This window comes from Actinoallomurus oryzae (genome assembly GCF_039541955.1).
Lineage (GTDB): Bacteria > Actinomycetota > Actinomycetes > Streptosporangiales > Streptosporangiaceae > Actinoallomurus > Actinoallomurus oryzae.
This window is the reverse complement of record NZ_BAABHF010000015.1, coordinates 284,855-342,525: the sequence shown is the minus strand read 5'-3', so window position 1 is coordinate 342,525 and position 57,671 is coordinate 284,855. Positions and strand designations below refer to the sequence as shown.

Annotated in this window: 44 protein-coding genes and 1 pseudogene (2 of these 45 running past the window's edge); 18 read left to right on the top strand and 27 right to left on the bottom strand. The window is 72.1% G+C overall.

What is annotated here, in order from left to right; genetic code table 11:
• The 4 genes in view from ABEA10_RS10535 to ABEA10_RS10520 are tightly spaced (at most 37 nt apart) and all read right to left on the bottom strand, a layout consistent with a single transcriptional unit that may run on beyond the window.
• Positions 1–165, bottom strand: the start of a protein-coding gene (locus ABEA10_RS10535) for a carbohydrate ABC transporter permease (RefSeq protein ID WP_345460903.1). 648 nt of this gene lie to the left of the window's left edge; the window shows 165 of its 813 coding nt (coding positions 1–165); the start codon lies at positions 163–165; the stop codon falls past the left edge of the window.
• Positions 162–1,103, bottom strand: coding sequence for a carbohydrate ABC transporter permease (locus ABEA10_RS10530; protein WP_329236432.1), 942 nt, complete (start codon positions 1,101–1,103; stop codon positions 162–164). The genes ABEA10_RS10535 and ABEA10_RS10530 overlap by 4 nt, the downstream gene beginning before the upstream one ends.
• Positions 1,104–1,140: 37 nt before the next feature.
• Positions 1,141–2,457: an ABC transporter substrate-binding protein gene (locus ABEA10_RS10525; RefSeq protein WP_345460896.1), complete on the bottom strand. Its 1,317-nt coding sequence runs from the start codon at positions 2,455–2,457 to the stop codon at positions 1,141–1,143.
• Complete coding sequence (locus ABEA10_RS10520) at positions 2,454–5,168, bottom strand: alpha-L-rhamnosidase (protein ID WP_345460893.1); 2,715 nt, start codon at positions 5,166–5,168, stop codon at positions 2,454–2,456. Before ABEA10_RS10520 ends, ABEA10_RS10525 begins: the two co-directional genes overlap by 4 nt.
• 181 nt (positions 5,169–5,349) lie before the next feature.
• Here ABEA10_RS10520 and ABEA10_RS10515 point away from each other — a divergent pair, with 181 nt between their 5' ends.
• From ABEA10_RS10515 to ABEA10_RS10485, 7 genes are all read left to right on the top strand, one after another.
• Positions 5,350–6,354, top strand: coding sequence for an aldo/keto reductase (locus tag ABEA10_RS10515; RefSeq protein WP_345460890.1), 1,005 nt, complete (start codon positions 5,350–5,352; stop codon positions 6,352–6,354).
• A gap of 231 nt (positions 6,355–6,585) precedes the next feature.
• Positions 6,586–8,388: a D-apionate lactonase family protein gene (locus ABEA10_RS10510; RefSeq protein WP_345460887.1), complete on the top strand. Its 1,803-nt coding sequence runs from the start codon at positions 6,586–6,588 to the stop codon at positions 8,386–8,388.
• On the top strand, positions 8,381–9,427 hold the full coding sequence (locus ABEA10_RS10505) for an NAD(P)-dependent oxidoreductase (protein ID WP_345460884.1): 1,047 nt from the start codon (positions 8,381–8,383) through the stop codon (positions 9,425–9,427). Before ABEA10_RS10510 ends, ABEA10_RS10505 begins: the two co-directional genes overlap by 8 nt.
• Positions 9,428–9,429: 2 nt before the next feature.
• On the top strand, positions 9,430–10,188 hold the full coding sequence (locus tag ABEA10_RS10500) for an HpcH/HpaI aldolase family protein (protein ID WP_345460881.1): 759 nt from the start codon (positions 9,430–9,432) through the stop codon (positions 10,186–10,188).
• On the top strand, positions 10,181–10,600 hold the full coding sequence (locus ABEA10_RS10495) for a VOC family protein (protein WP_345460878.1): 420 nt from the start codon (positions 10,181–10,183) through the stop codon (positions 10,598–10,600). The genes ABEA10_RS10500 and ABEA10_RS10495 overlap by 8 nt, the downstream gene beginning before the upstream one ends.
• A gap of 54 nt (positions 10,601–10,654) precedes the next feature.
• A complete protein-coding gene (locus ABEA10_RS10490; protein ID WP_345460875.1) occupies positions 10,655–11,893 on the top strand; it encodes a four-carbon acid sugar kinase family protein in 1,239 nt (412 codons plus the stop codon).
• A 13-nt stretch (positions 11,894–11,906) separates the two neighbouring features.
• Positions 11,907–12,674 (top strand): FadR/GntR family transcriptional regulator, encoded by a 768-nt coding sequence (locus ABEA10_RS10485; RefSeq protein WP_345460872.1) that lies wholly within the window; start codon positions 11,907–11,909, stop codon positions 12,672–12,674.
• A gap of 20 nt (positions 12,675–12,694) precedes the next feature.
• On the opposite strand, the gene ABEA10_RS10480 is transcribed toward ABEA10_RS10485, so the two are convergent.
• Genes ABEA10_RS10480 through ABEA10_RS10465 form a run of 4 tightly spaced genes read right to left on the bottom strand, consistent with a single transcriptional unit; the run spans position 12,695 to position 19,676 of the window.
• Positions 12,695–14,377, bottom strand: a complete 1,683-nt coding sequence (locus ABEA10_RS10480) for a glycoside hydrolase family 43 protein (protein ID WP_345460869.1) — start codon at positions 14,375–14,377, stop codon at positions 12,695–12,697.
• Between the two features lie 36 nt (positions 14,378–14,413).
• Positions 14,414–15,772: a DUF1593 domain-containing protein gene (locus ABEA10_RS10475; protein WP_345460866.1), complete on the bottom strand. Its 1,359-nt coding sequence runs from the start codon at positions 15,770–15,772 to the stop codon at positions 14,414–14,416.
• A 13-nt stretch (positions 15,773–15,785) separates the two neighbouring features.
• Entirely contained in the window at positions 15,786–17,261 is a 1,476-nt protein-coding gene (locus ABEA10_RS10470) for a glycoside hydrolase family 28 protein (RefSeq protein WP_345460863.1), read from the bottom strand.
• A 21-nt stretch (positions 17,262–17,282) separates the two neighbouring features.
• Positions 17,283–19,676 carry a hypothetical protein gene (locus ABEA10_RS10465; RefSeq protein ID WP_345460860.1) on the bottom strand — a complete coding sequence of 798 codons (2,394 nt, stop codon included), beginning with the start codon at positions 19,674–19,676 and terminating at the stop codon, positions 17,283–17,285.
• Between the two features lie 325 nt (positions 19,677–20,001).
• Between ABEA10_RS10465 and ABEA10_RS10460 the strand changes: the two genes are divergently transcribed.
• Positions 20,002–21,504, top strand: a complete 1,503-nt coding sequence (locus tag ABEA10_RS10460; protein ID WP_345460857.1) for an exo-alpha-sialidase — start codon at positions 20,002–20,004, stop codon at positions 21,502–21,504.
• 85 nt (positions 21,505–21,589) lie between these two features.
• On the opposite strand, the gene ABEA10_RS10455 is transcribed toward ABEA10_RS10460, so the two are convergent.
• Complete coding sequence (locus ABEA10_RS10455; RefSeq protein WP_345460854.1) at positions 21,590–22,882, bottom strand: M18 family aminopeptidase; 1,293 nt, start codon at positions 22,880–22,882, stop codon at positions 21,590–21,592.
• A gap of 88 nt (positions 22,883–22,970) precedes the next feature.
• Positions 22,971–23,966: an aldo/keto reductase gene (locus ABEA10_RS10450; protein WP_345460851.1), complete on the bottom strand. Its 996-nt coding sequence runs from the start codon at positions 23,964–23,966 to the stop codon at positions 22,971–22,973.
• A gap of 127 nt (positions 23,967–24,093) precedes the next feature.
• Between ABEA10_RS10450 and ABEA10_RS10445 the strand changes: the two genes are divergently transcribed.
• The 5 genes from ABEA10_RS10445 (at position 24,094) to ABEA10_RS10425 (ending at position 29,086) form a co-directional block, all read left to right on the top strand.
• The gene (locus ABEA10_RS10445) at positions 24,094–24,954 is read left to right on the top strand and encodes a helix-turn-helix transcriptional regulator (RefSeq protein ID WP_345460848.1); all 861 of its coding nucleotides are present in this window, start codon (positions 24,094–24,096) and stop codon (positions 24,952–24,954) included.
• Positions 24,955–25,001: 47 nt separating this feature from the next.
• Positions 25,002–26,081, top strand: coding sequence for a mechanosensitive ion channel family protein (locus ABEA10_RS10440; RefSeq protein ID WP_345460845.1), 1,080 nt, complete (start codon positions 25,002–25,004; stop codon positions 26,079–26,081).
• Between the two features lie 194 nt (positions 26,082–26,275).
• The gene (gene cbiM, locus ABEA10_RS10435; RefSeq protein ID WP_345460842.1) at positions 26,276–27,352 is read left to right on the top strand and encodes a cobalt transporter CbiM; all 1,077 of its coding nucleotides are present in this window, start codon (positions 26,276–26,278) and stop codon (positions 27,350–27,352) included.
• Complete coding sequence (gene cbiQ, locus ABEA10_RS10430) at positions 27,349–28,287, top strand: cobalt ECF transporter T component CbiQ (RefSeq protein WP_345460839.1); 939 nt, start codon at positions 27,349–27,351, stop codon at positions 28,285–28,287. Before cbiM ends, cbiQ begins: the two co-directional genes overlap by 4 nt.
• Positions 28,277–29,086, top strand: a complete 810-nt coding sequence (locus tag ABEA10_RS10425) for an energy-coupling factor ABC transporter ATP-binding protein (RefSeq protein ID WP_345460836.1) — start codon at positions 28,277–28,279, stop codon at positions 29,084–29,086. Before cbiQ ends, ABEA10_RS10425 begins: the two co-directional genes overlap by 11 nt.
• A 78-nt stretch (positions 29,087–29,164) precedes the next feature.
• Here ABEA10_RS10425 and ABEA10_RS10420 read toward each other — a convergent pair whose 3' ends face one another.
• The 3 genes from ABEA10_RS10420 to ABEA10_RS10410 all read right to left on the bottom strand — a co-directional run bounded on the left by ABEA10_RS10420 (position 29,165) and on the right by ABEA10_RS10410 (position 34,336).
• The gene (locus ABEA10_RS10420) at positions 29,165–31,639 is read right to left on the bottom strand and encodes a glycoside hydrolase family 65 protein (RefSeq protein ID WP_345460833.1); all 2,475 of its coding nucleotides are present in this window, start codon (positions 31,637–31,639) and stop codon (positions 29,165–29,167) included.
• A gap of 6 nt (positions 31,640–31,645) precedes the next feature.
• Entirely contained in the window at positions 31,646–33,031 is a 1,386-nt protein-coding gene (locus ABEA10_RS10415; RefSeq protein WP_345460830.1) for a WS/DGAT/MGAT family O-acyltransferase, read from the bottom strand.
• 381 nt (positions 33,032–33,412) lie between these two features.
• Positions 33,413–34,336, bottom strand: a complete 924-nt coding sequence (locus tag ABEA10_RS10410; RefSeq protein ID WP_345460827.1) for an RNA polymerase sigma-70 factor — start codon at positions 34,334–34,336, stop codon at positions 33,413–33,415.
• A 122-nt stretch (positions 34,337–34,458) separates the two neighbouring features.
• On the opposite strand from ABEA10_RS10410, the pseudogene ABEA10_RS10405 reads away from it, so the two are divergent.
• From ABEA10_RS10405 to ABEA10_RS10395, 3 genes and pseudogenes are all read left to right on the top strand, one after another.
• A pseudogene (locus tag ABEA10_RS10405) lies at positions 34,459–34,653 on the top strand (SDR family NAD(P)-dependent oxidoreductase); the annotation flags it as partial.
• 545 nt (positions 34,654–35,198) lie between these two features.
• Complete coding sequence (locus ABEA10_RS10400; RefSeq protein WP_345460824.1) at positions 35,199–39,350, top strand: beta-galactosidase; 4,152 nt, start codon at positions 35,199–35,201, stop codon at positions 39,348–39,350.
• 106 nt (positions 39,351–39,456) lie between these two features.
• Positions 39,457–40,614, top strand: a complete 1,158-nt coding sequence (locus ABEA10_RS10395) for an alpha-hydroxy-acid oxidizing protein (protein WP_345460821.1) — start codon at positions 39,457–39,459, stop codon at positions 40,612–40,614.
• 27 nt (positions 40,615–40,641) lie between these two features.
• Here the strand turns inward: ABEA10_RS10395 and ABEA10_RS10390 are convergent, their stop codons facing one another.
• On the bottom strand, positions 40,642–41,646 hold the full coding sequence (locus ABEA10_RS10390; protein ID WP_345460818.1) for a pentapeptide repeat-containing protein: 1,005 nt from the start codon (positions 41,644–41,646) through the stop codon (positions 40,642–40,644).
• A gap of 248 nt (positions 41,647–41,894) precedes the next feature.
• On the opposite strand from ABEA10_RS10390, the gene ABEA10_RS10385 reads away from it, so the two are divergent.
• On the top strand, positions 41,895–43,970 hold the full coding sequence (locus ABEA10_RS10385; RefSeq protein WP_345460815.1) for a discoidin domain-containing protein: 2,076 nt from the start codon (positions 41,895–41,897) through the stop codon (positions 43,968–43,970).
• An 82-nt stretch (positions 43,971–44,052) separates the two neighbouring features.
• On the opposite strand, the gene ABEA10_RS10380 is transcribed toward ABEA10_RS10385, so the two are convergent.
• Entirely contained in the window at positions 44,053–44,886 is an 834-nt protein-coding gene (locus ABEA10_RS10380) for a helix-turn-helix transcriptional regulator (RefSeq protein WP_345460812.1), read from the bottom strand.
• A gap of 287 nt (positions 44,887–45,173) precedes the next feature.
• Here ABEA10_RS10380 and ABEA10_RS10375 point away from each other — a divergent pair, with 287 nt between their 5' ends.
• Positions 45,174–46,601: an aldehyde dehydrogenase family protein gene (locus tag ABEA10_RS10375; RefSeq protein ID WP_345460809.1), complete on the top strand. Its 1,428-nt coding sequence runs from the start codon at positions 45,174–45,176 to the stop codon at positions 46,599–46,601.
• A 90-nt stretch (positions 46,602–46,691) separates the two neighbouring features.
• On the opposite strand, the gene ABEA10_RS10370 is transcribed toward ABEA10_RS10375, so the two are convergent.
• The 12 genes from ABEA10_RS10370 to ABEA10_RS10315 form a co-directional block, all read right to left on the bottom strand.
• On the bottom strand, positions 46,692–47,855 hold the full coding sequence (locus tag ABEA10_RS10370; RefSeq protein ID WP_345460806.1) for an acyl-CoA dehydrogenase family protein: 1,164 nt from the start codon (positions 47,853–47,855) through the stop codon (positions 46,692–46,694).
• Complete coding sequence (locus tag ABEA10_RS10365) at positions 47,848–48,075, bottom strand: hypothetical protein (protein WP_345460803.1); 228 nt, start codon at positions 48,073–48,075, stop codon at positions 47,848–47,850. The genes ABEA10_RS10370 and ABEA10_RS10365 overlap by 8 nt, the downstream gene beginning before the upstream one ends.
• Positions 48,072–48,503, bottom strand: a complete 432-nt coding sequence (locus tag ABEA10_RS10360) for a cupin domain-containing protein (RefSeq protein WP_345460800.1) — start codon at positions 48,501–48,503, stop codon at positions 48,072–48,074. The genes ABEA10_RS10365 and ABEA10_RS10360 overlap by 4 nt, the downstream gene beginning before the upstream one ends.
• An 18-nt stretch (positions 48,504–48,521) precedes the next feature.
• Positions 48,522–49,277: an SDR family oxidoreductase gene (locus tag ABEA10_RS10355; RefSeq protein WP_345460797.1), complete on the bottom strand. Its 756-nt coding sequence runs from the start codon at positions 49,275–49,277 to the stop codon at positions 48,522–48,524.
• A 146-nt stretch (positions 49,278–49,423) separates the two neighbouring features.
• Positions 49,424–50,176, bottom strand: coding sequence for an ABC transporter ATP-binding protein (locus ABEA10_RS10350; protein WP_345460794.1), 753 nt, complete (start codon positions 50,174–50,176; stop codon positions 49,424–49,426).
• Positions 50,173–51,993, bottom strand: a complete 1,821-nt coding sequence (locus tag ABEA10_RS10345) for a branched-chain amino acid ABC transporter ATP-binding protein/permease (protein WP_345460791.1) — start codon at positions 51,991–51,993, stop codon at positions 50,173–50,175. Before ABEA10_RS10345 ends, ABEA10_RS10350 begins: the two co-directional genes overlap by 4 nt.
• Complete coding sequence (locus tag ABEA10_RS10340; RefSeq protein WP_345460788.1) at positions 51,990–52,859, bottom strand: branched-chain amino acid ABC transporter permease; 870 nt, start codon at positions 52,857–52,859, stop codon at positions 51,990–51,992. Before ABEA10_RS10340 ends, ABEA10_RS10345 begins: the two co-directional genes overlap by 4 nt.
• Before the next feature lie 6 nt (positions 52,860–52,865).
• Positions 52,866–54,032 (bottom strand): ABC transporter substrate-binding protein, encoded by a 1,167-nt coding sequence (locus ABEA10_RS10335; RefSeq protein WP_345460785.1) that lies wholly within the window; start codon positions 54,030–54,032, stop codon positions 52,866–52,868.
• 267 nt (positions 54,033–54,299) lie between these two features.
• Positions 54,300–55,286, bottom strand: coding sequence for a zinc-dependent alcohol dehydrogenase (locus ABEA10_RS10330; protein WP_345460782.1), 987 nt, complete (start codon positions 55,284–55,286; stop codon positions 54,300–54,302).
• Complete coding sequence (locus ABEA10_RS10325) at positions 55,283–55,606, bottom strand: aldehyde dehydrogenase family protein (protein ID WP_345460779.1); 324 nt, start codon at positions 55,604–55,606, stop codon at positions 55,283–55,285. Before ABEA10_RS10325 ends, ABEA10_RS10330 begins: the two co-directional genes overlap by 4 nt.
• 292 nt (positions 55,607–55,898) lie before the next feature.
• Positions 55,899–56,567 (bottom strand): TetR/AcrR family transcriptional regulator, encoded by a 669-nt coding sequence (locus tag ABEA10_RS10320; protein ID WP_345460776.1) that lies wholly within the window; start codon positions 56,565–56,567, stop codon positions 55,899–55,901.
• Positions 56,568–56,655: 88 nt separating this feature from the next.
• Positions 56,656–57,671: the 3' portion of a bifunctional sugar phosphate isomerase/epimerase/4-hydroxyphenylpyruvate dioxygenase family protein gene (locus tag ABEA10_RS10315; RefSeq protein ID WP_345460773.1), read on the bottom strand. It continues 808 nt past the right edge of the window; only the last 1,016 of its 1,824 coding nucleotides appear in the window; its start codon lies off the right edge, out of view — the gene reads right to left on this strand; the stop codon is at positions 56,656–56,658.

Genomic DNA, 57,671 nt, shown 5'->3' with positions numbered 1-57,671 from the left:
GGCGTCGGCCAGGTTCCCCCACTGCGGGCTGGTGGGCAGCCCGAACGGGTCGGCGTTGATCTCGCTGTTGCTCTTCAGCGCCGACGACCAGATCCACACGAACGGCAGCAGGAAGAGCACCAGGAACATCGAGAGGATGACGTACCTGGCGGTGCGGGTGATCATCGCTCGCCCCTCTCGCGGAGGCGGACGACGGCCAGCGACACCACCAGCGACAGGACGGTGAGCACCAGCGAGATCGCCGCTCCGTAGCCGACCTCGTTCTCCATGAAGGCCTTCTGGTAGGTGTAGGTGGCGAGCAGCTGGGTGCTGTTGTCCGGACCGCCCTTGGTCATGATCCAGACGTGGTCGAACGCCTGGAACCCGTGCACCAGCAACAGCACCGTCACCAGCGTGACCGCGCTGGACAGCTGCGGCACCACCACGTGCCGGAACCTCTGCCAGGCGCCGGCGCCGTCCACCCGGGCGGCGTCCAGCAGGTCCTGGTCGACGTTGTGCAGCGCGGCCGTGAAGATCACGAAGGCCAGCCCGACCGTGGCCCAGACCGAGGCCACCAGCACCGCGTAGAGCGCGAAGTCCGGGTCGCCCAGCCAGCCGTGGCTCCACGACCCCAGCCCGACCGCGGACAGGCCGCGGTCGAGGATGCCGAAGGCGGGGCTGTAGATCCAGCTCCACACGATGCCGACGATGATGGCCGGGAGGATCTGCGGCATGAAGTAGACGGTGCGGAACAGCGTGAACCCGCGCGGCCGGCTCCACACGAGCATGGCCAGCAGCAGGCTCACCGCCATCGCCGCCGCCGTGCCGAGCACCACCCAGATCAGGTTGTGCCCCAGCGCCCGCCAGAACAGGGAGTCGTGCACGAGCCGGTCGAAGTTGCCCAGGCCGATGAACCGCTTGTGCGGCCGCGCGCCGTCCCAGTCGGTGAGGCTCAGGTAGACCGACTGGACCAGCGGATACAGGATGAACACCGCGTACACGGCGAGGGCGGGGAGCACGAACAGGTATCCGGACACGCGCCGGTCTCCGGGCCGGCGGCGGGCGGCGGGCGCCGCGGAGCGCCCGGCGAGCGGCGGCCTGGCCCGGGTCATCGTGGTCGCCATGCCGCCTCCCTCCGCGGGGCGGGGAGGATTCGCATCACTACAGTCCCTTCTCCCACGCCTTCTGCAGGTCGTCGGCCTGCCGCGCCGGAGTCTTGCGGCCCTGCACGACCGCCTGGAAGCCGCTGGTCATCGCATTGAGGAAGCCGGGCGCCGCCTTGCCGTGGTTGACGGAGTAGCCGAGGTCGCGGGTGGCGTCGCCGCCGCCGTTCTGCGCGGCGGTGAGCGCCTGCTTCTGCAGGGACGACAGCGTCCAGCCGGACGGGTCGAACGGCACGGGCGGGAAGATCTTGCCCTGCTCCACCCAGACGCGCAGCGCCTCCGGCTGGTAGAGGGAGTCCAGGAACCTCCCGGCCTCGTCGGCGTGCTTGGACCTGGCCGAGATGTAGTAGGCCGAGCCGGTGCCCGCCGGGTAGACACGGTCGCCGCCGTCGATGGAGGGCATCGGCATGATGCCGACCTCCTGGCCCTTCAGCCCCTTCTCGACCGCGCCGACGGCCCAGGTGCCGTTGATGTTCATCAGGGCCTTGCCGGCCAGGAACATCGACTGCGCGTCGGGGCCGTGCAGGGAGTTGAGGTCGTCGATGAACCCGCCCGCCTTGACCAGGTCGACGAAGAACAGCTGGATGGCCTGCCTCATCTGGGGTGTGTTCCAGCTGCCCCTGCCGTCGAAGATCAGGTCGCCCATGGCCCGGCCGCCCACGATGTTGTTGGCCATCAGGGAGAAGGCCCACCAGCACGGGTAGACGTCGGCCTGTCCGTAGGCGATCGGGACGTACTTCTTGGCCTTGGCCCTGGCGCAGAAGTCCAGCAGCTCGTCGAACGTCTTCGGGACGGTCAGCCCGGCCTTGTCGATCAGCGTCTTGTTGTAGAAGAGAACGGTGGTCTCGGTCTCGTTCGGCAGCCCGTAGAGCTTGCCGTCCAGCCGCGCCTCCCGGGCGGCGAACGGCGTGATCTTCTTCAGCCAGCCGTACTTGGCGGCCAGGTCGTCCAGCGGGCGGAGCAGTCCGGCCTCGGCCAGCACCCCGGCGTTGCCCTTGCCCACCTCGTAGTAGATGACGTCGGGGCCGGTGCCGGAGGCCAGCGCGGTCTTGCCCACGGTGGCCATCTGGTCGCCGGGCTGGGTGGTGCGGTCGATGGTGAAGCCCCCCGACCGCCGGTAGAGGTCGTAGACCTTCCTCACGGCCTCGTTCTGCGGGGACGTGGTGAACTGGTCCCAGACCTTGAGCGCGGTGCCGCCGCCGCCCGTACGGCCGAAGCCACAGGCGCTCAAACCCAGCGCCGCGCCGGCCGCGCCACTCAGCCGCAGGAAGTCGCGGCGGCTCGGACCCGGGGCGGTTCGTCTGCCGTTGTTCAAGGGATCCTCCGTGTGGTGGGGTGCCAGGCGGCCGTGAAACGGTGGCGGCCGGACGGGACGGCGCAGACCAGCTCGCCGTCGTGCCGGGCGAGGACGTCCACTCGTTCGGTGGCGGGGCCGCCGTCCACCAGCACGCTGCCGGGGTCGGTGGTCGGCACGTGGACGGTGGCGGGCTCACCCGGCGGGATCAGCACGTCGAGGGCGATGCCGTCACCGCTCAGCGACCAGGCCGACTCGATCCGCCCACGTACGGTCTCCTGGGCGGCCGAGGCCCAGGTCAGCGCGCCGCCCGGATGCGGGCGCAGGACGATGCGGCGGTAGCCGGCGGAGTCGGGGGCCTGCGCGATGCCGGCCACTCCCCCGTACAGCCAGTCGCCGACGGCGCCGAGGCTGTAGTGGTTGAAGGAGTTCATGGTGGCGGACTGGAAGCCGCCGTCCGGGGTCCAGCCGTCCCAGCGCTCCCAGACCGTGGTGGCGCCGTGCCGTACGGAGAACAGCCAGCTCGGGAACGTGTCCTGGTGGAGCAGGGCGTACGCGAGGTCGGCGCGGCCGGCGCGGGTCAGCACCGGGCACAGCAGGGGGACGCCGATGAACCCGGTGGTCAGGTGGTGGTCGTGCTTGTCCACGTCGTCCGCCAGGTGCCCGGCGGCGGCCCGTTCCAGCTCCGGCGGGAGGAGACCGAACTCCAGGGCGAGCAGGTAGCCGGTCTGGGTGTCGCCGTGGACGCGGCCGTCCGGCTCCACGAAGCGGTCGATGAAGGCCCGCCGTACGTCGGCCGCCAGGGCCTCGTGCCGCTCCGCGTCGCCGGTACGGCCGAGCACCCGTGCGGCCTTGCCCACCAGCTCGGCCGACCGGGCGAAGTAGGCGGTGGCCAGCACCTCCCGAGGTGTCTCGGCGCCGATCTGCAGCCAGTCGCCGTAGTGCCGTCCCGTACGGTGGCGCCAGACCAGGTCGGGGTTGTGCCGGCGGATGTGCTCGACCCAGAGCACCATCGCCGGGTAGGAACGCTCCAGGATCCGCTCGTCGCCGTACAGCCGGTACAGCGTCCACGGGACGATCACCCCGGCGTCGCCCCAGCCGGGCGCGCCCTCGCGCAGGATCGACACCTTCGGCGCGACGTCGCCGAACGCGCCGTCCTCGTCCTGCCCGGCCAGGACGTCCTCCATCCAGCCGGCGAAGAACGCGGAGACGTCGGCGCCGCGGGCCGCGGTGGGCAGGAAGACCTGGGCGTCGGCGAGCCAGCCGAGCCGCTCGTCGCGCTGCGGGCAGTCGGTGGGCACCGAGACGAAGTTGCCGCGCTGCCCCCAGCGGATGTTGGCGTGCAGCCGCTCCACGTCGGGGTCGCTGCAGGAGAACGCGCCCGTCCACGGGGTGTCGCTGTGCAGCACCGAGCCCACCACATCGCCCGGCCCGGGGACCCCCGGGTAGCCGGACAGCTCGACGTACCGGAAGCCGTGGCAGGTGAAGGCGGGTTCGTAGACCTCGACCGGCGCGCCCGAGCAGACGTACACGTCGCGCGCCTCCGCGCGGCGCAGGTTGTCGGTGTAGAGGCGGCCGTCGGCGTCGAGCATCTCGGCGTGGCGGAGCACGATGTGGCGGCCGGCCTCGGCGCCGCGTACGGTCAGCCGGACCCGGCCGACGATGTTCTGGCCGAGGTCGGCGATGACCGTGCCGTCGGGCCGGGCCGACACCTCGACGGCCTGCACCCGGGTCGTGACGCGCACGGGCTGGGCGCGGGCGGCCCGCAGCTTCGTGGTGTCGCGGCCGGCGACGATCGCCCGCGGCCAGCCGGCGTCGTCGAACCCCGGCCCGTCCCAGCCGTCGTTCGGTATCCGGGCGTCGTGGTACTCGCCCATCAGCAGGTCGGAGTGGCGGATCGGGCCGGGCGACTCGCTCCAGCGCTCGTCGGTGCCGAGCCACATGCGCTCCCCGTCGGGGAACTCCACGAGCAGCCGCGCGATGAACGCGGGCCGGTCTCCGTAGATCTTGCCGGCCCGGCGCGGGTCGAAGCCGACGAAGCCGCTCCACCAGCCGTCCCCGACGAGCGCCGCGAGCACGTTCGGGCCCTCGCCGAGCAGGGCCGTGACGTCGTAGGCCCGGTACTGAACGCGGTCGCGGTAGTCGCTCCAGCCGGGTTCCAGCTCCGTGTCCGAGACGGGCCGGCCGTTGACGCTCGCCCGGTAGACGCCCTGCGCGGAGGCGTACAGCCGGGCACGCGCCGGCCGCCGGGGCAGCGCGAAGGCCCGGCGCAGCCGCAGGCAGGGCGCCAGATGCCGGGTGTTGAGGGTGCGGTGGTCGTCGCGAGGCGGCTCGAACAGCGGCAGGGTGGTCTCGTCCCGGGTGATCCAGGCGGCGCGGGCCCAGCCGTCCGGGCTCATCAGCCCGGTCTCGAACCAGGACGACGCGTGCCCGTCGAGCCGGCCGTCGCGGTCCCAGACCTCGACGTCCCACCGGTAGCGGGTGCACGGCCGCAACTCCGCTCCGCGGTAGGCCACCGAGGTGGCGTCCGACAAGGTCCGGCCCGTGTCCCAGATTTCGGTCGCACCGGAGGTCGCGGCGGGTTCGGCGGTGACGCGGAGCCGGTAGGCGCTCTGCCGGTCGGCGACGCGCGAGGAGCGCAGCCGCCAGGACAGCCGGGGGGACGGCTCGTCAACGGTGGTCGGTTCGGTGAGGAATTCGCAGGCCAGGCCGTAGGGAACGAGGCTCGGCACGGATCGGCCACCTCCTTTCGGACGCACCCGGCCGTCGGTGAAGGGGCAACGACGGGTGATCCAGGTCACGTACCGGCCGTGATCGTAAGACGCGTTTTTCGGATTGGTCAACCGGTTGACCAATTTCTGAGAGCGGTTTACGGTCCGGTCGAACCCAGGCATTCAGAAGGGCGGCGGTGCGGTGGAGTACTCCCTCCTCGGTCCTTCGGGCATCCGGGTGTCGCGGATCTGCCTCGGCACGGCGACGTTCGGCGTGGCCCCTGCCGCGGCGGACGTCACCCGGCTCGTGCACGCGGCCCTGGACCGCGGGATCAACTTCGTCGACACCGCGAACTCCTACGGCCATCTCGCGCACTTCGACCGGCCCGGCGCGCCGCCGTCGGCGGCGCGCGAGCCCGCCGAGGAACTGGTCGGCCGGGCGCTGCGCGGGCGGCGTGACGAGGTGGTGCTGGCCACCAAGGCGGGCGAGCCGGTCGGGCCGGGGGCGGGCGACCGGGGGCTGTCCCGGCGGCACCTGTTCCGCCAGCTCGAGGCCAGCCTGCGCCGGCTGCGCACCGACCACGTCGACCTCTACTACGCCCACCACCCCGACCCGGACACCCCGCTGGACCAGACGCTGCAGGCGTTCGACGACATGGTGCGGCAGGGCAAGGTCCGCCACGCGGCGCTGTCGACGTATCCGGCCTGGCAGCTGACCCACGCCCTGTGGATCGGCAGCGACCTGCGGCTCGACCCGCCGGTGTGCGCCCAGGTCCGCTACAACCTCGTGGACCGCGCGGTGGAGCGGGAGGTCGTGCCCGCCACCCAGCGGTTCGGGCTGTCGCTGGTGGCCTTCAGCCCGCTGAGCGGCGGGCTGCTGGCGGGCGAGGACGCGGCCTCCCGCGAGTACGCCGGCGAGCGGCGGTGGGGCGGGACGGGCTACTCGGCCCGGCAGCGGGAGGCGGCCGGACGGCTGTCCGCGCTGGCCCGGGAGTGGGGGCGACGGCCCGAACGGCTGGCGCTGGCCTGGCTGCTGGCCCGCCCCGGCGTGGCCAGCGCGATCGTCGGCCCCGAGACCCCCGCCGAGCTGGACGCGAGCGTCGCGGCGGCCGGGCTCGCCCTCACCCCCGAGCAGGTCGCGGCGCTCGACGCGATCGGCGAGAGCGGCCGGGACCTCGTCGAACCGGTCCGCCGGTCGGCCGGATGAGCGCCCCGATCGGAAGGGCGACCGCCATGACCGAGCGAAGCGAGGGAGTCAAAAGACACGCCCCTGTGGTCACGCCCTCCGACGAAGGAGGACTCATGACCGAGCGAAGCGAGGGCATCGAAGACACGCCTCTGCGGTCACGCCCTCCGACGAAGGAGGACTCATGACCGAGCGAAGCGAGGGCATCGAAGACACGCCTCTGCGGTCACGCCCTCCGACGAAGGAGGATCGGTGACAGGAGCCGCCTCCACGGAGCCCGCTCCCCGGCCGCTCGGCCATGGGCCGCTGCGCGCCGACCTGCTCGGCGCGGCGCTGGACCACGTCCGGTTCGCCGGCACGCCGGTGCTGCGGCGGGTCTACGTCGGGGTCCGCGACCGCCGCTGGCGGACCGTACCCGCGCGGGTGCTCGGCGTCGAGGAGACCGGCGACCGCACCACCGTCGAGGTCCGGCACGACAACGGCGACGTCGGCTTCCGCTGGACCGGCACGATCACCCTCACCGATCGCGAGCTCACCTTCGCGATGGACGGGCGGGCCGAGCGCGACTTCCTGCGCTGCCGCGTCGGGCTGTGCCTGCTGCACCCGCTGCACCTGGCCGGGACGTCCGTCCGCGTCCGGGGACCCGGCGGCGAGCACACCGGCCGGTTCCCCGAACGGATCAGCCCCCACCAGCCGCTGCGCGACATCGTCGCGATGCGGTACCACGACGGCGGGCTGGAGGTCGCGATCGAGCTGGACGGCGACGTCTTCGAGACCGAGGACCAGCGCAACTGGACCGACGCCTCCTACAAGACCTACGGCACGCCCCTGGCGCTGCCCTTCCCCGTCCGATTGCGCCGTGGCGAGCGCGTCCGCCAGCGGATGCGCCTGCGCGTCACGGGCCGGCCCGGCCCCGCCCGGGCGCCCGCCCGGGGCCCGGCCGGCGTACGGCTCGGCGCGGACGGGCCGCCGCTTCCGGCGATCGGATTGCAGCACCGCGGCCCCGTCCCCGGCGAGGCGTCGCTCCGGGCCCTGGCGGAGGCCGGACCCGCCTTCGTCCACGCGGACGTCCGGCTGGATCTGGACGGCTGGCGGGAGCACGTCGCCGAGGCCGGCGAGGTCGCGCGGAGGCTTCGGATCCCCCTGCGGGTCGGAGCGGCGCGCGCGACGCCCGGGCGGATCGCCGAGCTGGCCGGAACGCCCGTGGACACGCTCCTGGTGTTCGGGCCGCGCATGACCACGACACGGGAGCTCGCCGAGGCGGCGCGGCGGGCGTTCGCGGGCACCGGCGTACGGATCGGCGGCGGCAGCCGGGCGCACTTCGCCGAGCTGAACCGGGCGGACGGGCTGCCGGTGGAGCTGCTGGACCTCCTGTGCTTCCCGATCACGGCGACCGCGCACGCCGACGACACCGCCAGCGTGCGGGAGACCCTGCTGGTCCATCCTCAGGTGGTGGCGCAGGCCCGTGAGCTGGCGCGCGGACGGCCGGTGCTGGTCGGCCCGGTGAGCCTGCGGCCGGCCTGGGACCCCTGGGCGCCGGACGCACCGCCCCCGCCGCCCGACCCCCGGCACCGCGGCCTGTTCGGCGCGGCCTGGACGGTCGGCGCACTGGCGGCGCTGGGCCTCGCGGGCGCGGCGGAGGTCTCCCTGTACGAGACGGTCGGCCCGCGCGGTGTGGTGGGGGCGCCGGTGTGGCACGTGCTCGCCGCGCTCCGGCCGTACGCGGGCGGGCGGCTCGTCCGGCTGGACCTGCCGGAGGGGCTCACCGGGCTGGCCGTCCGCAAGGACGCCCGCCACCTGATCATCGTCGCCAACCCGTCGGACGAGCCCCGGGCCCTCGACCCCGGCGGGCGCGACTGGGCACTGCTGGAGCCCGTCGCGGAGGCCGGCGGCCCCCGGCCGGGCGGCGGGGCTCCGCGGCGGGCCCGGGGCGAACGGCCGGTGCGCGACGGCCCGCTCGTCCTGCCCGGCCCGTCCGTCGCCATCAGCCCCCCGGCCGCCGCCTTCAGCGCCCCGGCCACCCGCACCTGCCAGGAGAGGACTCCGGATGCCTGAGCCGTTCCGCGTCGGCCTGACGCGCGACTTCCTGACCGACGACGGCCGCATCGGCTGGGGCGACATCGGCCTGCGCGAGTTCGACCAGGCCGACAACGTCGTCTGGGACTTCCTGCCCGCCGCCGAGGGCGGAGAGCTCACCGCCGCCGACGTCGCCGGGTACGACGCGCTCATCGTGCTGGGTCCCCGCGTGACCGAGGCCACGGTCGCGGGCGCCGACCGGCTCGCGCTGGTGGCGCGCTTCGGCGTCGGCTACGACAACGTGGACGTCCCGGCCTGCACCGAGGCGGGGGTGCTGGTGACGATCACTCCCGACGGTGTCCGCCGGCCCGTCGCGGTGTCCGCGCTGACCATGCTGCTCGCGCTGTCCCACCGGGTGCTCGTCAAGGACCGGCTGGTACGCACCGGCCGCTGGGACGACAAGCTCGACCACATGGGCGTCTCCCCGTCCGGGCGCACCCTCGGGCTGGTCGGGTGGGGCAACATCGGGTCCGAGGTGTCGCGGCTGTGCGAGCCGCTCGGCATGACGCAGCTGGCCGCCGACCCGTACGCCGATCGGCGGGCCGCCGCCGCGCGGGGCGTCGAGATCGTCGGGCTGGAGGAGCTGCTGGCCCACGCCGACTTCGTCGTCGTCACCTGCGCGCTCACCCCGCAGACGCATCACCTGCTCGACGCCGGCCGGCTCGCCCTGATGAAGCCCACCGCGTTCTTGGTCAACGTGGCGCGCGGGCCGATCGTCGAGCAGGGCGCGCTGACCCGGGCACTGGCCGAAAGGCGCATCGCGGGCGCCGCCCTCGACGTCTTCGAATCCGAACCGCCGCGCCCCGACGACCCGCTCCTGTCGCTGCCGAACGTGCTGCTCGCCCCGCACGCCATCGCGTGGACCGACGAGCTGGCTCGGGGAAACGGAGAGGGCGCCATCGCCGCGGTGCTCGACCTGGCCGCCGGCCGGGAGCCGGCGCACCCGGTGAACCCGCGGGCACTGGACCATCCCCGGCTGCGGGCACGCATCCACCACTCACGGAAGGCCGTTCGTTGACCATGACCATCAAGCAGGAACTCCGCGACGGAGACCTCGTCCTGGGCACCTTCGTCTTCGAGTTCGCCACCCTGGGCATCGGACGCCTGGCCGCCGGGGCCGGGGCGCGATTCGTCATCTACGACGCCGAGCACACCGGCTGGGGCTGGGAGAAACTCGGCGGGCTGGTCGCCACCACGCGCGGCGCCGACGCTCTCATCCGCGTGCCGCACGCCGCCCGCACCACGATCTCCCGCGCGCTGGACACCGGGGCGCGCGGCGTCATGGTGCCGATGGTCGAGTCGGCCGAGCAGGCCCGCGACATCGTGCGCTGGGCCAAGTACCCGCCGGACGGGGTACGCGGCGCCGCGTTCGGGGTCGCCCACGACGACTACTCCGCCACGGACAACGTCGCCTACATGCGGCGGGTCAACGACGAGCACCTGGTCATCACGCAGATCGAGACGGCGGCGGGCCTGGCCGCCGTAGAGGAGATCGCCGCCGTCGACGGGGTGGACGTGCTGTGGGTCGGCCACTTCGACCTGACCAACAGCATGGGCATCCCGGGGCGGTTCGACCACCCCGACTACCTGGCGGCGCTGGACCGGGTCGCGGCGGCGGCGCGAGCGGCCGGCAAGCACGCCGGGTTCATGGCCGGCGGCCCGCAGGAGGCCGAGATGCTGATCAAGCGAGGCTTCCGGATCCTGGCCTACGGCGGCGACCTGTGGATCTACCAGGCCGCGCTGCGGTCCGGGCTGAGCGAGGTCCGGGCACTTGTCTGAGCTGCCCGGCCACCCGCCGCGGGTGGACTTCGTCGACCACGTGGCGGTCGCGGTGCACGACGCGGACGCGGCGCTGCCCTACTACGTGTCCCGGCTCGGGCTGAAGGTCGTCGGCGACGAGGAGGCCGACGACCCCGGCGTCCGGCTCACCTATCTGGACGGCGGCAACGTGCTGATCCAGCTCGTCCAGCCGCTGCGGCCCGGTCCGGTCGCCGACTTCCTGCGCACCCGCGGCGAGGGACTGCACCACCTGTGCTTCAACGTCGAGCGGATCGAGCCGGTGCTGGGCGCGCTGTCCGGCGAGGAGGGCGCGAAGATCTTCGCCGGAGGCCGGGGCCGGCGGGCCTGCTTCCTGCTGCACGAGCCGAACGGGGTCCGCGTGGAGCTCACCGAGCGGGAGCCGCTCGCATGACCCGCGCCGAGCCGGAGCCGTTCGCATGACCCGCGCCGAGCCGGAGCCGTTCGCATGACCCGCCGGATGACCGTCGTGCTGGACGACGACCCGACCGGCACCCAGTCGGCCCGGGACGTTCCGGTGCTCCTGGACCCGGAGGCCGACCCGACCGCCGGCGCCGACGACGCGGTGTACGTGCTCACCAACACCCGGGCGATGGAGGAGGACGAGGCCGTGGCCCTGCTGCGGCGCCTCCGCGCCCGGATCGACGCCACCGGGGTGCGGGCGGAGTACGTGCTGCGCGGCGATTCGACGCTGCGCGGCCACGTCTTCGCCGAGTCGGACGTGTTCGCCGGCGACGTGCTGCTGTTCGTCCCGGCGTTCCCCGCGGGCGGGCGGACCACGGTCGACGGCGTGCACTACGTCAGCGTGGACGGGAGGCGGCGGGTGGCCGCCGACACCGAGTTCGCCGCCGATCCGGTCTTCGGCTACCGGGCCCGGACCCTGCCCGGCTGGGTCCGCGAGGTCGGCGGCCGTGACGCGTACCCGGTCGGCCTGGCGGCGCTGCGCGCCGGCGGGCCGGACACGGTGGCGCGGGCCCTGCGCGCGGTGCCGGCCGGCACGGTCGTCGTCCCCGACGCCGAGACCGACGACGATCTGGCCGTCATCTCCGCGGGGCTGGACCGGGCGCGAACGGCGGGCCGTACGGTGACGCTGCGGTGCGCCGCCCCGCTGGCCGCCATGCGGGCCGGACGACATACCGCCCGGTCGGTCTCGCCCCCCGTACGGTGTCGCGACGGCGGTACCCTTGTCGTCTGCGGCTCGCACACCGACGCGAGCGGCCGGCAACTCGCCGCGCTCTCCCGCGACCTGAAGACACCAGTGCACACCGTATCGACGACAGCCGCTCTCTCCGACCCGGACCGGGAGGGAGCACGCCTGGCCACGGCGCTGGGCGCGGAACTCGCCCGCGGCGGCACCGCCATCGTGGCCGGCGAGCGGACGCGGCGCGCGGAGCACGGCGCCCTCCGGCACGGGGCCCGGGTCATGCGGGCGTTGTGCGGGGCCGTCGCCCCGAACGCCGGGCGGCTGGCGGCGGTCATCGCCAAGGGCGGCATCACCTCGGCGGAGGTGGCGCGCCGCGGGCTGGGCGCACGCACGGCCCGGGTGGTGGGTCCCCTGCTGCCCGGGATCGCCGTGTGGGAGGTTCCCGCCCCGGCGGGCGCCCCCATTCCGTACGCCGTCGTGCCCGGCAACGTCGGCGGCGACCGGACGCTGGTCGACATCGCACACGTCTTCGGGCTGATCTGAGAAGGGACCTGGTGTGGCGGAACCCTCCAACGCCTCGACGAGCGAGGCACGGCCCAAGACCCCCCGGGCGGAGGCGCCGCAGATCCTGCTGTCCGCTCCGCAGCGGGAGAGCGCGGTCGTCGACATCGCGCGGCAGCTGCTGTCGCAGCTGCTGTCGGGGCAGCTCTCCCCCGGCACCCGGCTGCCCTCCGAACGCCAGCTCGCCGAGAGCCTCGACGTCGGGCGGTCCACGATCCGCGAGGCGCTCAAGGCGCTGGACGTCCTGGGCATCATCGAGGTGCGCCAGGGCGACGGCACCTACCTCAAGCAGAGCACGTCGAGCCTGCTGCCCAGCGCCATCGAGTGGGGCCTCATGCTCGGCCAGCCGCAGCTGCTCGACCTGATCGAGGCCCGGCGGCACATCGAGACGATCACCGCCGGGCTGGCCGCCGAGCGCGCCGACGACGCGGACGTCGCCGAGCTGGCCGAGCACCTGGAGGAGATGCGCGCCGCCCCGGACAGCGCCGCCTTCGTCGAGGCCGACGTCGCCTTCCACCTGACGCTCGCCAACGCGGCGGGCAACTCCGTGCTCAACGACATCCTGGGCAGCATCCGGTCGCTGCTGCGGGTGTGGATCCGCCGGGCCATCCAGGAGGTGGGCAGCGCCGACATCACGATCGCCGAGCACGCCGCCGTCCTGACCGCCGTCCGCGAACGGACGCCCGAGGCCGCGGCCGAGGCCATGCGGGCCCACATGCGGGCCGCGGGCGCCCGTCTCGAACGCTCCCTCCGAGATCGCTAGTAGGGCCTACCTCGGAAACCTCACGCCGGGCCGACGCGGAACCAGTCGACCTCGGCGGTGCCGCCCTGGTCCGGGCCGGACGGGGCGGTGCCGAACAGGCCGAGCGTGGCTCCGACCCAGGTGCTCGGAGTCGCGGTGAACGATCCTCCGACCGGTCGCAGGCCGCGCCCGTCCGGGTCGGCGGCGAACCGGCACACGCCACCCGGCCCGACCTCGACCCGGAGCCGTACCGAGGTGCGGCCCCGGGCCAGCGTGATGGGGGCGGCGGCGTCCACCTCGCTCTCGTCCTCGGCCGCGGTCCGGTGCGTGAGGACGAGCCGCGAGCCGCTGCGCCGCAGTCCGATCCACGCGTAGGCGTCCCCGAGCACCACCAGCCCGGCCCGTACGTCCTCTCGCGTCGCGCGGAGGGAGAGCGACGTGGTCACGACGAACGACTCGGCCGGGAAACGCTGACCCAGCACGTTCGGCAGCAGCCGCAGGTCCGCGGTGTCGGCACTGGGCGGGCAGACCAGGCGGAGCCGGCCGCCGCGCACCGAGCACCAGGACGGATCGGCGTTCGCCTGCCAGAACCACTGCTCGCCGAGCCGGTGGCCGGTGAACTCGTCGCCGCTCGCGGGGGCACAGATCTTCGACGGCCGGCCGACCGCCGGCTTGCGGTGGACCAGCACCGGCGTGCCACGCCCGCTGCCGTCGTCATCGCCCATCACCGGCCAGCCGTCGTCCCGCCACCGCATCGGCTGCAGGTGGACCACCCGGCCGTAGACCCCGCGGTCCTGGAAGTGCAGGAACCAGTCCTCGCCCTGTTGGGTGGTGACCCAGGCTCCCTGGTGCGGTCCGTTGATCGGGGTGTCGCCCTGGGCCAGCACGATGCGGTTCTCGTACGGGCCGAAGATGTCGCGCGACCGGAACGCCGACTGCCATCCGGGCTTCACCCCGCCCGCCGGCGCGAAGATCCAGTACCAGCCGTCGCGCTTGTACAGCTTGGGGCCCTCCAGCGTGGTGTAGCCCGGGATCTCGTCGCCGTTGACCACGACCTGGCCGTCGTCCAGCAGCTCTCGGCCGTCCGGGCTCATCCGGTGCAGCGTCAGCCGGTTGTTGATCCCCGAACGGCTCTTGGCCCAGGCGTGGATCAGGTACGCGCTGCCGTCCGAGTCCCACAGCGGGCACGGGTCGATCAGGCCCTTGCCCTCCTTCAGCGCGTACGGCGTGGTCCACGGGCCCGCCGGGTCGACGGCGGTGGTGACGAAGATGCCGTAGTCCGGATCCGGGTAGACGATCCAGAACTTCCCGGCGTGATAGCGGATCGCCGGCGCCCACACGCCGTTCCCGTGCTGCGGCACGCTGAAGTGGTCGCGGGGCTCCAGCTCGGTCAGCGCGTGCCCGATGATCGTCCAGTTCACCAGGTCCCGCGACCGCAGGATCGGCAGCCCCGGGATCCGGTTGAACGTCGAGGCGGTGAGGTAGAAGTACGGCCCCACGCGTACGGCGTCCGGGTCGGACCAGTCGGCGTTCAGCACCGGGTTCTGGTACCGGCCGTCACCGAGGTCGGCGACCCACGGCAGGTCGGGCCGCCCATGACCCGCGGGAGTGGCCGGGCTCCGTACGGTCGCGTCGGCCGTGCCGCCGAGACGGCCGAGGACCACCGAACCGGCCACCGCCCCCAGGCCGGTCTGCATGACCCGCCTGCGACTCTGCTCACCCATGCGTGTCCCTTCCTCTGGTCATCCGGGTCTGCTCCGTCATGCGCCGGATCGCCTTCCGGGCGGCCGGGCCGGTGCGGCGCAGCGGAGCATCCGGTCGGCGAAGTCGCGCAGGTAGTCCACACGCCACTGGTTCACGCTCTTGGCGCCGGGATAGATCCCCTCGGCGGCCGCGGGATCCTGGTCGTCGCACCACCAGTTCGGATGGGTGGCGGACGGCCGGTTCGCCCGCTCGATCGGCGGCGGCACGGCGGTGAACTGGCCGGACAGGCCGTCCAGCCCGGCGAAGTCGCTCTGGATCGCGTACGACCAGACCTGCGGCGTCTTGGGGGCGAAACGGAAACGCAGGACCTTGCCGTCGTTCACGGCGAGCGACGGAACCCGGCCGTCGGTCAGCATCTGCGCGGTGTTGGCGGAGGTGAAGCCGTCGGGGACCGGCAGTGCGATCTCGGCGACGCCGTAGACCTCGACCGTGTCCGCCGCGGTGGTGATGCGGTCGTAGACGGTCTTACGGCCGTCCCAGAGGCGCACGTATCGTCCGCCCCAGCTGGGCTTCGCCGGGTTCTGGGCGCCGTGCAGGAACCAGCCGACGGCCGGGGAGTCGCCCATCTTCAGCTCGCCGCCGCGCTCGCCCGCGAAGAAGTCGCCGAGCGCCCCCTCGCCGGCGACGTGTGTCGTCACGAACGCGGTGTTCCCCCACTCGCCGGTCTGGTCGCCGCCGGTGAACCAGCCGCGGTACGTCGAGTTCGACTCGATCATCCAGAGCTTCGGATGGTGGGTCTCGATGTAGTCGTAGGCCTCGACGCTCCACATCTTGTTCGGCCCGCCGATCCAGTAGACGCGGATCTTCGGCAGGATGTCGGGAGCGTCGTGCAGCGCCTGCGCGAGGTCGTCGATCCCCCCTGCCATCAGGAGGTACAGCGGGCGCGGGTCACGGCGACGAGCGCACTCGACGATCCATTTCGAGCCTTCGGTCGGGTGGTCGAACCCCGCGGGCCGCTGCCAGCCGTACCCGTCCGCGCCCTGCTTGGTGATCGCACGCAGCCGGTCGGGTTTCGGGTAGTGGGGGGAGTACGTCCGCAGGTACGGATGGTCGCGCTCGTAGACGTCGATGACGTCGAGGATCGGCTGGGCGCTGTTCGTTCCGGGCGGCGAGTGCACGAGCCCTTCGATGTCGAAGCGGTCCGCGTACACCAGGAGATGGACCAGGGACTGCCAGTCGTCCGGATCGCTGCCGCCGATGTCGGTGTTCCAGATGATGCGCGGACGCGAGTGCGGGGCCTTGCCGGCGCCGGAGGAGCCCAGGGCCGCCGCCGGCGAGTTCGCCATCGCGGCCGTGCCCAGCGCCGTTCCCGTCGCCAGCGCCGTGTAGCGCAGGAAATCTCGTCTTTCGATCATGCGGGGGCCTTCCTCACGTGCTTCCGATGACCGGCGGCGTGGTCACCGGCTCACCGGCGACGGTCACCCGGTCGAAGGTCAGGCCGTCGATGTCGGAAATGGTGCTGTCGCGCGAGACGTTCGTGAACGTGCAGTTCACGAGACGGATGTCGTGCAGCGGGTCGTCCGGGTAGCCCCGGATGAACAAGGGGGCGCGGCTCGTGTCGCACATGAGGTCGCGGATCTCGACGTTCCGTACGAGCGGCGGGTAGGAGCCGGTGTCCCCGTCGCCGTGGTACAGGTCGATCGAGATGGTCTCCTTCAGCAGCGAGCTGATGTGGATGTCGCGCAGGTAGACGTTCTCCACGAAGCCGCCGCGCACCGAGTTGGTCTTGATGTACAGCCCGAAGTACAGGTTGGGGCTGCCCATGGTGCAGCGGCGCACGAACACGTTGCGGATGCCGCCGGTCGTGTCGCTGCCGATCGCCACCGCGCCGTACCGGATCCGCATGTCGCAGTCCTCGATGAGGACGTCCTCACAGGGCACGTTGACCCGCCGCCCGTCGGCGCCGCGGCCTGCCTTGATCGCGATGGAGTCGTCGCCCGCGTCGAACACGCAACGCCGGATCACCACCCCCGAGCAGGACTCCGGGTCGCAGCCGTCGTTGTTGGGCCCCCTGCTGTCGACGTGGACGTCGCGCACGGTGACGTTCGTCGAGAGCACCGGGTGGATCTGCCACATCGGCGACCGGACGACCGTGACGCCCTCGACCAGCACGGAGCGGCAGCGGTAGAACTGCAGGAAGTTCGGCCGCAGGTAGTGCCCGGCGCCGAACACCCGCTGTTTCACCGGGACGCCCCGGTCGGCCATGTCCTGCAGCGCCGCCCAGTCGGCGCTCTCCTCGGGGTCGCCCGGCTTCCAGCCGAAGTCGCTGTTGCCCACCCACGGCCACCAGTGCTCCGTGCCGCCCTGCCCGTCGAGCGTCCCCGAGCCCGTGACCGCGATGTTCTCCTGGCCGTACGCGTAGATGAAGGGCGAGTAGTTGTAGCACTCGATGGAGGAGAAGCGGGTGTAGACGGCCGGCAGGTACGCCGCCGGGTCGGTGCTGAACAGGACCGTCGCGCCCTCGCCGACGTGCAGGTCGACGCCGCTGCGCAGGTGGATCGCGCCGGTCAGGAACGTTCCCGCCGGGACGTCGACGTGGCCGCCGCCGGCGTCATGGCAGGCGGCGATCGCCCGGCGGAACGCCTCCGTGCAGTCGGTCGTGCCGTCGCCGACCGCGCCGAAGTCGGTGAGGGCGAACCGGCGGGCGGGGAACCGGGGTGGCCGGACGCGCCGGGTGATCTCGGCGGCGCGCCGCCACCCGGTCGCCCCGCCGGATCCCGGCCGCGCGCCGGCGTCCGTCGCCGCCCGGGCCGACGCGGCGCCGGGGGCGATCCCGCCGAGCACCGCGCCGCCGGCGGTCGCCGCGGCGCCCGTGGTGAGGAAGTTACGTCGTGACCATGTCAATGTCGGCCTCCGTGAATGCGCCTACAGTGCGGGGCTGAGGTTCTCCCAGCGGACGGTCCAGGTGCCGTCGTCGGGGAACCCGGGGGCGTGCCGGTCGGGCGCACCGTCCCAGCCTGCGCACATGAACGCGATCGCGTAGAGCAGGCCGCCGTTGTCCGGGAGGTAGGGGTAGCCGTGCGTGTCGCCGTACCCCGCGTCGTCGATGTTGTTGGCGCCGCCCGGATAGAGCAGCCAGTGCAGCGCCTGCTCCGGTTCGCCGATGCGGGCGGCGGTCATCGCGATCATCGGGAAGTCCCAGCTCCACCGGTCGACCTGCCATTCGACGAAGACCTTGTGGGCGGTGCGGAGGAAGGTGTCCTTGTCGACTCCGTCGCCGGGCAGCCAGCCGTACACGACCGCCGGCCCGGGATGGTCGAAGTTGTACTTCGTCCACATGTCGGGCACGCCCTCGTAGAGGACGTACACGCCGTCCTCCACGGGCAGCTCGGCGAGGCCGTGCAGCACCTTGTCCCAGCCGGGGTCGCGCGACAGGCCGAGGCGCTCGCGCCAGGTCTGGGCGATGCGCAGGCCCATCCGCCAGTACGACAGCTCGAACGTCGGGTTCATGGCGGTCTTGGCGTCGGCGTTCTCCGACATCACCTGCAGTGGGGGGCCGAGGACGTAGCGCTTCGTGGGTTCGTCCCAGAAGGCGTACGACGCGAGGAAGTCGGCGGTGGCGAAGAGCACCTCGCGCCACTTCTCCAGCGTCTCCCGGGTGGGGTGGGCGCGGTAGTCGAGCTCGGCGAAGAACATCGGGTGCGGCTGCTGCCAGATGAGCAGCACGTTGGTCTCGCCGGGCGACTGGCGGAGGTCGGGACCGATCATCTTCGGCCACTTGGCGCCCTTGTAGCCCTGCGCCGCGGCCCGGCGCCGCGACGAGGGCAGCAGCCGCCGATAGATGCCGACGGACCGGTCGAGGAGGTCCCAGCGGTTCCACAGCGCCCAGTGCGCCGCGTGCCACCAGTACATCTCCATCTGGGCCTTGCCCCACCAGGTGCGCAGCACGAGGCCGCTCTCCTGCGTCGGGAACGACCCGGCGTCGTTCACGGCTTCGAGGTACTGCGAGAGCACGATGCGGCGTTCGAGTTCGAACCAGCGGGAGTCGGTGCTGCCGGACAGGTCGACCGCGCCGCCGGACTTCCAGTACCGCGGCCAGTGGCGGGCGCCGGCCGCGAACACCGCGTCCGGCTGCGGGACCGACCGCGCGGCGTCGGGCGAGAACAGCAGGACGAACTCGACGCGGCCGTGCTCGCCGCCGGTGAGCGTGTAGCGGTGCTTGTCCGCGAGCCGGCCGATACGCAGCTCGGCGCCGGTGGCGACGCGCTCGCGGCGCACGTCGCCGCCGAGGCGGTAGACGACCTCAAGGATGTCACCGGCGCTCGTCTCGGTGCCGACGAGATCGGCGTCGACGGTGGCGAACAGGGAATCGTCGGCGACCTTGGCGCGCAGCCGGTCGGCCACGTCCACCCAGGCGCCGCCCGCGCCGTAGCGCGCGGAGGTGATGGTGAGCGGCCCTCCGGCCGGGGCGTTCAGCTCGGCACCGGCCGACCAGCGCAACCCCGCGTGGTAGGTCATGTCGTGGAGGCCGCTGAGGGTGTGGGTGATGTCGGCCCGCCGCCCCGCGCGGCGGACCAGGCCGGTCTCGTGCGCGTCGGGGTGGTCCCAGTCGCCCACGTAGACCGCTCTCTTGTCGATCGTGTCGACGAAGGGGAAGTCCACGAAGACCGACAGCCGGCCCGCGTCGACGAGCGGCGACTCGACGGTCACCGCGACGGCGTCGACGTCGGGGTGGCAGCAGGTGCGCACCCGTACCGGTTCGCCGTCGACCTGGAAGCGGCTGTCGAGCGTGCCGGTCCACAGGTCCAGCTCCTGGTGGCAGTCGGTGAGATCCCCGATCACGGCGTCCCAGCCGTCGCGGGTGACCATCCGCAGCCCGGGGCGCGCGAGGCTGATGAGCTGCGGATACATCCGCATCCAGTCCGACAGCGCGGTCTGGGTGTCATTGGGGATCCAGTACCGTACCGGCCGGCCGTGGGTGTCCCAGACCTCGCCCTGGAAGTCCGACGGTTTCTGTCCCGGGGGCAGCGGACCGCTGTACCACGCCCAGTTCGCCAGCGTGTTGAACGGCGTGAACGTCTGCAGCCCGGTGATGTCGGCGTTGAAGGCGAACGACCCGTTGCCCACCTGGAGCGGCCACTCCTGGCTCGCCGACGTGCGCACCACGTTGTGCCGCGACACCAGGGCATGACGGTCGATGGGCGCGCCGGTGCCGCCGGACCCCCGGGGGGCGGCCTGAGCCTGGCGGGGAGGCAGCGGTGCGCCCGCGGCCACCGTCGCGCCACCCGCGGCTGACAGGAACTGTCGGCGATCGAACACGAGAGTCTCCTCAGAATCGCTGGGCTCACGTGGCTGGCAGAAATCGGAGTTGACCTGGGCAAGGTGGTGATCGGGAAGCGCGGCACGGCCCGCACGCCCTGACGGTCGGCGCGTGGGAAAAGGTTTTCCTCCGGTGCAGAGGCTCGCACTGTGGCCGACGCCGGTCAAGGTCTCGGCCGAGATCGGACATAACACCGACAACTCACCGCACAGATGTTGTCGGCGGCCACGGCGTGGGAAAAGGTTTTCCCAACCGGGCCGCACACGGACGTGACCCGTGGGCGGGCGGGTGCGCCCGCCGTCGCGTCAGCGGAAGGGAACTCGCATGAAACTGGTACGCAAGACCGCGTGGATCACGGCGGCCATCATCGCCGTGCCGCTACCGGTGCTCGCGGCGACGACCGCACCCGGCGGCGCGCCACCGCAGGTCGTGGCGGCGGTCCCGACGGCCGCCCGCCCGCTCGTCGACTGGACCGCCCCGTACCCCCAGACCGACAGCCCCACCCGCGGATACCCCGTGCTCGGCGGCCTGTCGACGACCGAGCTGTATCACGCCGCCCCCTCCACGGGGACCTACAGCCACCATCCGATGGTGACCCATCAGGGCGGCACTCTCTTCGCCTCGTGGTCCAACGGCGTGGTCAACGAGGACAACCCCGGTCAGCGGGTGCTCGGCACCGTCTCGACCGACGGCGGCGGCGGCTGGGCCGGATGGAAGGTCTACTTCCCGCCCCAGGACAAGACCCCGCCCGACGAGCCGGGCTCCGACGGCCGCGTCCCCGGCCGCGTCCTGACCGCCGACGGATACGCGACGATCGGCGCTGACGTCTACGCGGTCGCCGAGGTCTGGGACTGGGTCCAGAAGGGTGACGACCGAACGCAGAAGGGGTGGGGCCGCGTCGCGCGGCGGGTCGCGCCGGACGGCACCCTCGGGCCGATCTTCTGGCTGGAGCCGACCTCCCCCGAGCCCAAGCCCGGCTTCCCGAGCTACCCGAACGCCTCCGACCCGAGGTACGGCGCGATCGCGCGGCAGATCACCGCGTACCTCGCCGATTCGCGCAACACCCCGCCGTGGGACTACAAGAGCGGCTGGACCGAGGACTATCCCGCCGCCGACGGCCAGACCCTCGGCCACGTGACACACGCCTATGTGCAGGCCGACGGCACGTACGTACGGCTCTGGCGCGGCAACAACACCGGCAAGCTGTACGCGCAGGCGAGCCGCGACCGCGGCAGGACCTGGGACCCGGCCATCCGCACCAGCATGCCCGACGCGCGCAGCAAGTCCTTCGCCGGCCAGCTCCCGGACGGCCAGGCGTACGTCGTCGGCAACGAACAGCCCCCCACGCAGCGCGATCCGATGTCGATCTCCCTCGCGAGCGACGGCGTGCACTTCGACCGGGTGGGCGTGATCCGCTACGCCGCCCCGCCGCTCCGCTACACCGGCGGCCACAAGAACCCCGGGTTCGAGTACCCGTCCGCGATCGCGACCGACACCGACCTGTGGGTCGTCTACTCGGTCAACAAGGAGGACGTCGCCATCACCAAGGTGCCGCTGTCGTCGCTTCCCGTGACCACGGACGACCTCCCCGGCATCATCCTCGAGGGCGCGCGGAGCCGCGCGATCTCGGACGGCAGGCTCGCGGTCCAGCTGGCCGGCCAGGCCAACAAGATCATGAAGGAGGTCGGAGGCGGCGCGAGCGTCCAGGCGGTCGCGGACGAGCTCGCCGCCCTGCGCCGGCGGGTCGGCGAGCAGTCCGGCAAGGGCATCACGCCGGCGTACGCCAAGCTGCTCCAGCAGGACATCACGATCGCGAGCGGCGGCTGATCCCTCGACGGCCTCCGCGGGGCCGGGCGGCTCGGCCTCAGACCGCCCGCCCGGCCCGCCCGCACCTCGGGCCGCCCGGCCCGCCTCAGCCCTCCAGGAACGCCTTCAGCGCGTTCGCCAGCAGGAACGGGTCGTCCGCGCCGCACAGCTCCCGGGCCGAGTGCATGGACAGGATCGGCACGCCCACGTCCACCGTGGTGATGCCGTACCGGGCCGCGGTGATCGGCCCGATCGTCGTGCCGCACGGCATCGCGTTGTTGGAGACGAACTCCTGCAGCGGCACGCCCGCGCGGTCGCACGCCGCGGCGAAGAGCCCGCGCCCGACGCCGTCCGTGGCGTACCGCTGGTTGACGTTGACCTTGAGGATCGGGCCGCCGCTCGGCATCGGCCGGTGTGTCGGGTCGTGCCGCTCCGCGTAGTTCGGGTGCACGGCGTGGCCGGTGTCGGCGGACACGCAGACGCTTCCCGCGAAGGCCCGGGCCCGGTCCTCGTGCGAGCCGCCGCGCACGAAGACCGACCGCTCCAGCACTCGGCCGAGGAGCGGCCCGCCCGCACCGGTGTCGGACTCGCTGCCGTTCTCCTCGTGGTCGAAGGCGGCCAGCACCGGCACGTGGGTGAGACCGGAGGAACCGGCGACCGCGGCGAGCGCGGCGGTCGCGGCGTGCACGGACAGCTGGTCGTCCAGCCGTGCCGCGGCGAGGAACTCCCGGTCGCGTCCCAGGTACGCGGGAGGCTGGACGTCGTGGGTCATGAGGTCCCAGCCGACGACGTCGGACGCCTCGACGCCCGCCTCCTCGGCGGCGAACCGGATCAGCCCGCCCTCGTCGACCGCACCGAGGCCCCACACCGGCTGCATGTGCCGCTGCCGGTCGAGCACGAGCCCCTTGTCGCCCACGTTCCGGTCGAGGTGGATCGCGAGCTGTGGCACTCGCAGCAGCGGCCGGTCGACGGCGAGCAGGCGCGTACCGCCGTCCCGCAGCACGAGCCGGCCGGACAGGCCGAGATCGCGGTCGAGCCAGCTGTTGAGCAGCGGCCCGCCGTAGATCTCGACGGCGACCTGCCGCCAGCCGTACGCACCCGAGTCCGGCCGCGGCTTGACACGCAGGTTCGGCGAGTCGGTGTGCGCCCCGACGATCCGGAACGGTGTCTCCGGTGGCGCGCCCTCCGGGACGTACCAGGCGATGATCGCCCCGCCGCGTACGACGTAGCGTCCGCCGGGCTCACCGTCCCAGGCGTCGGTCTCCCCGAGCCGCGTGAATCCGGCCCGCTCCAGGCGTTCGGCGACGTTCGCGACCACGTGGTACGGCGACGGGCCGGCCGCGACGAAGGCCGCCAGGTCGTCGGTGTGTTCCCGGTCGAAGTGAAGCTGCGCACTCATAGGGCAAGGCTAGGGAGCCGCAGGAACTCTTCGCCCACGGCCTCCCGGTGAGACCCGGGCCGGCGCGGGTCCCACCGGGAGGCCGCGCTCAGTTCCCCACGCCGAGGCCGGACATGAACGCGGACGGGTATCGGTCGCCGCGCGCCGCGCCCGGCGGCACCGCCTTCTCGATCTCGGCGAGGTCGTCCGCCGTGAGGTTCAGCTCGATCGCGGGCAGCGCCTCGGCCAGCCGCTCGCGGGTACGAGCGCCGACCAGCGGCACGATGTCCTCGCCCTGTGCGGCCACCCAGGCGATGGCCAGCTGCGCGACGGTGCACCCCTTCGCCTCGGCGACCCGGCGCAGCGCCTCCACGAGCGCGAGGTTGTGTTCCACGTTCCCGCTCGAGAACCGCGGGCCGGCGCCACGGCCGTCGCCGGGGCCGGCGGTGTGGCCCGCGGTCCAGTGCCCGGAGATGAGGCCGCGGCCGAGGACGCCGTACGCGGTCAGGCCGATGCCGAGCTCTCGCAGCGTGGGCAGGACGTCCGCCTCCACCGCACGGGAGATCAGCGAGTACTCGATCTGCAGGTCGGAGACCGGGTGCACGGCGTGCGCCCGGCGGATCGTCGCCGCGTCGACCTCCGAGAGCCCGAGGTACCGCACGTACCCGGCATCGATCATCTCCTTGATCGCGCCCACCGTCTCCTCGATCGGCACCGCCGGGTCCAGCCGCGCAGGACGGTAGATGTCGATGTGGTCGGTGCCCAGCCGGGTCAGCGAGTACGCCAGGAAGTTCCGCACCGCCTCGGGACGGCCGTCGTGCCCGCCGAACGCGGAGCCCGGCCCCCGCAGCATGCCGAACTTCACGCTCAGCACGTAGTCGTCCCGATCGCGGCCGCGCAGCGCCTCGGCGAGGAGCAACTCGTTGTGGCCCATGGCGTAGAAGTCGGCGGTGTCGATGAGTGTGACGCCGCGCTCCAGCGCGGCGTGCACGGTGGCGATGCTCTCCCCGCGGTCGGCCGCGCCGTAGGCGCCCGACATGCCCATCGCTCCCAGGCCCAGCGCGGAGACGGCCGGTCCGGTGGGGCCCAGGTTTCGTGTCTGCATCACGTTCTCCCTCTTGTCGATGCCGCTCCCGACTCTGCGCCAGGATCGCCGCGGGCGGGAGCGGAGCGTTCATCGTGGGAGAGCCGCTCCCTGGATGGGTCGCCCGAAGCGAGGGACCATGGGGGTCATGCAACGTGACCAGCTCGCCGACTTCCTGCGCCGCCGCCGCGAGGCGATCCGCCCGGCCGAGGTGGGCCTCGCCGACGGCCCGCGCCGCCGTACGACCGGCCTGCGCCGCGAAGAGGTGGCGATGCTCGCGGGCATGTCGGTGGACTATGTCGTACGCCTGGAGCAGGGCCGCAGCAGTCAGCCCTCGACCCAGCTGCTCGGCGCGCTGGCACGGGCGTTGCGACTCTCCGACGACGAGCGCGACCACCTGTTCCACCTGGCCGGCCACCGGCCCCCGCCCGCCGACGGAGTGGCCCGCGTGGCCCGCGCCGGCCTGATCCGCATGCTGGACCTGCTCGGCGACACGCCGGCCCTGGTGTCGTCCGATCTGAGCGAGGTCCTCGCCCAGAACCGGGCGGCCGTCCTGCTGACGGGCGACCACACCGGTTTCACCGGCGACCGCCGCTATGTCGTGTACCGCTGGTTCACCGAGCCCGCCGCCCGGGCGGTCAGCCCGCCCGAGGACCGGGAGCATCACTCCCGTCAGCTCGTCGCCGACCTGCGTGCGGCCGCCGGCCGCCGGTCCGGTGACCCGACGGTCGACGGACTCGTCGACCGTTTGCAGGCCGCGAGCGCGGACTTCCGCCAGCTCTGGGCCGAGCACGAGGTGGCGGTCCGGCGCGCCGCCCGCAAGACACTGCTGCACCCGCGGGTGGGCCCCCTGCTGATGGATTGCGAGACGCTGGTCGCTCCCGACCAGCGTCAGCAGTTGCTGGTGCTCACCCCGGCGGACGCCGAGACCCGCGAGCGGCTGGAGCTGCTGCGGGTGCTCGGCATCGAGGAGTTCCCCACGGGGGCCACGGACACGCCCGCACGGTGAAGACCTCGGACCGCCGGCCGCTCCCGTTTTCTGGGATCATGAGGTAAATGATCAGTTTGACCCGATCGATGACGTGGAATGCGGCTACGGGCGGTCTGCCGGACTGGGGGCGGGTCGCCGTGGCGGCGGGGATCGCGGTGGCGGCGGTCGCCCTGGGGTTCGGGCTCCGGGCCGCGCTCGGCTGGCTGACCCGCCGCGCCGGACGCACCCGCTGGGCATGGGACGACCTGCTGTTCACCCTGATGCGCGACCTGGCGCTCGTCTCCAGCTCGGCCCTCGGCCTGTGGGTGGCGGTGCTGGTCCTGAAGCTGCGGCCGGACTCACGGAACGTCGCGGACCACCTGCTGCTGGCCGTTCTCATCGTGACCGTCTCGGTGGCGGTCGCCCGGTTCGCCGCCGGTGCCGTCTCCTCCGTCGTCCGGTCCCGGGCCGGTGTCGCGCAGTCGGCGACGATCTTCGTGAACATCGTCCGGGTGATGGTGGTGGGGATCGGCGTCCTGGTTCTCCTGCAGAGCCTGGGCGTGTCCGTGACCCCGCTGCTGACGGCGTTGGGCGTCGGCGGGCTCGCCGTGGCGCTGGCCCTCCAGGACACGCTGGCCAACCTCTTCGCCGGCGTGCACATCCTGGCCTCCCGGAAGGTGCAGCCGGGTGACTACGTACGGCTCGACAGCGGTCAGGACGGCTACATCGTCGACATCAACTGGCGGAACACCACCATCCGCCAGCTCGCCGGGAACCTCGTGATCGTGCCGAACTCCAAGTTCGCCGACGCGATCCTGACGAACTACCACCGGCCGGAGCAGGATCTGTCCGTCACGGTCCAGGCGGGTGTCGGGTACGGGAGCGACCTCGACCAGGTGGAGAAGGTCACGATCGACGTCGCCCAGGAGGTCATGGCCGAAGTGGACGGCGGCGTCGGCGACCACGAGCCGTCGGTCCGCTTCCACACGTTCGGCGAGAGCCGCATCGACTTCTCGGTGACGCTGCGGACCCGTGAGTTCACCGACCAGTACGTGATCGTGCACGAGTTCATCAAGCGGCTGCACCGGCGCTACCGGATCGAGGGCATCGAGATCCCGAACCCGAAACGCACCATCGTCATGGCCGACGGCTCCACCGGGATCTGACCGCGACCGGCGGCTTCCCGGCTTGTCCGACTCCCGTCCGCGTGAGGGCGGGAGTCGGCATCGACGGCGTCGTGTCGCAGGGCACGTGCGATCGGCGCACCCGGGTCTGGTCCCGTCGGCCACGGTGATCTACCTTATTGCCAATGGGTCGCAACTGCGATCATCGCGCGACACAACTGGCAGGGAGCAACGCCATGCACATCCCCGACGGATACCTCAGCCCCCAAACGTGTGCGGTGGGCTTCGTCGCGGCCGTCCCGGTGTGGACGATCGCGGTCCGCAGGGTGCAGCGTGTGGTGAAGAACCGGCATGTGCCCACGCTGGCGGTGCTGTCGGCGGTCAGCTTCCTGGCGATGATGTTCAACGTGCCGATCCCGGACGGCACGACCGCCCACGCGGTCGGCGCGACGATCATCGCGATACTCCTGGGGCCGTGGGCGGCGGTGCTGGCGGTCAGTGTGGCACTGGCCTTCCAGGCCCTGTTGTTCGGTGACGGCGGAGTTCTGGCGTACGGGTTCAACTGCGTGAACATGGCGATCATCGCGCCGTTCGCGGGCCTTCTCATCTACCGGCTGCTGTCCGGCGGCTCGGAGCTGACCAGCCCCCGCCGGCCGATCGCCGCGGCCATCGGCGGCTACGTCGGCATCAACCTCGCCGCACTCGCCGCGGCGATCGAGTTCGGACTCCAGCCGACGCTGTTCCACAACTCCGCCGGCGCCCCGCTGTACGCGCCGTACCACCTGTCCCAGACCATCCCCGCGATGGCGCTCGCCCACCTGACCGTCGCCGGAGCCGCCGAGGCCATCCTGACCGCCGGCGTCGTGGCGTACCTGCAACGCGCCAACATCGGCCTGCTGCGCGTCAACCACCCCAACGTCCGGGTGCCCGGCGAGGCCGCCGACCGCAGGCCGCGCCGCGTCCGCCCCATCACCGTCGCGCTCGGCGCCGTGGCGGTCATGGCGCTGCTCACCCCGCTCGGCCTCCTCGCCCCCGGCGGAGCCTTCGGCGAGGACGCGCCCGAAGACCTCGACCTGCACAAGTACCACCTGAACGCGGTGCCCAGCGGGCTGAACAAGTACAACGGGTTCTGGCACCACGCGATCTTCAACGGGTACGACTTCAGCTCCGACTCCCACCCCACCGTCGGCTACATCATCTCGGCCGTCGTCGGCATCGCGGTGATCGGCGCGGTGATCTTCCTCATCGGCGCCGCCGTCCGCCGGTTCACCGGTCGGCGCGCCTCCCGCCAAGAGCCGGCGCAGCAGTCATGACGCAGGCTGCCGAGGAGTCCCTGCGCGTCCCCGAATGGCTGCTCCAGGGCGAGCCGGCGATGTGCCCCTGCGGGTGCGTCGGCAAGCGCAAGAAGGGCGGCTACGTCGAGAAGACCCTGAACGGCGGGGCCGGGCTGCTGCGCCAGGTCATGTTCAGCGACGACGTCGCGGCCCAGGGCGGCCTGCTGCAACGGCTGGACCCGCGGGTGAAGTTCGTCTCGGTCATCGTGCTGCTGGTCGCCGCCGGGCTGGCGCGCAACATCCCGACACTGCTGGCCGTGTACGCCGTCACGCTCGGCCTCGCGGCGGCGTCCCGGCTGCCGATCGGGTTCTTCGTCAAGCGCGTGTGGCTCTTCGTGCCGATCTTCACCGGCATCGTCGTCCTGCCCGCCACCCTGTCGTTCGTCACCCACGGGCACGTCGTACTGACCCTGTGGCACTGGCACGGCCACCCCGAGGGCTTCACCAGCCAGGGCCTGACCTCGGCCGGGCTGGTCGTCAGCCGCGTCGCGGTCTCCATCTCCCTGGTGGTGCTGCTCACCCTCACCACGCCCTGGGTACGGCTGCTGGCCGCGCTGCGCGCCGTCGGCGTCCCGCGCATCTTCATCCTGATCATCGGGATGGCCTACCGGTACATCTTCCTGCTGCTGGGCGCGGTCACCGACATGTACGAGGCGCGCAAGTCCCGTACGATCGGTGCCACTCGCCACGACCGGGGCGCCCGTGCGTTCGTGGGCGCGACCGGCGGAGCGCTGTTCGGCAAGGCCCACCAGCTGTCCGAAGAGGTGCACCAGGCGATGACCGCCCGCGGCTACCGCGGCGACGCCAAGACCCTCGAACGCTTCGCCCTCACCCGCTTCGACGTCCTGGCCGCGGTGTGCTGCCTCGCACTCGCCGCGGCCATCCTGACCGGAGACCACTTCCTTGGCCACTGAAACCACCACCGGCACCGCGCCGGACCCGTCCACCGAACGCGAGGTCCAGCTCGCCTGCCACGAGGTGTCCTACTCCTACCTCGACCGGTTCCCGGCCCTGGACCGCGTCTCGCTGACCGTACGGGCCGGGGAGCGGGTCGCGCTGCTCGGCGCGAACGGCTGCGGCAAGTCCACGCTGCTCAAGCTCCTCGACGGCCTGATCTTCCCCGCCTCCGGGGAGTTCACCGCCTTCGGTCACACCGTCACCGAGGACACCCTCGAGGACGAGCAGTTCTCCCAGGCGTTCCGCTCCCGCGTCGGGTTCGTCTTCCAGAACTCCGACGCCCAGGTGTTCTCCCCCACCGTCCGCGAGGAGGTCGCCTTCGGCCCCCTCCAGCTCGGCCACACCCCCGAACAGGCCGAGACCCGGGTCACCGAGACCCTGACGATGCTGGGCATCGCCGACCTCGCCGACCGGGCGCCCTTCCAGCTGTCCGGCGGGCAGAAGAAACGCGTCGCCATCGCCGGCGTGCTGGCCACCAACCCCGAGGTGCTGCTGTTCGACGAGCCCACCGCCGCCCTCGACCCGCGCTCGCAGTACTGGCTCACCGACCTCATCGAACAGCTCGGCGCCGCCGGCAAGACCATCGTCCACGCCACGCACGACCTCGACGTGCTCCCCCGCATCGCCGACCGCTGCGTCGTCTTCTCCGAAGAACACCGCGTCATCGCCGAGGGCACCCCGGCCGAGGTCCTCGCCGACCGCGACCTCCTGCTGTCCGTCAACCTCATCCACGCCCGCTCGCCCCTGCCCGGCTGACCGGGAAGGCGTGAGCCCTGCACCGGGGACGCCGCGGTCGACCGCTGCTCGGCGAACGCGTCGAAGGACCCGGAGTGCTCATCGATCGCCGCGGCCCGCTCGTCCTCGTTCGTCCCTGCGGCCGGGTTCGAGCCGGAGCGACCGCCCCGCCGCCAGATCGGTGACGGGCCCGTCGTCCAGCGCGACCCGGATCGGCGGCCGCGTGGAGAGCGGCAGGCGGAGGCTGACGCCCGTGTCGTCGGCGAACAGGCGCAGACCCGCGTGGCCCCGGTACTCCAGCTCCATCGCCAGCCCGGGCAGACCCGGCGGCAGCGTCGGGGCGACGCGGAGGACGCCGTCGCGCGGTTCGAGGCCCGTGTAGCAGCGTTGGGCGAGGTCGAGCGTTCCCGCCATGGCGCCCAGGTGGATGCCCTCAGCGGTCGTACCGCCCTGGACGTCGTGCAGGTCGCTGTCCAGGGCCTCCAGGAAGAACCGCCAGGAGGCGAGGCGGTCGGAGCGGGCGAGCACCCAGGCGTGCACGACGGCGCTCAGCGTGGAGCCGTGCGAGGTGCGGGCGAGGTAGTACCGCACCGTCCTGGGGATCGTCTCGTGGTCGAGGCGGTAGCCGAGCCGGCCGAACAGCGCCCGCAGCTCGTCGGCGGTCAGGAGGTAGAACAGCATCAGCACGTCGGCCTGTTTGGAGACCTTGTAGCGGTTCGCGGTGTCGCCCTCGGCCTCGAGGATGCGGTCGAGACGCCGGATGTCGCCGTACCTGCGCCGGTAGCCCTCCCAGTCGAGTTCGGTCAGCCGCTCGTAGCCCTCGAACTGGCTGATGATCCCGTCCCGGTGAAACACCACTCGCAGCCGCCGGCCGACGTCCTCGAACCGGGCCAGCTCGTCGTCCGTCAGGGCCAGCCGCTCCCGGAGCCCGGCTCGCCGCACGGACGGGAGCAGGTCGAGCACGTCCAGCGCCCGCCACAGGGTCCATGCCGCCATCACATTGGTGTAGGCGTTGTTGTCCAGGCCGGGGCGGTCGGCGTCCGGGTAGGCGTCGTGGTACTCATCCGGTCCCATCACGCCGCGGATGTCGTACCGGCCGCTCGACCGGTCATAGGTCGCGACGCTCGCCCAGAACCGGGCGATCTCCAACAGCGTCTCCGCGCCCTGCTCGCAGAGGAACTCCAGGTCGCCGGACGTCTGGTGGTACTGCCAGATGTTGTAGGCGATCGCCAGGCCGACGTGCCGCTGCAGCCGCGAGTTGTCCGGCAGCCAGCGGCCGGAGCGAGGGTTGAGATGAAGGACCTGGGTCTCCTCACGCCCGTCGCTGCCGCTCTGCCAGGGATACATCGCGCCGGTGTGACCGGCCTCCCGGGCCGCGCGCCGGGCCGCGGGCAGCCGCCGCACGCGGTACCGCAGCAGGGCCCGGACCACCTCGGGAAACCGCAGGCAGAGAAACGGAAGCACGAACAGCTCGTCCCAGAAGACGTGCCCGCGGTAGGCCTCCCCGTGCAGGCCGCGAGCGGGCACGCCGGCGTCCACACCGGCCGTGTGCGGTGACACCGTCTGCAGCACGTGGAACAGGTGCAGGTTGATCGTCCGCTGCGCCGGACCGCCGCCGACGTCGAGGCGCCCACGACGCCACAGGCGCTCCCACGCCCGGCCGTGCCGGGTACGCAGCTCGGCGAAGCAGGGCGCGCGCTCCGCGGAGCGCCGGGCCGCGGCGGCGGGCGGCACCGCCGAGGAGTCGAGCGAGGTGTGCAGGCCGACGACCTTCTCGACCGTCACGGTCTCGCCCGGGCTCATCGCCACGGTCAGATGCCGCGCGATCCAGCCGGGCTCATCGCGTGTCTCGCGGCGTGTGACCTCGCGCGCGTCGACGGCGTTGCGGCACGCCAGCGCGATGCGAACCGCCGAGGTGACCGTGTCGGCGGTCAACCAGAGGAGCTCGCCGTCCGCGCCGGCCGCCTCGGTGACCAGATGCCGGTTCGCCAGCCCGCGATAGCGCGCGACGCCGCGGTTGCGCACCCGCGCGTCCAGGCCGGAACGGACCTCCAGCGATCCCGACCAGTTCTCGGCGCGGATCGTGGTCCGCAGGGCCGCGACGTGCGGGTCGTCCATCGACACGAGCCGCTGCTGGTCGACGGCGGTCACCCGCCCCGCGTCATCGCGGTAGCGCAGCCACCGGCACAGCAGCCCACGGCGCAGGTCCAGCTCCTGGCGGTAGTCCAGCAGGGGGAAACGTCCGGGCGCGAACCAGGGGCCGTCCTGCACGCGGAACGTCAGCGGCAGCCAGTTCGGGGCGTTGACCAGGTCCTCGTTGACCACCGTGCGCCCGGAGACCCGCGAGGGCAGACGGTCATAACAGCCCGCGATGTAGGTGCCGGGATAGTGCACCCTCCCGGCGCGGGCCTCGGGCGCCGCTCCCCGGGTGGCGAAGTAGCCGTTCCCCAGCGTGCACAGCGCCTCGCGCAGTCGCTCTTCGGCCGGCGCGAACTCCCCGTAGACGAGACGCCAGGCGGCTTCGGTCCCGGCACGGTCGCCCCAAGGACCCGGGTCGGCCCGGCCGGTCGGCACGAAGGGTCACACCACGCCGGCCGGCGCGGCCGCCTCGGCGAGTTCGTCGAACCCGCGGCGGATGCCGCGGCTCAGCAGCTCGATGTCGGGCATGGCGTCGAAGTCGCCGGTGATGCCGAAGAAGAGCGTGTCGAGGTAGGAGACGACCCCGGTCGACACGCGTATGCCGGCGGCCAGCGGCACGTACGGGTAGATCGCCACCAGCCGCCGTCCCATCGCGTACAGGGGGACGGGCGGGCCGGGCACGTTGGTGGTGATGGTCTGGACGAACGGCTGCCGCATGCGCAGTGCGGTGCGGGCCGCGACCGCCAGGACGTTGGGCGCCAGGCCGAGCACGCGCGTGAAGACGGTGGGGCCGACCGCCTGGTGACTGGCCTTGAGGGCCGTGGTCTGCTCGCGGATCAGCTCGAGGCGGCGCACCGGGTCCGGCTGCCCGCACGGCAGGCTCACGAGCACGGCCGACACGCGGTTCGTCAGGGTTCCCTCTTCGTCGGGCAGGCGGACCGAGACCGGCACCATGGTCCGTACGACGGTGTCCGGGCCCAGCTCGTCCCGTTCGGCGAGCAGGTCACGGAAACCGCGGGCGGCCGCCGCCAGCACCACGTCGTTGACGGTGCCGTCGAGGGCCTCGCTGACGCGGCGCGCCTCGCCGAGGTCCGCCTCGGTCCAGGACCAGCGGCGGTGGGGGCTGGTCGGGCCGTTGAGGGAGGAGGCGCCGCGCCCCGCCCGCAGCCGCCGGGCGTACGCCGGCAGGCCGCGGACGAACCGCGCCGTCGCGGCGCTGTGGCGCGTCACCTCCGGCAGGCGGGCCACCTGCCGGATCTGCTCCATCGTCGTGCCGGTCACGCCCGCGAGCACGAGCGACGGACGCGAGGGCTCCGGCTCGGCCTCGGGCAGCGGGATCACGGTGTGCTCGTCCCGTACGGGCGCGGTCCCGGGGCTCAGGTCGAACAGGCTGGTCATCAGGTCACTGCCGCCGACGCCGTCGACCATGCAGTGGTGGACCTTGCTGATGATCGCCCACCGGCGCTCCTCCAGCCCCTCGACCAGCCACATCTCCCACAGCGGGCGACTCAGGTCCAGCCGCTGCCCGAGGACCCGCCCGGCGAGGTTGCGCAGCTCCTCGGCTCCCCCGGGCGCCGGGACCGCGGTGTGGCGCACGTGGTAGAGAAGCTGGAAGTGCGGGTCGTCGACCCAGACCGGACGGCCGAGGTCCAGCGGCACCCGGCGCACCCGCTGGCGGAATCGCGGCAGCTCCATCAGCCTGGCGACCACCGCCCGGACGAACTCGCCGTACGTGGGCGCCGGAGGGTCGAAGATGCTCACCGAGGCGATCTGCAACGGCCTCGTGTCGTTTTCGGCGAAGAACATCCCGGCGTCGATGCCGCTCATCCGCTGCATCTATCCGGCCTCGCGCGCGCACCGCGGCGCGACGCGCGACGGATCCGCACCGTCGGCGCCGACGACCACCGGCGAGAGTTCCACCCTGAAGGCGTGCCACCCGCGCCTTCATGACACGCCCCGGATTCGGACATCGTTGTCCAAGCCCCACGGCCCGCCGAAGTCCGGCGCCGCCCTCCCCCGCCGGAACGCGGTGAATCGAGCCTCCGGCGGCCAAGGCCGATCACCGGCGAACCTACTCTTACGGGAGAGTAGTGTTGCCTCCCGGTGAAGCGGGCCTGCTACTTCGCTGCGTGCGGCCCGCTTCGCCCGGACCGTGCCGTACACCTCATCGAACGGCGCGGGCTCGCTCTCGGGCGCTCGCTCTCGCGGTCAGCCGGCGGAGCGGCGGGCCCGGGTCGCCTGGCGGAGGACCGCCCAGGCGTCCGCCACGGGGCCCAGGTGGCCGAGCTTGTCGGGGTTGATCACCGTACGGATCGTCTGGACCTGCCCGTCGAGGATGTCCAGCACCAAGGTGCTGACGACCCTGCCGTCCCGGTCGCGGAAGATCGCGCCCGGCTGGCCGTTCACCTCGTGCGGCGCCACGACACCGCCGATCCGGGCGAACGGCGGGCAGAGGGCGGCGAGCACCCGGGACACGGTCTCCGCGCCGAAGATGACGGGCTTCCACTGCGGGGCCTTGCCGCCGCCGTCACCGATCAGGTGGACGTCGGCGGCCAGCAGTTCCCGCAGCCCGTCGACGTCGCCTTCCCGGAAGGCGTCGAAGAATCGCCTGGCGAGTTCGTCGCGCTCTCGGCGGTCGGCCTCGAACCGGGGCCGGCCCTCGTTCATGTGGCGGCGGGCCTGCATCGCGAGCTGGCGGCACGCCGCCTCCGAGCGTTCGACCGCCGACGCGATCTCCCGGAAGGCGAAGCCGAACACCTCCCGCAGCACGAAGACCGCCCGCTCGAGCGGGCTGAGCCGCTCCAGCAACAACAGGGCCGCCATGGAGACCGAGTCGGCCAGCTCCGCCGACCGCTCAGGGTCCTGGTAGGGATCGGCCAGCAGCGGCTCGGGGAACCACGGCCCCACGTACTCCTCCCGCCGGACGCGGGCCGACCGCAGCACGTCGATCGAGATCCGGGTCACCACGGCCGACAGGAACGCCTTGGCCGACCTGGGCTCGGCCGGGCAGGCCGCGTAGCGAAGCCAGGTCTCCTGCACGGCGTCCTCGGCCTCGCTCACGCTGCCGAGCAGCCGGTAGGCGATCGAGAACAGCAGCGGCCGCAGCTCTTCGAAATTCTCAGCCCGGGTCACGCCGGCTCCTCCTCCACTTCCCGGTCCCCCGATTCCAGAACCCTCTCCACCCTTGAGACGAGACAGCCCGGCCGGCTGTGAGATCGGCCTGAGACGCGGTTGAGCGACTCGCCGCCCTGGGCATGACGGTCCTGGTCGGGGCCAGAGACCCGCAGCGTGGCGAGGACGCCGCCGCGGCGCTGCGTGCGGCGGGCGGCGACGTGCACGCGGTCACCCTGGACGTCACCGACCCGGTCACCGTCCACGAGGCCGCGAACGGGATCGAGGAGCGCTTCGGCCGCCTCGACGTGCTGATCAACAACGCCGGCATCACCGGCTCCGGGCAGGTCTCGCCCGAAGACGCCCGCGACCAGATCCCCAGCTCCGTCGACCTGGACATGGTCCGGGCGGTGTTCGAGACCAACGTCTTCCGCCGCCGATCCCGGCTACGTCGACACGGAGATCAACAACTACAGCGGGTTCCTGACTCCCGCCCAGGGCGCCGCGATCGTGGTGCGCCTGGCCACGCTGGGCACGGACGGACCGACCGCCGGGTTCTTCAACGAGAACGGCCCCGTGCCCTGGTAGGAGGGTGCGATCGGACGAACACGAACGCACAGGAACGGCCGTTGCGCCGCCCCGTCAGGCCCGTCCCGGCCGGATGCGGTCGCGCCGCCTCGGCGGTACGACGCGGGTTCGCCGAGGCCAGCGGCCATTTCGGCACGATCGGCCCGTCACAGGGCCGGGTCGGCGGGCGGTTGTCCGCAGGTGCGATATGCGGTAATTGTGGCGAAGCAATCAAACCGATCCAATCGACAATCAACATGTTTTATGTGCGGATCTGTTTGATTGCTGGGTTAACGGCTCTTGAGAGGAGCGCCCGGTGTCGCACTCCCCCGTGTCGCACTCCCGCGCATCGCACCGGCGCTCCGGCCGGCGCGGACGGTCGGCCCTTCGGCGCCTCGGCGTGCTCGGTGCCGCGATCATGCTGGTGGCCGGGCTCGGCACGACGGCGAACGCGGCGCCGCGCGCCGGCTCGTCCGGCTCTTCCGGATCGGCCGGCGCGCACTCCGTGACGTACGACGGCTACTCGTTCATGATCGACGGGAAGCGCACGTACCTCTGGTCCGGCGAGTTCCACTACTTCCGCCTGCCCAGCCAGAGCCTGTGGCGGGACGTGTTCCAGAAGATGAAGGCGGCCGGTTTCAACGCCGTCTCGCTCTATTTCGACTGGGGTTACCACTCGCCGGCGCCGGGCGTCTACGACTTCACCGGGGTACGGAACGTCGACACGCTGCTGGACATGGCCGCGGAGACCGGCCTCTACGTCATCGCCCGGCCCGGCCCGTACATCAACGCGGAGGTCGACGGCGGCGGCTTCCCCGGCTGGCTGTCCACCAAGGCCGGCAGGACACGGAGCGACGACCCCGACTACCTCAGATACTCCGACGAGTGGCAGACCCGGATCGACAAGATCCTGGCCAGGCACCAGCTCACCGAGGGCACCGGCCCGGTGATCGAGTACCAGGTCGAGAACGAGTACTACCACGGCGACGCCGCCGGGCGTTCGTACATGAAGCACCTGGAGGACAAGGCCCGCGCCGACGGCATCACGGTGCCGCTGGTCGGCAACAACAACGGCACGTTCAGCACGGGCACCGCCGCACTCGACGTGGACGGCATGGACTCCTACCCGCAGGGCTTCGACTGCGGCAACCCGTCCCACTGGAACGGCGTGCCGGACATCAGCGGCGGAAAGGCCGCCGGCAAGCCGCTGGAGACGGCGGAGTTCCAGGGCGGCGCGTTCGACCCGTGGGGCGGTCCTGGTTACGACAAGTGCGCGCAACTCATCAACGACCGGTTCGCCGACGTGTTCTACAAGCAGAACATCGCGGTCGGCGCGACGTCGCAGAGCTTCTACATGACCTACGGCGGCACCAACTGGTGCCGGCTCGGCATGCCGGAGAACTACACGTCCTATGACTACGGCGCGGCGATCCGCGAGACCCGCGAGCTCGACCCCAAGTACGACGAGGACAAGCTCATCGGGTACTTCACCCAGGCGGCGGCGCCGCTGACCAAGACCGACGCGATCCCGGTGGCCAGGCCGGACAACGCGCGGATCGTCGACACCGCGCGCAAGAACCCCGACACCGGCACGCAGTTCCACGTGCTGCGGCACTCCGACTCCACGTCGACGTCGAAGGACACCACGCACATCGCGATCGACCTGGACGCCGGGCCGCCCGCCTACACCTACGACGACAACGACGCGGCCCTGAAGTACTCCGGGTCCTGGTCGCACGTTGCCGACCAGAGCTACACCGGCGGCGACTACAAGCACACGGAGTCGTTCTCCAAGGCGGCCGGCGACTCGCTGACCGTGCCGTTCACCGGCACGGCCGTCCGCTGGATCGGGTCGCGGACCGACAATCACGGGTACGCCGACGTCTATCTGGACGGCGTCCTGCAGACCACGGTCGACGACTCCGGCGCCGCGAACCAGGCGGTCCTGTTCCAAAAGAGCGGCCTGACCGACGGCCCGCACACTCTCAAGATCGTGGTGGACGGCCGGCACGGCTCCGGCTCGACCGACGACTACGTCTCGATCGACGCCATCGACCTGTCCGTGCCCGGGCCCGCGACGTACCCGGTCGTGCCGCAACAGCCCGGCACCGGCATCACGCTGGACGGCCGCGAGTCGAAGATCATCACGGCGAACTACGACCTCGGTGGCAACCGGCTGCGGTACTCGACGTCCGAGCTGATGACCAACGCGACGATCGGCCGCGACGACGTCGCCGTGCTCTACGGCGACGCGGGTACCGCGGGCGAGACGGTGCTGCGGTACTCCTCCAGGCCGACCGTCACGTCCTCCGGCGGGGCCGTCACCCAGACGTGGGATCCCGCCACCGGTGACCTGCGGCTGAACTACACGCACCAGGGCCTGATCCGGGTCCTGATCACCGGCGGCGGCCACCCGCTGCGCCTGCTGCTGGCGGACACGGCCGCGGCCAAGACGTTCTGGCGGCAGGACACCGCCTCCGGCCCGGTCCTCGTACGCGGCACGCACCTGGTACGCACCGCCACGGCCGGCCGCTCGACGGTCGACCTGACCGGTGACGCCGGCACCGACGGCTCGATCGAGGTGTGGAGCGGCGCGTCGAGGATCACCTGGAACGGCTCCGCCGTGGCGACCAGGGCGTCCGGCGACGGCAGCCTGGTCGGCAGGGTACCGGCCGCCGCCCCGGTCCGGCTGCCGGCGCTCACCCACTGGGTGCACACCGAGGAGTCGCCCGAGGCGCGGCCCGGGTTCGACGACTCGACCTGGACGGTGGCCGACAAGATGACGACGAACAGCATCACCACGCCCGGCACGCTGCCGGTGCTGTTCGCCGACGACTACGGCTTCCACACCGGGAGCACCTGGTACCGCGGTCGCTTCACGGGTACGGGCGCCGAGACCGCGATCACGCTGTCCACGCAGAGCGGCGGCGGCGCGGCCGCCTCGTCGGTCTGGCTGAACGGCGTCTTCCTCGGCAGTTCCACCGCGGACGGCACCAGGACGTACACCTTCCCCGCCGGATCGGTGCACGACGGCCCCGACAACGTGCTCTCCGTGCTGACCGTGAACATGGGCCACGAGGAGGACTACAACGAGGCGAGCGGCAACAAGGCGGCCCGCGGGCTGATCGGCGCCCGGCTGGTCGGGTCACCGCTGAACGCGATCACCTGGCGGCTGCAGGGCGACCGGGGCGGCGAGGCGCCGCCGGACACCGTACGCGGGCCGTTGAACGTCGGCGGCCTCTACGGGGAGCGCGCCGGCTGGTACCTGCCCGGCTACCCGACCGCCGGCTGGAAGCCGGTGAGCCTGCCGGCCGCCGACGAGACGCCGGGCGTCTCCTGGTACGCCACCAGCGTGACGCTGAAGCTGCCGCGGGGCCAGGACACCTCGCTGGGCCTGACCATCGGCGACGACCCGTCCCGCCGGTACCGGGCGGAGATCTTCGTCAACGGCTGGGACATGGGCGAGTACGTGAACTACCTCGGGCCGCAGCACGGCTTCCCGGTCCCGAACGGCGTGCTGAACCCGCACGGCCGGAACGACATCAAGGTCGCCGTGTGGAACCTGGACGGCTCCACCGGCGGCCTGGGAACGGTGACGCTGACGAACTACGGCAGCTACGCGTCCCCGCTGACGGTCGCCCAGAACGACGGCCCGTCGTACGACGGTGCCGAGTACGCGATGCCGAGGCCGCCCGTCTCCTCCGTCGACCTGCGGGTTCCCGGGTCGGTGCGCGCCGGGGTTTCGTTCACCGCGACGGAGACGGTGCGCGTCAACCGCGGCACGGCCAAGAACGTGACTCCGGCGTTGAGGCTCCCCGACGGCTGGACGGCCGGCCCTCCGACGCCTCCGTCCGCCGCGAGGCTGACCGGTGGGCGGTCGGCCACCTTCACCTTCACCGTCACCCCGCCCGCGACCGTCGACGGGCCGGTCCCGATCACGGCCACCGCGACCATGACCCAGAACGGCAGGCGGCGGACCTTCACCGACGAGCGGATCGTCGGCCGGACACCCCCGGTCCCGCCGGCCGGCAAGGACCAGGTGAGCGACCTGTCCTGGCTCGGGTCGACCAACGGCTGGGGCCCGGTCGAGCGGGACACCAGCGTCGGCGAGCAGCCCGCCGGCGACGGTCACCGGATCACCATCGACGGCACGGAGTACGCCAAGGGACTCGGCACCAACGCGGTCAGCGACGTCGCGGTCTACCTCGGCGGCACGTGCAGCAGGTTCACCGCGACCGTCGGCATGGACGACGAGAAGGGCGACAGCGGAAGCGTCACGTTCAGCGTCGTACTCGACGGCAAGACGCTGATCACCACGCCCACCGTCACCGGCTCCACACCGGCCGTCTCGATCGACGTTCCGGTCACCGGCGGCCAGGTGGTCGACCTGATCGTCGGCGACGCCGGGGACGGCAACGGCAACGACCACGGCGACTGGGCCGACCCCGTGCTCACCTGCTCGGGCTGACCCGCCCGACGTGGACCGGACCGCCGCCGGGAGGGTGGCGGCTCCGGGGCGGGAGCCTGCCGCGTGAGCGGATTGGCGCACCGATCGCGGGGGTAGCACGCAGATTGTGGCGGCATTTGCCGAGTACCAAGAGGAGCTGTACGCCCAGGGCCAGGCCGGGCATCAGCCGCAGCACCCCATCGGGTTCGCGGATCTGGAGGAGCGTGCGGCGGCGGCGATGCCGCCCAAGGTCTGGGAGTACGTGGCCGGTGGCGCCGGTGACGAGCACACCCAGCGGGCCAACTGCGAGGCGTTCAAGCGCTGGGGCCTGTACCCACGCATGCTGGTCGCGCCCACCGACCGCGACCTGTCGATCGAGTTGTTCGGGACGACGTTCCCCTCGCCGGTGTTCATGGCGCCGATCGGGGTGATCGGGGTGTGCGCCCAGGACGGCCACGGCGACCTCGCCTGCGCGCGGGCCTCCGTCCGCACCGGTGTGCCGTTCTTCGCCGGGACGCTGTCGGCGGATCCGATGGAGGACGTGGCCGCGGTCCTCGGCGACACACCCGGCTTCTTCCAGCTCTACACACCGCCGGACCGGGACATGGCCGCGAGCCTGGTGCGCCGCGCCGAGGCGGCGGGCTTCAAGGGCATCGCCGTCACCCTGGACACCTGGGTCACCGGCTGGCGGCCCCGTGACCTGCGCGGCTCGAACTACCCGCAGGTGCCCAGCGGGTGCCTGAGCAACTACACCAGCGACCCGGTGTTCCGGAAGAGGCTGCGGCCCGGCGAGGACGCCACCGAGGCGGCGGTGCGCACGTTGCCTATCTTCGGTGGACCGTTCAGGTGGGACGACCTGGACTGGCTCCGGGCGCGGACCGACCTGCCGCTGATGGTCAAGGGCATCTGCCACCCCGACGACGTCCGCCGGGCCAAGGACCACGGCGTGGACGCCGTCTACTGCTCCAACCACGGCGGGCGGCAGGCCAACGGAGGGCTGACCTCCTTGGAGTGCCTGCCCGACGTGCTCGACGCCGCCGATGGGCTCCCGGTCCTGTTCGACTCCGGCGTACGCGGCGGCGCCGACATCATCAAGGCGCTGGCGTTGGGCGCCACCGCGGTGGGGATCGGCCGCCCGTACGCCTACGCGCTGGCGGTCGGGGGCGTCGACGGCGTCGTCCACGTGCTGCGTTCGCTGCTGGCCGAGGCGGACCTGATCATGGCGGTCGACGGCTATCCCACCCGCGAGGACCTCACGCCCGGGGCGCTGCGCCTCGTGGGATGACGGGCCGCCGCGCGTGACCTCGAGGGGCTATGCGGGAGGCAGCAGTAGCCCCGCGGGCGGATCGGTGGCGATGTCCTTGCCGAGGCCGCCCCGGCGGCCGGAGAACGTCGCGTCGCTGAAGTCGACGGTGCCGCCGGAGAACGTCGCACCGGTGAAGACGACGCCGGTGCCGGAGAACTCCGCGTCGGTGAAGTGAAGGGTGCCGCCGGACAGTGTCGCGTCGGTGAAGTCGAGGGTGCCGCCGGAGAACGCCGCGTCGTTGAAGTGGGCGGTGGCGCCGGAGAACTCCGCGCCGACGAAGCCGATGATGCCGCCGGAGAACTCCGCGCCGGTGAAGTGGACGGTGCCGCCGGAGAACTCCGCGCCGGCGAAGTCGAGGACGCCGCCGGAACACGTCGCGCCGGCGAAGTCGAGGGAGGCACCGGAGAACACCGCGGTGACGAAGTAGTGGGTGGCTCCGGAGAACGTCGCGCCGCCGAAGTGGACGGCGCCGCCGGAGAACTCCGCGGCGACGAAGTGGAGGGTGCCGCCGGAGAACGTCGCGCCCGTGAAGTCGAGGGAGGCACCGGAGAATTCGGCGCCGGTGAAGTCGACGGTGGCGCCCGAGAACACGGCGCCCGTGAAGTCGACGGTGCCGCCGGAGAACACGGCGCCCGTGAAGTCGACGGTGCCGCCGGAGAACTCCGCGCGGCTGAAGTCGCCTCCGTCGAAGCGGACACCGGTGAAGTCGAAGTCATGGCCTCGCCAGGAGACCCGGGCGTTCTCGCGAAGGTGCGCGGTGATGATCGAGATGACGGCGTGGTGGACCTCCTGCCTGCCGCCGAACGCCAGTTGTTCGGCGGCCGGAGGGTCGGCCTCCGGGGGAGGCCCGTAGGGTGTCCGCAGGTAGGCGCACAGCTCGTCGATGCAGGTCTGCCGGCCGTCCGGCCAGTCGTCGGCCAGAGCGGCCAGCGCGTACACCCCGGCCAGCCGCACCGCGGTCTCGGCGTGTCCGAGCCGCCTTGTCGCCGTTGCGAACCGTCTGTTGAACACCCGCACCGGTCACCCTCTCCGCGCCGCCGCTCCGACATCTTCCCGTCTTCGGCGAGACACCGCGACCCGGGCGGGAGTCGAGTGGGATGGGTACTTAATTTTAACCTTGACACAAGGCGTGAATAAGTCGAATCTACGGCCGATAGAGCGCTCTCTGACATGCCTCCGCCTCGCCACTCGGGAGACCCCAGATGTCATCGGCCTCAGCCCCACCACCTCGACGGACCCGGATCGGCAGAGCAGGGGAGATGACGCGGATCATCATCCGCTCCCCGTTCACCGTCCGGGAACATCCTCTGCCCCGCATCGCCCAGGGCGCTCCGCGGCGCCGTCCCGGCTCCGGGCCGCTCCGCCGCCGGGCGGTCCTGGCGGTGACGGCACTGCTCGGCGCCTACCTCAGCGCCGTCCTGGCCACGGCCGTCGCCGGCGCCCCCGCCGCGTACGCCGACACCGTGCCGCCGCCCCCGGCCGGGTGGACGACCGTGTTCGGCGACGACTTCGCCGGGCCCGCCGGCTCGCCTCCTTCGTCGGCGAACTGGTTCTACGACATCGGCACCGGCTACGGCACGGGCGAGATCGAGCAGACCACCGCCTCGACCGCCAACTCCTTCCTCGACGGGAACGGCCATCTGGTGCTCAAGGCCCTCAAGAACGGGAGCACCTGGACCTCGGCACGGCTGGAGAGCACCCGCGAGGACTTCCAGGCCCCGCCCGGCGGCAAGCTGGAGATGACGGCGTCGATCCAGCAGCCGAACCCGGCAGGCGGGCTGGGGTACTGGCCCGCGTTCTGGGCGCTGGGCTCGCCGATGCGCGCCGGCGGCGGATGGCCCACCTCGGGTGAGATCGACATGATGGAGGACGTCAACGGCCTCAACCAGGCCTCGCAGACGCTCCACACCTCGGCCACCAGCCCCGGCCACCCGCTGATCGCCTGCCCGAACGCCGGCTCGACCTGCCAGACGGGCTACCACACCTACACGGTGATCATCGACCGCACCAACACGAGCGCCGAGTCCCTGCAGTTCCTGATGGACGGCACGGTGGAGAGCACCATCACCGAGGCGTCGGTGGGCACGACGGCCTGGCAGCAGGCCATCGACCACGGGTTCTTCATCATCTGGGACCTCGCGATGGGCGGCAACTACCCCGACGGGATCTGCGGCTGCACCACGCCGACCTCCGCCACCACGTCCGGCGCCTCGATGAGCGTCGCGTACGTGGCCGTCTACGAGCAGGGCGGCGACTCCACGCCCACCGCGACCGCCACCGGGACGGGCACGGTGAAGGGCCTGGGCGGCCTGTGCCTGACGAACCAGAACTCGCTGAACACCGAGGGCAACCCCATCGGCGTCAGCTCCTGCAACGGTGCCGCGGGCCAGACCTGGTCGCCGTACAGCGACGACACGGTACGCGTGCAGGGCGGCTGTCTCGACGTCGTCAGCGCCGGGACGGCCAGCGGAACCAACGTCGACTGGTATCCGTGCAACGGCACGAACGCCCAGGTCTGGAGGCAGCAGAACGGCGGCGAGCTGGTCAACCCCAACTCCGGCCTGTGCCTGACCGATCCCGGCGGCAACACCGGCGCGCGGCTCGACATCGAGACCTGCACCGGATCGGCGCAGCAGCAGTGGACACTGCCGACCGGCGGCGGCACCGGCAACACCGTGACGGTGACCGACCCCGGCGACCAGACGTCCACGGTCGGCACGGCGGCCGGCCTGCAGATCCACGCGAGCGACTCGGCGTCCGGCCAGACCCTCACCTACAGCGCCGGCGGCCTGCCCGCCGGTCTGTCGATCAACTCCTCCACGGGACTGATCTCCGGCACGCCGACCACGACCGGCACCTCGAACGTCACGGTGACCGCCAGGGACACCACCGGCGCCACCGGCTCGGCCTCCTTCACCTGGACCGTGAACTCCGCCAGGGGCTGCTCGACGACGAACCTCGCGCAGGGGAAGACCGCCACGGCGTCGTCCACCGAGTCGGTGGCCTTCCCCGCGCAGGACGCCGTCGACGGGAACCCGGGCACCCGATGGTCGTCGGCCTTCAGCGACCCGCAGTGGCTCCAGGTCGACCTCGGGAGCACCCGCTCCCTCTGCAAGGTGACGCTGAACTGGGAGACCGCGTACGCCAAGGCGTACCAGCTCCAGGTCTCCAGCGACGCGAAGAACTGGACCCCCGTCTACTCCACCACCACCGGAACCGGAGGGACCCAGAGCGTGGGCATCACCGCCTCCGCCCGCTACATCCGCATGTACGGAACCGTGCGGTCGACCCAGTACGGCTACTCGCTCTGGGAGTTCCAGGTCTTCGGCTCCTGACCCGCCCACCGCCGCGCCGGGAGCCCCCGGCCACCACCGGGGAGACTCCCGGCGCGGGACCGCCCACCGATGCCGCGCCCCGTCAGATGCCCTGACCGGCGATGACGGAAAGGAGCCGGAGTTTCTCGTGGCTCTCGCTGCCGGGCGTGGCGGTGAAGACCTGGAGCGACTGGGACTGGTCGGGGTCCACCAGGATCTGGCAGTGCAGCTCGAGCAGCCCGAGTCGCGGATGCTGGATGCGTTTCGCGGCGCAGTACGGTCCGGTCACGGGATGTTCGCGCCAGAGGGCGGCGAATTCGGGACTGCCGGCGAGGAGCGCGTCGACGATGGCGCCGGCGCGGGAGTCCCTGCCGTCGCGTGTGTACGCGCGCTGCAGGTCGGACGCGATGAGGCGGCTGTGCAAGGGATGGTCGTCCTCGGGATGGATCCGCCGGGACTCCGGGTCGGTGAACCACCGATAGTGCAGGCTGCGTGCGAGCCCGGTGTAGGCCGTCTGGTCCCCCAGCAGGGCTCCGGCGAGCCACGTCTGTCTCAGCGTCTCGCCGAGGCTGCTCATCACCTGGGCGGCCGTCTCCTCAAGACCGTCGAAGATGCGCATCATGCCCGGGTTGATGTGGTCGGCGCGCGCCACCCGCCGGGGCGCGGGATACCCGCCGAGGCGGAACAGATGGTCCCGCTCCTCAAGGGAGAGCCGCAGGCCACGGGCGATCGCGGCGAGCATCTGCTCGGACGGGCGCGGGCCGCGCTGCTGTTCGATCCGGCTGTAGTAGTCGGTCGACATGTCGCTGATCGCGGCGACCTCCTCGCGGCGCAGTCCCTTGGTACGCCGCCGCCGTCCCCGAGGCAGCCCGACGTCCTCGGGTTGCAGCGCCTCCCGGCGGGTGCGCAGGAACTCCGCGAGTCGAGCCCGGTCCATGGCAGCAGTCTCCTTCTCGTCCCTGCCGGCGACGGATCCGGCCAGGCGCCGGACGGCACGGCGAGCGGCCGGCGACCGCCCGTACGGTGTGAACAACGCCCTGGTCAGCGCTGCTTCCCCGACGATTCCGCCCGTTGTCATCACACCACGGTGCGGCACGGGTGAGCCCGTCGTCCAGGGATCGATCGTCCCTGGACGAGCGGGCACCGCCGGCCTCCGGTCGCCGGGCGTATCCGCGGATCGTGTGTACCTGGCTTCGGCCGATCCGGAGTTCGAAGACTTGAAGCATGACCGAACGAACAGACACACCGACCGGCCACTGGATCGACGGCGAGGTCACGCCCGCCGGATCCGCCGAGACAATCGAAGTCGTGAATCCGGCGAATGGGGAGGTCGTCGCCGAGACCCCTGCGGGCACGCCCGCGGACGTGGACCGTGCCGTCGCCGCCGCGCGGGCCGCCTTTCCCGGCTGGGCCGCGACGGCCCCGGCCGACCGCGCCGCCGTCGTACGGCGCATCGCCGACGGCCTGCAGGCCCGGGTCGAGGAGATCGCCCGTGTGATCACCGCCGAGATGGGCGCCCCGCTCACCCTGTCCCGGGCCGCCCAGGCCGGCTTCCCGATCCTCGTCGCGCGGTCCTTCGCCGACCTCGCCGCGGACTTCGCCTGGACCGAGGAGGCCGGGAACTCACTGATCGTCCATGAGCCGATCGGAGTGGTCGGCGCGATCACCCCATGGAACTTCCCGCTCCAGCAGATCATGTCCAAGGTGGCGCCCGCTCTGATCGCGGGTGACACCGTGGTGCTCAAGCCGTCGGAGGCGGCGCCGCTGACGGCGCGGATCCTCGCCGAGGTCACCGCCGAGGCGGGCCTGCCGCCGGGGGTCTTCAACGTCGTGTACGGCACCGGTCCGGTCGTCGGCGAGGCGATGTCCGCGCACCCGGACATCGACATGATCTCCTTCACCGGTTCCACCCGGGCCGGCCGGCGGATCTCCGCGGTCGCCGCCGAGACGGTGAAGCGGGTGGCGCTCGAACTCGGCGGCAAGGGCGCCCTCGTGATCCTGGACGACGCGGACCTGCCCGAGGCGGTCGAGGTCGGACTGAAGCGGGTGTTCGTCAACGGCGGCCAGGTCTGCGGCGCGTGGCCGCGGATGCTCGTTCCGCGGGCGCGGCACGACGAGATCGTGGCACTGGCGGTCGCGGCCGCCGCGCGGTACACCGTGGGCGATCCGAACGACGAGACCACCGGGGTCGGCCCGCTGGCCTCCGAGGCACACCGGCAGAAGGTCGAGGGCTACATCGAACGCGGCATCGCCGACGGCGCGAAGCCTGTGTTCGGCGGCCCGGGACGGCCGGAGGGCCGGGAGAAGGGCGCCTACGTACGGCCGACGATCTTCACCGGCGTCGACCCTGACTCCGCGATCGCGCAGGAGGAGATCTTCGGCCCGGTGCTGACGATCATCCCGTACCGGGACGAGGACGAGGCCGTCGAGATCGCCAACAACACGATGTACGGACTCACCGGTGGCATCTTCGGCGAACCCGGGCACGCGCTGGAGGTCGCCCGGCGGCTACGCGCCGGTCAGGTCGACGTCAACGGTGGCGAGTGGAACCCGCTGGCCCCGTTCGGCGGCTACAAGCAGTCCGGCAACGGCCGGGAGTTCGGCCGGCTCGGCCTTGAGGAGTTCCTGGAGACGAAGTCGATCCAGCGCTGACGGCCCGGCCGCGCCCCGGAGGCCCGCCCGAGCGGGCGATGGTTCCGGGGCGCGGCCGGCCGGTACGTACGGAGGCCGAACAGCGTGCCGTCAGAACAGGGCCATTCCCGGGCCCCTGCCGAGACGGACACGCCCCGCAGCCTCGAAGAAGGCGGCGGAGTGGTTGGCGTGCTGAAGCGCCACCATGCCGTCCTGGAACAGCCGCTCGACCGGGCTCCCATGGTAGAGCGAGGACGAGCTGCCCAGCTCGTACATGGCGGCCAGCGCTTCGCGGCTCACCTGGGCGCCGTGGCTCATGGCGGCCCGCAGAGCGGCTCGTTGCTCCAGCGTGACGGCCTCGCCGTTCGCCCCGACCTCGTCCATGGCCTCCGCGGCGGAAAGGAGAAGGAGCCTGGCGGCCCGAAGACTCGCTTCCGTCCGGGCGATGACCGCCTGGGCGTGTGCACCGTCGGCGAGTACGCCCCCGGTGAGCGTCTTCTTGGACCGCGCCAGTTCGACGGTCTCGTCGATCGCGGCCTGCGCCACGCCGAGGACGATCGCCGTACATCCCGGGAACACCAGAGCGGGAATGAAGCCCTGGTAAAGCGGCCGCCGGATGCGGGCCGGCACGTCGATGCGCGCCACCAGCTCGTCCGGAACCAGGGCGTCGTCGACGAGAACATCGTTGCTGCCGGAGCCGCGCAGGCCACTGACGTGCCAGGTGTCCTTCACCGATAGCTGGTCCCGGTGAAGGACGAACAACCGCACATCCGGGGTGCCGGCCTCCGTGATGCGCGGCGCACCGTCGTCGGTGATGACGGCGGCGACGACGAGCCAGTCCGCGCCGTTGATCCCGCTGACGAGTCTCCAGCCACCCGAAACGCGGTATCCGCCGCTGACGGTGACCGCGGTCCCGGGCATGCCGGAGTTCGCGAAGACCGGCTCGGAGCCCGCGTTCCAGAGCCGGGCGACGCCGGGTTCCTCCAGCAGCGCGCCGAGGAAACCCCAGTTGGCGTTCCACACGATCCAGGCCACCGACGCGTCCAGGCGCCCGAACCGTTCGTACACCTCCAGAACGGTCCTCAGCGGGACCTCGAACCCTCCGAGCTCCCTCGGCGTGAGCAGGCGAAACGCCCCCGCGTCGCGAAGCTCGGCGAGCAATGTCGCCGGGACGTCACGCGTGGCGTCCATCTCGTCGGCAGCCGCCTTGATCGAGGCTTCGAGCCGTGCGGGAAGGCGCAGGGGGCCGGCCGCACGCGCGCCCGCGTCAGTCACCCGCGTTCCCGTGCCGTTGGTCGTTCTCCAGACCCTCGACCGCGCCGAGCAGGTCCCGCAGGATGGTCCGCTCGCGCTCGGCGTCCACCGGGTCGTACAGCCACGCGCTGACCGGCAGGTCGGCCTCCTGTTCCGGGCCGTTGGACTCGGTCAGGACGAGCTCCTCCCTGACCTCGATCTCCAGCTCGTGCATCGAGCCGTCGTCGCCAGGCGTGCTCATGAACGTCCTTCCGGTCGAGGGGCGCGGCGGTCCGCGCGCTGGGCGAGTTCCTCGTCGTCCACCACGGTGAGCATCGGCTTGCCGGGCTCGCAGAGCATCGTGACGGTGAAGCGGACCGGGCCGTCGTCGCGGTTGTTGCCGTCCTGGTAGTGGATGACGTCACCGCCCGGCTCCCAGAACACCTCGCCCGCGCGCACGACCCGCTCCGGCTCGCCCTCGAGCTCGAACCGCATCTCCCCCTCCAGGACGTACCCGAAGGCCGGGCCGGAGTGGCGGTGGGGCGGCGCGCCGGGGTCGCCGGGCGGGTACTCGACGACCACGGTCATCGCGTGCGCTCCGGCGGGGATGAAGGGTGGTGAGACCTCCTGCAGCGTGGTGAGAGCCGTCTGCCACGCGTTCGATCTGTTCTGCCGTGTGCTGTCCGACATCAGCGTGCCTCCACTACGTTATTCGGCGGCGGGAACGCGGCCGGGCCAGTCGCGGTACCGGATCTCGCCCAGAGGCGCGTCATCGCCGGGCACCAGGGAACGCTCCTTCAGCTCGGTGCCGAAGTAGCGGGCGTGCGGGTCGGTGACCACCTCGCGCGGGTCGTTCCAGGCCGCGAGGGCGTCCCGGAAGAACTCATCCATCCGGAACCGCTCCGGCCCGCCGACCTCCACCCGGCCATTCACCGGCTCGCCCAGCGCGGCCTTGCCGACCGCCCGGGCCACGTCCTCACCCGCGATGGGCTGGAAGGACACCGGCGCCATCCGCACCGTGTCACCCTCGGTGGCCGAGTCCGCGATACCCCGTACGAACTCGAAGAACTGCGTCGCCTGCACGATCGTGTACGGGATCGACGAGTCCTCGATCAGCCGGTGCTGGGCGACCTTGGCCCGGAGGTACCCGCTGTCGGGAAGGTCCTCGGCCCCCACCACCGACAGTGCCACATGGTGCCCCACGCCCGCCGCCGCCTCGGCCGCCAGCAGGTTCCGGGTCGAGGTCTGGAAGAACTCCAGCACCGGGCCGTCCTCGAACGACGGGGAGTTGGACAGATCAACCACGACCGACGCACCGGTCATGACCTCGGCGAGCCCCTCGCCGGTGAGCGTGTTGACGCCGGTACTCGGCGCCGCCGCCACCGCCTCATGCCCCCGCTCACGCAGGCCCGCCACGACCTTGGACCCGATGAGACCGGTGCCGCCGATGATCACGAACTTCATGAAACGCCTCCCTGGACGCCGGGAAGCACCACTTGCCCCCGGTCACCAGCTAAGACCACACGGCCCCCGGATCTGTGACAGCCCCCCGCGACATTCACGACTCCCCTGCCCGGTCGGCCGGTGCCGGTGCCACGACGGCGGCGCGTTCAAAGGCCCAGGTATATCCGGCGGACGCGGACGTCGTCGCGCAGCTCGGCGGAGGTGCCGGTCATGACGACCTCGCCGTTCTCCATGACCAGGCAGTCGCTCGTCGCCTCGAAGGTGAGCTTGGCGTTCTGCTCCACCAGCAGCAGGCTCAGGCCCTCCTCGCCCAGCCGGCGCAGCACCGCCAGGATGTCCTCGACGAGCTTGGGCGACAGCCCCATCGACGGCTCGTCGAGGAGCAGCAGCCTCGGCTCGGTCATGAGCGCGCGGCCCACCGCCAGCATCTGCTGCTGGCCGCCCGACAGCGCGCCCGCGAGCCGGCCGCGCATCTCCCGCAGCACCGGGAACAGCTCGTACACCTCACCGAGGGCTCGCCGGGTCCGTTCGGATCGCCACGGGCGGGTGTACGCCCCGAGCAGCAGGTTCCTCTCGACCGTCAGGCCGGCGAAGACGTGCCGGCCCTCGGGGACGTACCCGATGCCGTGGCGGACCACGTCCCGCGGCCGCACCGCGGTCAGGTCGGTGTCGCCGAACCGGATCCGCCCGCTGCGCGGCACCAGGCCCATCAGCGCCTTCAGCGTCGAGGTCTTCCCCGCTCCGTTGGCGCCGATGATGCCGACCGCCTGGCCGGGGGCCACGGTGAAGTCGATCGACCGGACCGCGCGGACGCCGCCGTAGTGCACCGACAGCCCCTCCACGGCGAGCGTGCCGCCCGCCGTCGTGGCCTGGGCCGGTGCGGTCCCGGGCTCGTTCACTGCGTCACCTCCGGCAGGGGCAGGTCGGCCATTGCCGAGTCTCCGAGATAGGCCTCGATCACCTTGGGGTCGCCGACCACCTCGGCCGGGGTGCCCTCGGCGATGACCGAGCCGCCGGCCAGCACCGTCACGCGTTCGCACAGCGACATGACCAGGCCCATGTTGTGCTCGATGAGCACGACCGTGACACCGCTGTCGCGGATGGAGCGGACGATCTCGGCGAGCTGCCGCACCTCCTCACCGTTGAGTCCGGCGGCCGGCTCGTCCAGCAGCAGGAGCCGCGGCGACCCCGCCATGGCGCGGGCGATCTCGATCCGGCGCTGGATCCCGTACGGCAGGGAGCTCGGCCGCATCGCGGCGAACTCGGTCAGCCCGAAGCGGGCCAGCAGCCCGTCGGCCGCATGATCGAGCCGGCGTTCCCGCCGCCAGATGGCGACCGGCCACAGGACGTACCGCCAGATCGCCCGCGTCCGCGTCCGGTCCAGCGCGACCAGCACGTTGTCCTTGACCGTCAGGTCGGTGAACAGCCGCAGGTTCTGGAAGGTGCGGGCCAGGCCGAGCAGGGACAGCCGGTACGGGCGGGCGCCGGACACGGGCCGCCCGGCCAGGGCGACCTGCCCGGCCGAGGCGCGGTAGAACCCGCTGACCACGTTGAACAGCGTCGTCTTGCCCGAGCCGTTGGGCCCGACGATGCCCCGGATCTCGCCGCGGCGCACGGTCAGCGACACCCCGTCCAGGGCCCTCAGCCCCCGGAACCGCTTGCCGACCTCGCGGACCTCCAGGATCGGTGTCCCGTCGTCCTCCTCCGTCTCACCGGCCGGCTCGTACGGCTCGAACGGCCGCAGCGCCGCGCGTACGGCCGAGCCCCGCCGCCGGGCCCGCACTCCGCGCAGCCGCGCCGGGATCCCGGCCAGGCCGGTGGGCGCGAAGACGACCATGCCGACCACGACGACGCCGAAGCCCAGCTGGGCGTACGTGGGGTGGTCCACGAGCTGCTCGCGGATGAGCGACAGGCCGACGGCGCCGATGACGCAGCCGACCAGGCTCTGCCGCCCGCCGATGACGACCATCGCCAGCAGCAGGAACATGTTGGCGATGCTGAAGGTGTCGGGCGCGACGAAGCGGACCAGACCCGCGTACAGCACGCCCGCCACTCCCCCGTACACGCTGGCGAGCAGGAACGCGGTCATCCGCAGCAGCGGGATCTGCGCGCCGACCGCTCCGGCGGCCAGCGGGTCGTCGCGCATCGCCCGCATCCGGCGGCCGAGCGAGGTGCGGACCACGAACAGGCCGAACGCCAGTGCGACCGCGAACACCACCACTTCCAGGTAGTAGTAGAGGTACTCGCTCGACAGGTCGACGCCGAACAGCGGTGGCACCGGGATCGCGGAGATGCCGTCCGCGCCGCCGGCCGGCTCGGCGTTGGTGGTCCAGTTGATGAAGCCGAGGGCCAGGCCGAGCGTGACGATGCCCAGGTAGTGCGACTGCATGCGCAGCGCCGGGACGGCGACGAGCAGGCCGATCAGCGCGGTCGCGAGCACGGCGAGCACCGCGGCCGGCCAGAACCCCAGACCGTTCCGCGTGGTCAGGATCGCCGTCGCGTACGCGCCCACGCCGAAGAAGGCGATCTGCGCCAGGTTGATCTGGCCGGCGATGCCCATGGCCAGACCCATCCCGACCGCCAGCAGCGCGAAGACCAGCGCGATGTCGACGACGTGGATGGCGTAGCCGCCCAGCCCGTACGGCAGGGCCCAGGCCACCACCGCGAGCGCCACGAGGCCCGCCGGGCGGATGAGACGTCGGTGCGGAAGGCTCATGCGCGGCTCACCGTCGTCTCGCCGAACAGGCCGGTCGGGCGGATCATGATGATCGCGGTGAAGACGAGGAACACCACCAGCTCGGAGTAGCCCTGGAAGTGCCCGGCGGCATAGGAGTCCAGGACGCCGATGGCCAGGCCGCCGACGACGGCGCCGGGGATGTTGCCGCAGCCGCCGAGCATGGCCGCGGCGAATCCCTTGATGCCGAGCGTGCCGCCCATCGTCGGGTTCACGTACAGCATCGGGCCGACCAGGCCGCCGGCGAGCGCCGCCAGCCCGGCGCCGATCGCGAACGCGATCGCGTTGCTGCGCCCGACGTGGATGCCGACCGCGGTGGCCGCCTCGTGGTCCATCGCGACCGCCTGCATCGCGGCCCCGCGCTTGGTGCGCTGCAGGAAGGCCACGAGCAGCACGACGGCGACCGCGGCGACGCCCACCACCACCAGGTCATAGGTGCGGATCCGCAGCCCGAGCACCTGCAGCGGCGCCGCCTTGACCGGCGAGGGGACGGCCCGCCCGGTCGCACCCCAGATGAGGATGGCGACCGCCTGCAGGACCATGCCGAAGCCGATCGTGCCGATCAGCATCAGGGTGACGTCCTTGTTCTCCAGCGGACGCAGCACCCGTTCGATGACGAGCCCGATGAGGCCGGTGACGGCGATCGCCGCCACCATGGCGACCGCGAACGGCAGCCGGGTGGAGGTGTAGAACGTCGACGCGGTGTACGCCCCGATCATCAGGACGTCGGCGTGCGCGAAGTTGACCAGCCCCATGGTCCGGTAGACCAGGGAGAACCCCATGGCGACCAGCGCGTAGACGGCACCGAGGCTGAGCCCGCCGATCAGCGTCTGAAGGAAGACCTGCATGGTTCGTCAGCCCTCGGCCTTGACCAGGTTCCCCTTCTTGATGACCCCGATGGAGGTGGCGGAGATGCCCACCCCGGTCTGGTCGAAGGCGAAGTCACCCATCAGGCCCTGGTACTTCACCGCCCGGATCGCGTCGGCGAGCTTCCTGCCGGTCGCGACGTTCGAGTTCTTCAACGCGGTCAGCAGGATCTGCGCGCCGTCGTAGGCCTTCGCGCCGTGCAACTCGGCCTCCTCTCCGTAGGCCGCCTGGTAGGCGGCGGCGAACTTCTTCGTGGCGTCGCTCGTGTCGTTGCTGAGGTACGGCGAGCTGACGATGGTGCCCTCGACGTTGGCGACGCCCGCCGTGTCGCGGAACACCGGCGTGCCCTGCGGCGCGGCCCCCGCGAAGGGCGCGGTGACGCCCAGGTCCCGCGCCTGCTTGACGATCAGGCCGGACTCGACCTCCTCCGAGCCGATGAAGACCACCTGCGGCCGCTTCTGGCGGATCTTGGTGAGCTGCGCGCTGAAGTCCTTCTGGTCGGTCGTGACGACCTCGTCGGCCACCGGCGTGATCCCCCGCGTGGACAGCGCCTTGAGGAACGCGTCGTGCTCGCCCTTGCCGTACGCGCCGTTGTTGCTGATCATCGCGATCTTCTTCAGCTTCTTACCGTCGACGAGGTACTTGGCGAGCGTCTCGTCGTACGTCGTGCTGGTCGGCCCGTTGAGGAACAGGAAGGGGCTCTTCAGCGCCACCATCCCCGGCGACTGGCCCGAGGCGATGTTGGGGATCTCGGCCTGACGGAGCGTGGGGGCCATCGCGATCGTGACGGCGCTCTCGGCCGTGCCGAGCATGGCGATGTACTTCTGACTGTCGATCTTGCGGGCCAGGGTGGTGCCCACCGTGGGGTCGCCCTGGTCGTCGAAGACGTCGAGCCGGATCTTGCGGCCGCCGATGCCGCCGGCCCTGTTCCACTCGTCGACGGCGAGCTTGGCGCCCTTGTACTCCCACTTGCCGAGCGAGCTCAGCTGCCCGCTCTGGGCGTCGATGACTGCGATCTTGATGGGACCGGATCCGCTGGAGCCGGAGTCCTTGGACTCGCCGGGGGCCGCGCAGCCTCCGGCGAGGACGGCGGCCATGGCCACGGCGGCGAACGCGCGAGGACCGATCCTGGTCGGACCGACACGATGGGACATGGGGGTCACCTCTGTGGTGGGGGTTGGAGGGTCAGGCTCCACGGGGTAGTTCCGGCCGATCTCGGCGGGATCGACGTCCGCAGCGGGCAGGGCGGGCGCCGAGGCCGGCAGCGGATGGGCCGCACCGGGCGGGAGAACCGGTCCATCGGCACGTTGAGCAGCACGGCGCCGGGGCGGCCGGCTCCAGCCGGCCGACGAGGGCCTGCGCCGCCGGCACGCGCGCGGCGCCATCGGAGGGGCGGCCCATGGCCGACCGGGTCTCCACGGTCATGAATCCTCCGTGCGGGACAGGCTGATCCAGGATTTGCCGGGCACATCGGACGCCTGCGCGAAGGCGGCCGGGGCGTCGGTGAACTCGAACCGGGCGCGCAGCACGCGTCCCGGGTGCAGGTCGTTGTCGCGCAGCAGTGCGATCGTGTGGGCGAAGTCGCCGGGGTGGTCGTAGATGAGGCGGCCCCGCAGGGTGAGCCGCCGCTGTACCAGCGTGAACGTGGACAGCCGCGCGGGCCGGCTGCTCTGCCCGACCACGATGAGACTGCCGCCGTCGGCGACGCGGTCCACCGTGGCCTCGAACGCATCGGGGACGCCGGAGGTCTCGATCGCGACCGGGAACCTCGTGCCATCGGCCGCGGTCTCGGCACCGACCTCGATCGCGAGCGCCCGGCGGCCTTCGTGCGGTTCGACGACGTACGGCACCCCGCCGGCCTGCCGGACCGCCAGGCACACGAGAAGTCCCTGCGCCCCGGCGCCGACGACGAGGCAGGGATCGCCCGCTCGCAGGCCACTGGCCTGGACCGCGCCGACCGCGACGGTGAGCGGTTCGACGCAGACGACGTCGGCGTCGTCCCACGAGCCGGGTACGGGCCAGGCGAACCGGGCCGGGACCGCGACGCGCTCGGCCAGCAGGCCGTGCTCGGAGATGCCGGCCGCACGACGCGCCCGGCAGCCCGACGTGACGCCGGCGCGGCAGGGCCCGCAGGCCAGACAGGGATAGTTCGGCTCCACCACCACGCGCTGACCCGGACGCCGGTCGCTGACCTCCCGGCCGGTGGAGACGATGACGCCGAACGCCTCGTGGCCGAGCACCCAGGGCAGGGCGGGCACCGGGCGGTGGCCCGCGACCACGGCCAGGTCGGATCCGCACAGCCCGACGCCGTGCACGGCGACGACGACCTCGCCCGGCCCGCAGACCGGTTCGGGCCAGTCGTCCACGACGGCCACGGTGTCCGGGGAGACCAGGGCGACGGCCCTCACACGCGCTCACCCCAGAGGGAGGTGTCCTCGCACACGATCGTGGCCGCGTCGCCGCCCAGCTCCAGCACGAGCCGCCCGGCCCCCGCGGCCCGGGCGACGGCGTCGCCGGTCTCCGCGCTGCCGGCGAAGCTGATGACGCCGACCTCCTCAGCGGCGCGGACGGCGGCGTCGGCGGGGCGGGCCACGGGCGCCCGGCCGACCGGGCGGCGCAGGTGCGGTCCGGCCCGTTCGGTCTGCGGCCCCTCACCACCCCACTCCCCGGCCACCGGCGCAGCGGCCTGCGCGAGATCGTCTCCGGCCTTGAGGAGTGTCTGCGGCATCGAGCCTCCCGGACCACTGAACGGTCGTGTCAGACCACTGCGCGGACGGCCGCGCCACGGCAGGCCTCTCGGGCCGGCCCCGGCGACGGTCGCCGCCTCGGCACCGACGGACCCCGCGCCCATCGGTCCCGACTGCGACTGGCGGATGGTTCTCAATGTTCGAACTAGTGAGTTAGTTATAGGGGAAGTGTCAGGCCTAGGGAAGGCCCAATCCATCCTTACGAGGACGACCGCTGGTCAGTCTTTCCGGACCGCTTGACGGACGAGGCGTCCCGCCTTCGCGGGGCCCGGATCACTCCGGGCGCACGCCCGCCCCGGTGAGGTAGGCGACGATCATCTCGCCGACCATGGTCCGGTGCCGCTCCCGGTGTTCCGGCGCGGTCAGATCCCGTCCGAAGAGCGCGCCGAAGGTGTGCTGGTTGGCGATGCGGAAGAAGCAGAACGAGCTGATCATCATGTGCACGTCGACGGCGTCGGCGGGAGCGGCGAAGTCGCCGTCGGCCCGGCCGGCGTCCAGGATGCGCGAGATCAGGTCGGTCACCGGCGTGCCGAGGTTCACCAGCGTCTGGGACCGCCGCAGGTGTTCGGCGCGGTGGATGTTCTCGATGCTCACCAGCTTGATGAAGTCCTGGTGCGCGTCGTGGTGGTCGAAGGTCAGCTCGGCCAGCGTACGGATCGCCTCCACGGGGGCGAGGTGTTCGACGTCGATGGTCGACTCCGCGGCGCGGACCTCGGCGTAGGCCTTCTCGAGAACGGCGATGTACAGGTTCTCCTTGCCGCCGAAGTAGTAGTAGATCATCCGCTTGGTCGTCCGCGTGAGGGCGGCGATCTCATCCACCCGGGCACCGGCATATCCCTGCCGGGCGAACTCGCGGTGGGCGACTTCGAGGATCTCGGCCCTGGTGCGGTCGGCGTCGCGGCGGCGTTCCTCCGAGGCGGCGGTGGCGGGCTGCGAGGACATGTGACTCCACGGGGGACGAGATGGGTCTTCACCTGCGGTACACGATTCTCCCTCTCGCCGGGGAACCGCCGTACCGATGTGTCCCGGCTCAGTTCGAGCCGGCGTGCTGGGCGGCCAGCCGGATGGGCGCGTTGACCGCTCCGTACCCTCGGTAGCCCCCGACGCGCTGCACGATCTCGAAGAAGACGTGCCCGGTGGTCCTCGTGTAGAGGTGGAGGAACTCACCGTGGTCGTCGCGGTCGTACAGCAGGCCGAGCTCGCGGAGGGTGCGGTGCCGCTCGTCGCCCAGGTCGTGCCGGGCTTCGAGGTCGTCGTAGTAGTTGGCGGGGATGGGCAGCAGCAGGTCGCCGACCGCGCGCAGCCGCCGCGCGGTGGCCACGATGTCCCGGCTGCCCAGCGCGACGTGCTGCCAGGGGATCTGCGGCGCACCCGGCTGCGAACCGACGTACGCCACGTTCAGCGCTATGCGTACGGAGCCGTCCGGGTCGGCCACCGCCCGGCTGCGGAGCAGGCCGTACGGGTCGGCGAGCTCCAGGCTCTCGTCGGGCCGCAGCCCCAGCACACTGCGGTAGAACAGCGACGCCTCGTCGAAGTAGTGCCATGGCTGGGTGAGCGCCACATGGTCGATGTGGGTGATCCCGGCGGACGGCACCGGGTCGCTCGGCACCTCGGTGAAGTCATCGGTCCAGCTCGGATGGTCCGGCCGCGCCGTACGGCAGAAGAACAGCTCGGTGCCGTCCGGCGCCGCGATCGCGTCCAGGGGCGCCTCGCGTGGGCCGCGGCGCCGCGGCAGGACCGGCGCGAGCAGCGACTCCGCGCGCTTGACCGCGCCCGCGGGATCGGGCGTCTCCAGGCCGACCGCGGCCAGCGCGGGACCGGTCGCGCTGGCCGGGTCGCCGGTGTTCAGCAGGATGCGGGCCTGCTCCTGCTCCCAGAGCTCGACCGGTTTGGTGGGGTGGCCGCCGGTACGGGCGAACCCGAGCGCGGTGAGGAGCCCGCTCAGCCGCCCGGTGTCGGGCGTGGCCAGCTCCGCGAACGCGAAGCCGGTCGGCACGACCGGAGCAGGCGGCGGGACGAGGCCGGCCGCCCGCGGCCCGAGGCGCT

Bases quoted from the DNA above. Each gene is read 5' to 3' on its own strand.
- ABEA10_RS10440 (WP_345460845.1), top strand. From the start codon at position 25,002: ATGATCAGTTTGACCCGATCGATGACGTGGAATGCGGCTACGGGCGGT.
- ABEA10_RS10500 (WP_345460881.1), top strand. From the start codon at position 9,430: ATGACCATCAAGCAGGAACTCCGCGACGGAGACCTCGTCCTGGGCACC.
- cbiM (WP_345460842.1), top strand. From the start codon at position 26,276: ATGCACATCCCCGACGGATACCTCAGCCCCCAAACGTGTGCGGTGGGC.
- ABEA10_RS10450 (WP_345460851.1), bottom strand. From the start codon at position 23,966: ATGCAGACACGAAACCTGGGCCCCACCGGACCGGCCGTCTCCGCGCTG.
- ABEA10_RS10385 (WP_345460815.1), top strand. From the start codon at position 41,895: ATGACGCGGATCATCATCCGCTCCCCGTTCACCGTCCGGGAACATCCT.
- ABEA10_RS10490 (WP_345460875.1), top strand. From the start codon at position 10,655: ATGACCCGCCGGATGACCGTCGTGCTGGACGACGACCCGACCGGCACC.
- ABEA10_RS10505 (WP_345460884.1), top strand. From the start codon at position 8,381: ATGCCTGAGCCGTTCCGCGTCGGCCTGACGCGCGACTTCCTGACCGAC.
- ABEA10_RS10340 (WP_345460788.1), bottom strand. From the start codon at position 52,859: ATGCAGGTCTTCCTTCAGACGCTGATCGGCGGGCTCAGCCTCGGTGCC.
- ABEA10_RS10380 (WP_345460812.1), bottom strand. From the start codon at position 44,886: ATGGACCGGGCTCGACTCGCGGAGTTCCTGCGCACCCGCCGGGAGGCG.
- ABEA10_RS10480 (WP_345460869.1), bottom strand. From the start codon at position 14,377: ATGGGTGAGCAGAGTCGCAGGCGGGTCATGCAGACCGGCCTGGGGGCG.
- ABEA10_RS10375 (WP_345460809.1), top strand. From the start codon at position 45,174: ATGACCGAACGAACAGACACACCGACCGGCCACTGGATCGACGGCGAG.
- ABEA10_RS10530 (WP_329236432.1), bottom strand. From the start codon at position 1,103: ATGGCGACCACGATGACCCGGGCCAGGCCGCCGCTCGCCGGGCGCTCC.
- ABEA10_RS10460 (WP_345460857.1), top strand. From the start codon at position 20,002: ATGAAACTGGTACGCAAGACCGCGTGGATCACGGCGGCCATCATCGCC.
- ABEA10_RS10360 (WP_345460800.1), bottom strand. From the start codon at position 48,503: ATGTCGGACAGCACACGGCAGAACAGATCGAACGCGTGGCAGACGGCT.
- ABEA10_RS10455 (WP_345460854.1), bottom strand. From the start codon at position 22,882: ATGAGTGCGCAGCTTCACTTCGACCGGGAACACACCGACGACCTGGCG.
- ABEA10_RS10365 (WP_345460803.1), bottom strand. From the start codon at position 48,075: ATGAGCACGCCTGGCGACGACGGCTCGATGCACGAGCTGGAGATCGAG.
- ABEA10_RS10415 (WP_345460830.1), bottom strand. From the start codon at position 33,031: ATGAGCGGCATCGACGCCGGGATGTTCTTCGCCGAAAACGACACGAGG.
- ABEA10_RS10320 (WP_345460776.1), bottom strand. From the start codon at position 56,567: ATGTCCTCGCAGCCCGCCACCGCCGCCTCGGAGGAACGCCGCCGCGAC.
- ABEA10_RS10335 (WP_345460785.1), bottom strand. From the start codon at position 54,032: ATGTCCCATCGTGTCGGTCCGACCAGGATCGGTCCTCGCGCGTTCGCC.
- ABEA10_RS10445 (WP_345460848.1), top strand. From the start codon at position 24,094: ATGCAACGTGACCAGCTCGCCGACTTCCTGCGCCGCCGCCGCGAGGCG.
- ABEA10_RS10355 (WP_345460797.1), bottom strand. From the start codon at position 49,277: ATGAAGTTCGTGATCATCGGCGGCACCGGTCTCATCGGGTCCAAGGTC.
- ABEA10_RS10345 (WP_345460791.1), bottom strand. From the start codon at position 51,993: ATGAGCCTTCCGCACCGACGTCTCATCCGCCCGGCGGGCCTCGTGGCG.
- ABEA10_RS10475 (WP_345460866.1), bottom strand. From the start codon at position 15,772: ATGATCGAAAGACGAGATTTCCTGCGCTACACGGCGCTGGCGACGGGA.
- cbiQ (WP_345460839.1), top strand. From the start codon at position 27,349: ATGACGCAGGCTGCCGAGGAGTCCCTGCGCGTCCCCGAATGGCTGCTC.
- ABEA10_RS10325 (WP_345460779.1), bottom strand. From the start codon at position 55,606: ATGCCGCAGACACTCCTCAAGGCCGGAGACGATCTCGCGCAGGCCGCT.